A 57,671-nucleotide genomic window follows, 5' to 3' on the forward strand; every position below is an offset into this window, starting at 1 on the left:
GGGTCAGCCAACCGGCTGTGCAATCAGCGTGGCTCCCTGATCGGCAAACAATGCATCGGAAATCGTATGCAGCACCCCGCACTCGCCTGCGCCAATCCGGGTATTTCCAATCAGCACGTCGCCAATCAGCGGCATGGCCATGACCGGACCGGGAAACCGCAGCGCCAGATCGGGAGCAGGCCTGCCAACCAGGTAGTCCAGTCTGAAATGGGGGCCCTCAACCAGGCTCGCCGACTTGTCGAAGTCGATTGTCCGGCGGAAGCGAGGTTCATGCGGTTCGCCATTTGCAACCGCCAGTGCCTCCTCGAGGTGAAGTTGCCGCGGGCGGCCATAGTCGAACAGGCGATATGTCACATCGCTGTTCTGCTGTATCTCGACCAGGCTGATGCCCGGACCGATGGCGTGGACGGTCCCCGCTGGAAGGTAGAAAAAATCACCGCGCTGCGCCGGATACCATTCAAGCAGGTCCTCGATCGACCCGTCCACGGCAGCCGCGCGCATTTGATCCCTGCTCAACGACTGTTTAAATCCGATCGCGAGCCGTGCATCGGCTTCTGCATCAAGCACGAGCCAGCATTCTTCCTTGCCGCGCTGTCCATCCGGCGCGTCATGATCCGAAGGATGCACCTGGACCGACAATTTCTCGCTGGTGAAGAGGTATTTTGCCAGTAGCCTGTCAAAACCGGGCTGGGGTTCGAACCAGATTTCGCCAATCTGCTTCCCGTCGGGGCCGGCAAACGGCGATGGCAGCGTACTGCGCCCCCACACTTTTTCGACCAAACGGGTCGGCAAGACTGGCTGAATACTCACTGCGAAGCTGCCCCGCCCAACTTACCCACCAATTGCGCGCCGTCTGCGGTGGTAATCAGAACCTCGTCGCCGTCGACCACAACGATCAGATCCTTGATACCGATCGCCGAAACCCGCGGACCGTCAGTCTGGATCAGGGTGTTTTCACAATCGACAAGTTCGGTCCGGCCGGAAGCCGAATTACCTGCCTCATCCTTTTCACGCGCATCGTGCAGCGCCTGCCAATTGCCGATATCGGACCAGCCCATGGAAGCCGGCACCATGGCTGCCTTGTCGGTTTTTTCCATCACTGCATAATCGACGGAGATGCCTTCGATGGCGGCGAATTCCTCCGCTTGCGGGCGGAAATGCAGGCCCTCAGCGGTGCCAGCAGCGACCGCAGCGCGGAGATGCCCGACCATTTGCGGGTGGAATTTTTCCAGTTCTTCGAGGAAAACTCCCGCCTGGTAACAGAAGATACCGCCATTCCAGCTGAATCCGCCTTCATCGAGGAAGCGCCTCGCATCTGGCAGGTCCGGCTTTTCGACAAATCGTTCAACGGAATAGCCGCCGCCGATTTGTTCGCCCTGCAGGATATAACCATATCCGGTTTCAGGATGGGTCGCCTCGATACCGAACGCGACGAGCCAATTCTGGTCCGCGAGAGAAGCGGCCATTTCCGCAGCCGCAACGAAGGCAGCGGCATCTTTGATATGGTGGTCGCTGGGGCAAACCAGCATCACAGCATCGGCAGGAAGGCGCATTGCCGCCAGCGCGATCGCGGGGGCCGTGTTGCGCGCGGAAGGTTCGACAATGATCTCTATATTCGCCCGGTCACCGATCTGCTCTTCTATCAGTTCGATATGGGCTTCACCGGCGACGATCACTGGCGGAGCGAACATCTGCCCGTTTGTGCAGCGTTCCAGCGTTTGTTCGAACAGGCTGTGCGAACCCACCAGCGGCAGGAACGGTTTGGGCCGGTCCCGGCGGCTCAGCGGCCAAAGCCGCGTTCCGCTTCCTCCACACAGGATGACCGGGTGAATCATCGCTTACACAAATCCTTTCCAAACTTCATGGCAGCGCCATAGCGGCGACGCCTTGCGATCAGGTTACCAAGTGCAAATCTCCATCATCATCTAGAACCAGCGCTGGCGCCAGAAAAACGGGGCAGCCACCGGGTTGCCGTTACGGTCCATCGCCGGTTTGAAGCGCAGCCGATCTTCCACGAGGCGGCATGTTATCTGGTCCGCCTGACTGTCGGGGCTTGCGCGGTAGACAGTGCAATTCCGGGCCCTGCCATCCTTGCCTACGACCACCCGCACTATCACTTCGTTCCCTATCCGCGCCTTCCTGCCCCCTTCTGGAACCGGGTAATCGCGAGCGTTGTCGATGGCGCCAGATATGTGAACAGGTTTGGTAACCGCGACCCCGCCCATGCCGCCTCCGGCCAGGCCGCTGCCAGTGCCCGTACCTTCACCAGCTGCGCCGGTTCCTTCGCCCTCATCCTTCGCACCTGAGGTGTTGGCTGCACCGGTGGAAGAAGCCTTGGGCATGGGTTGATCACGCTCGATTGGCACTTTCGGTGCTGTGTCCGGTTTGGGTGTGGCTTTTTTGCCTGCGCTGCCGGCGGCCCCTTCGTCCGGTACGGGCTCGTTTTCTTCAGGCGGAGGATCGCGGGTAGTCACCGTGACAGTGAAGGCAGCAACCACGCTCTGTTCAACCGTCTGGGTCATGTCCGGGGCAAACGCACGTGCAAGTCCGTAGATCGCAAGCAAATGCAGGAGCACGATTACCAGCAGCGTGGCTGGTTTTGGCCGCCTGCTCGTGGTCGAAAATTTCCCGCCTTCAGTCATTTAACTCCATCCGTACAATCCACTAGCAGGCGCTTGACGGTTTTCACTCAGCTACGCCGCTAGGGCACCACCCACCACGTTAGGAGGGTGTGAACGTGTCTGACATGCAGTCAATACCGGAAAATCGAGCAAGATCCCAAATTGCCGACGCATTCCTGATCCCGCTTGCCGGCGCGATACTGTTCGGTTTGCTCGCGTATTTCAGCATCGAGCTTTCCCGCGGGGATGGCCGGATCGCTGCAGTGTGGGTGCCGAACGGGGTTGCAGTGGCCTATCTGATGCGCGTCCGCGTACGGTACGAGGCCGTCTTTCTCGCCGCGCTTTACTGCGGGAATGTCTCAGCCAATCTGGCAGTGGGTGATAGCGCGATCCAGGCCGCGTCCCTGTCGCTTTGCAACACTGTGGAAATCGTCCTCGCGGCTATTCTGGTGCGCAGGTTTTGCGGCCGCAAACCGGACATGGTGCGGGTTTCGCACCTTATGATTTTCGTCGCATCTGCCGGGATTGCGGCACCGATCGCGTCCGCCTGCCTGGCAGTAGTGGTGATCGACATGAGTTCAGGAGCGCTGCTGGAGACCTGGCTCAAGTGGGCGACAACCGACGCGCTGGGGATGATCCTTGTCGCCCCGACCCTCATGATTATCGTGGGTGCGGCCGAACATCCGCGCTGGCCTGAACCGTCTGAAGTCGCTGAATGGAGCCTGCTGACCATTGCCGGGACCATTACGACCTATCTTGTTTTCAGGCAGACAGAATTCCCCCTGCTGTTTCTGGTCGCGCCGGTCGTCGTCAGCCACGCTTTCCGTCTGGGCAGTCTGGGCACCGCGTTCTCGATCATCAAAGTGGCCGTAGTCGCCACCATCATGACCACGAGGGGCCACGGCCCGATAAACCTGATTGAACATTCCCAGACGGCGGAACTGCTGGTCCTCCAGACCTTCCTTGCATCCGCGTTTGTGATGGGCCTGCCCGTGGCAGCGGTACTGAATGGAGAACGGCGCGCCGTTCGCAAGCTCGCGAGGCGGCAATCGCATCTCAAGCTTCTGACCGACAATATCACCGATGCAATCGTGCGGTACGACATCAATGGAATCTGCACCTACTGCTCCCCCTCGGTTGAGAGCGTGCTCGGCGCAAACCCCAAGGAATTCCTCGGCAAGCGGGCCTCGGAAAGAATGCATCCGGAAGCGAAGAAAGCCATCTCGCAGGCCGAAGCCCGCCTGTTGAGCGGGGAAAGCACCAGCGAACGCTTCACATACCGGCGATATCTCGACGATGATCAGGGCCGGCCCGTGTTTATCGAAGCTGACGCGGCGATTGCGATCGGCTCTTCGACCAAGAAACCCGAGGGGATCATCGTTTCCGCCCGCGATGTGACGCACCGGGTCACGCTTGAGCATCAATTGAAGAGAGCACGAAAACACGCGGAAAACACAGCGGTCTCCAAATCACAATTTCTGGCAAACATGAGCCATGAGATCCGCACCCCCATGAACGGCGTTCTGGGCTTTGTGGATCTGCTGCTGCGCGCCGACTTGCCGAAAGAACAGCAGCGTCATGCCGAACTGATCAAGGAATCGGGCGACAGTATGATGGCATTGCTCAACGATATTCTGGACATATCCAAAATTGATGCCGGCGAAGTCATGATCAACCATCAACCGGTCGATGTTGGCCACGTGGTAAAGAACTGCCTGAAACTGCATTCCGCGAATGCCGAAAGCAAAGGCATCACCCTGACCAGCGATTTGCCCGGCGATTTCCCTCAAGCCGTAGATTGCGATCCGTTGAGGCTGCGGCAGATAATTCTGAACCTGCTGGGCAATTCGATCAAATTCACCGAGAGCGGGACAATCTGTGTCCAGGTGTCACGCGCGGGCGGCGAGTTCACCGTCGCTGTCGAAGACACCGGGATCGGCATCGCACCAAACAGGTTGCACGCAATATTCAACCCGTTCGAACAGGCAGATAATGCCACGTCACGCCGTTATGGCGGCACTGGCCTTGGCCTGTCGATCAGCCGCAAGCTCGCCACTTTGCTGGGCGGCACGCTGTCGGCCACGAGCGAATTCGGGACTGGATCGCGGTTCACCCTCACGCTGCCGCTGGTCCAGAGCAAGCTGGTGGCGAAACAGGCCGAGCGGTGCGACACCGCCGATCTTCGCTGTCAAACTATCGCGAGGTCCCGCATCTTGCTCGCCGAAGACCATGACATCAACCGCATCCTGGTGACGACCATGCTCGAACAATGCGGGCAGAGCGTCGAAACGGCTGTGGACGGGCAGGAAGCAGTCAGCTCCATCATGGCGGCGAAGGCAGACGGCGCGCCATTCGATCTGGTGCTTATGGATGTGCAAATGCCCGAGGTGGATGGATATCTGGCGACGCAAACCGTCCGCAATCTCGGTGTCACTCCCGAAGAACTTCCAATCATCGCGCTTACCGCCAACGCTTTTGAGGAGGATATCAGCGCGGCTATCTCAGCGGGTATGCAAGCCCATCTTGCCAAGCCGCTTCAGTACGAAAAGCTGGTTACGATGCTGCAGCAATGGCTGCCGGCAATATCGGATATGCCGGAAACCGGCGCGCGGCTGGCCTCGCCAGATGCTGGCGCAGCGAAGGCGGCAGCGGCAAGTGAGGCTACAGCCACCACGCCGGATTCAAATGTTTCGATCGCTGATCGCTGGAAACTCCGCCGACAGGAAGCGCTGGACGCCGTGTCGGAGGCTTTGCGCGCTGGCGCGTTCGACGGCCAGGCTTCGGAGGACCTTGCGCGCACCTGTCACAAGCTAGCCGGGACTGCCGGAATGTTCGGAGAGGATGAGCTTGGAAAGCGAGCTAGCGCGCTGGAGCATGCGCTGAAGTCCGCTGATCAGGCCGCTGAACGTTCAAGGCTGGCCGAGGACTTGCTCAGAGCCGCGTGAGGCCGTTCCGTCATCATCGCCGGAACAAGCCACAAAAACAAACGGCGGCCCCCGAAGGGACCGCCGCAAGTTTTAGTCGACTGGAAGTGAACTTAGTAGCCGAAGATCAGCGAAAGGCTTGCCGCACGCGGCGCACCGATCTGCGCAAATCCGAAGCCATCAAGCGAACCACCGAAGAAGCCGATGTAATATTCGTCGAAGATGTTGGTCATGTTGAGCTGGACAGCAACGTCACCGCCGGTTGGCGACTGAGCGATTGTCCAACGAGCGTCCATGTCGACCAGGGTGTAGCCCGGTGCACGGTCAGCGTTGATGTCATTGATCCAACGCTTGCCGGTGTGCTTGACCTGCGCGCCCAGTTCGAACGAACCGAAAGCGACCTGCCCGCGTGCACCAACCGAGAAGTTTGGTGCGCCCGATTCAGTCTTGCCACCGGTCGGCAGGAACGAAGTGATACCGTCCTGCACGTCATCCTTGATTTCCGATTCGTTGATCGAACCGAAGACATAAAGAAGCGTGTTGGAAGTCGGGCGGTAAGCGATCGAGCCGTCAATGCCCCACTTGTCTACGCGGCCGAGGTTACGGAATACGGTAGCGCCTTCGCCGTCATTCGCATCAGGATCGAATGCCGATGCAAGACGATCATTGTAGCGAGTGAACCAAGCAGCTGCCTGCGCAGTGATACGGCCCTGGTTGAAGCGAACACCAAGATCAAAGCTGTCGGTTGTTTCAGGAACCGGACGAGCAAAGTCGGTGTCAGCCAGATAGAGCGAGTCATACAGCGGGTCGGTGCCCGGGACCGACAGGCCCTTCGCGTAGTTTGCGAAAGCCGAGAAGCCGTTGTCGAAGTCGTAAGTGAAACCGACGTTCGGGAGCAGCTTGTCATACTTGTACTTGCGCGACTGCGGAGCAGCATAGTCCGGGTTTGCCGCAATGTACTGGGTCAGGTCCTGGCCCGGGTTCGGACAGTCCACGAAACCGTTGATCGAAGTGGTGAAGCAGTTCTGGTTCAGTTCACGTGTGAAGAACGGTGCACGAAGGCCGAGAACCGCATTCAAACCACCGAACTGACCACGATACTCAGCCGAAACCTGGTGCAGGATCGCAAGCGACAGACGGTCACGCTTGTTAACTTCCAGTCCGTTCACGTCCAGCAGCGGATTGTCGATGGCGAAAACGTTGCTGATTTCACCGTCAGGCAACATGTTCGTGATCTGGCCGGTCTGACGGTGACGTGCACGATCCCATGTGTACGCAATGCGGACACGCTGATCATCGTTGATGTCATAGATCAGGTTGGCAACAACGCCGTAGCGGTTGGTTTGCGTCTGGCTCGGATCGTTACCGGCAACTTCGTCGTCGAGGTCGCCGTCATTGTTGAGATCGCGGCCGAAGTAGTAACCACCGTTGAACGCACCAGTCAGCTGCGAAGTGGTTCCACGCGGGTTGAAGAAGCCTTCACGCAGATCGTCCGGTCCGCCGCCATTTGCTTTGACGTACTGGAAGCTCGGATCGACAGTCAGTGTCAGCGAGTCCGAAATGGTGAAACGCGATGCGCCGCGAATGTTACCGGTGTCGGATGGGTTGTAACGGCGGAAGAATGCCGAACCACAGCCACCACGATCGCTATAGTCGACCGATGCGCCCGGGCTACCCGAACCGCCGATGACGGTGCGCGGATCAACGATACACGGATACTCTTCGGTTTCCGCATAGATGCTGAAGCGATCTTTCTTCGTGAAATCGCCATCGTAGTAACCCAGCAGGTCAGAAAGCCGTTCCGAACCAGCGAAGTTGTTGCGGTTCTTGTTGAAGTGTCCCGAAACCGCGATGAAATCGCCGTTCGAACCGAGGTCCTGCCAAATACGGCCATTGAACTGAGTCTTATCGACTTGGCCATACGGGTTGTACGGAACGCCGTAGCGGGTCGTGCTGACGGAGACGAAAGCCTTGGTGCCAGCACCGGTGATGTCACCGGTATCGATCATGCCGAATGCGCGCGAGTATAGAGTGTCCGATGCGCCGGAGGCGAATACGTCGCCAACGCTGATTGTCGCGGTGAGGCCGAAGACATCGCCAGGCTCACGTGTACGGATGTTAATGGTGCCGCCAGCTGCCGATGCGGTTGGGCTGTCGACGTCGGTGGTGCCGAGGTTCACGTTGACTTGCGACAGCACTTCGGAATCGACCTGCTGGTTGGTGTACAGCGCATAGTTACCGGAATCGTTCAGCGGCAGACCATCAAGTGTCTGCGACACGCGATCCGCGCCGAAACCACGAATGGTGAAACCACCACCCGACGAACCCCAAGGGTCATTGTTCTGGAAGCTGACACCCGGGACCAGGTTAACGATGTCGTTAACGGTCTGACCGGGGCGCTGGCGACGGATCACTTCTTCACCGAGAACCTGCTTGGCTTTCGTTGTTTCAGGAATCTCGACGCCGCCAACACCGCTGTCGCGGCTGCCGGTTACGATGATTTCAGATTCTTCAAAATCGACCGAACCGGTCGACTGCGCTGATGCAGGCGCCGCGAACATTGCCGAAGCGGTGATGCTGACAGCGCTGGCAGTCAGGAGATATTTAAGTTTCATGAACGACAGTCCTTGCGTGACGAACGGGAGTTGGTTCGAAAAATTATTATGCTCCGTCTCAGGAGCGATGAGCGCCCGATAGGTGCGATAGGTGACGCGCAAAAGGAGTTTTTGTGACCATATGATGACCATTGGCCGGAAACTTATTCACAACCATGTCAGTTAGGCAAAATCAGTGCAATTACAGTGACCTATCAATGTTGCTGCAATGCAACACGATTTTACAAAGTTGCACAGCGGCATCGCAGGGCGCGATTCCGGTGATGGTCAGGCAAGGTTAATCTCGCGGAGTCGCTGCAACAGATAGTCATGGCTGGAGATCGGCTCGGGTGAATTTTCGTCCGCGCACGAAGGTAGCGTCTCGATCATATAGTCAGGCCTGAAGTGCAGGAAAAACGGCATGGAATAGCGCGCCCGATAGGCTGCCTCGCCGCTCGGGTTGACGACCCGGTGCGTGGTCGAACGCAGCCGTCCATTGGTAAGCCGGTCGAGCATGTCGCCAATGTTCACCACCAATGCGCCTTCCGGCGGATCGATGGCCAGCCATTCGCCGTCAGCCTTCAACAGCTCAAGGCCAGCTTCCTCAGCGCCGAGCAGCAGCGTGATCGTGTTGATATCGCCATGAGCGGCCGCGCGGATTGCGCCCTCTGCCTCCGCCCCCTCCAGCGGGGGATAGCGCAGCAGGCGCATTACGGAATTTCCGTCCTTTACCGTCGGAACAAAAAAGTCTTCCTCAAGCCCCAGATGAATTGCGATTGCGCGCAGGACCTTGTCGCCGGCTTCTTCGAATGCGGCGTACAATTGCTCGAACGTTTCACGAAATCCGTCTACTTCTGCAGGCCAGATATTGGGCGCCATATATTCAGCAAGCTCGTGCCCTTCGGGCAGGTCACGCCCGACGTGCCAGAACTCTTTCAGGTCATGGACCTTGGCATCTTTCGCCTTTTCCGTGCCGAAAGGGGTGTAACCACGGGCACCGCCCCCGCCTTCCAGAATGTAGGCGCGCTTCACCTCTTCAGGCAGCGCAAAGAAAGCTTTCGACTTTTCCTCGGCGCGCTCGATCAATTCCCTGAGGATGCCATGGTCGCGGATCACCGCGAAACCATATTCGGCAAAACTGCGGCCAAGTTCATCCGCCACTTCGTTCAACGGGCGGGCAATCGATACGGATGCAATGTCAGTCATGAGAGCTTCTTTAATAGGGAAGGAACAGCCCCGCCAGCGCTGCACTCATCAAATTGGCGAGCGAACCTGCGGCCAGAGCGCGCAGGCCCAGCTTGGCAATGACAGGCCGCTGGTTCGGGGCGAGGCCGCCTGTAACGGCCATCTGGATAGCAATCGAGGAAAAATTGGCAAATCCGCACAAGGCAAACGTTACAATTGCCCGGCTGCGTTCCGTCAGCGCGTCAGTACCGATCTGGCCAAGTTCGATGAAGGCGACAAATTCGTTGAGGACAATCTTGGTGCCGAACAGCCCCCCTGCGGTCTGTGCCTGGCTCCAGTCACTGATGCCGAGCAGGAACATGATCGGTGCGAACACCCAGCCCAATATCTGCTGGAAGGACAGGTCGGGATAGCCAAGCAGCCCTCCGACCGATCCGAGCAAACCGTTAGCCAGTGCAACCAGCGCGACAAATGCCAGCACCATCGCGCCCACCGCAACCGCCAGCTTCACGCCGGTTTGCGCGCCCTGCGCGGCCGCCTCGATCACGTTGGCCGGCTGCTGCCCTTCTTCGAAGGTTTCAGCAATCTCCACCTCATGAGCCTTACCGCCCTCGGTCAAGGCAGCCGGGCCTTCAGAGCTGATCCTGCTTTTGGGCAAGGCAATATCGCCGACGATGTCCGAATGATCCGCATCATCGGGCATGATGATTTTCGCCATCAGAATGCCGCCCGGCGCGGACATGAATGCCGCTGCCAGCAGGAATGGCAGGTATTCACTGCCGAGCAGCCCAGCATAGGCGGCGAGAATTGTACCGGCCACACCCGCCATGCCGACGCTCATCAGAGTGAACAGCCGCGACGGGGAAAGCGAGGCGAGATAGGGCCTGACAACCAGCGGACTTTCCGACTGGCCCACAAAAATATTGGCCGCAGCGCCCAGCGCCTCGACCTTGCTGACGCCTGTGACCCAGCCAATCGCACCGCCGACCCAGCGTACGACGCGCTGCATGATGCCAAGGTAGTATAGGATTGAAACCAGCGATGCGAAGAACACGATCACCGGCAATGCGCCCAGCGCAAAGGTGTTTTTGAGCGGATTGTCGGCCCCGAACAGGAAAGCCGTGCCGGCATCGGCATAGGATAGCAGCGCAGCCACTCCGTCTGACATCCCCTGGATCGCGGCCCTGCCCCATGGCGTGCGCAAAACCAGAAATGCGAGCACCGCCTGCAGCGCGAAAGCAGAGGCAACGATCCGCAAATTGATCCGCGTCTTGCCGACGGAAAGGATAAACGCGATGAGCAAAATCGCAGCAATGCCGAGCAGGCTGGCCAAAATCGGGTGCATGATATCTTTCGGTTCCGAGTCTAGAAGCTGCCGCCTTCGCCTTTTGCGGGCGATCAGTCAAACGCTCTACCCACAGAGACTGTGCGGTGGGCGGCTTCCCTTTTTGCACGCGAGCCAATAGTCAGCTGGAATGACAACCGACAATCAGCCTGCCACCATTACCCGATCCCTGCTGTTCATGCTGCTTCTGTATGGCGGCATGACCGTGGTTGCGGGGGTTCTGGCTTACAAGCAAATCCAGCTGTGGCCGACCAATCTGGCAGTCGAGGCAGGCATCCTCGCATTTCTGATTCTGGTCGTAATTTCCAGCACCATCACGCAGCTGTTCGGGCAAAAATTGGCCAACAAGGTGGTCTGGTGGGGTTTCGTACCGCTCGGGGTTTCCTCAATCCTGATGCAGATCGTTCTGCAATTGCCAGCGTCTGTAGAAATGCTGGAATTCCGGCCTGATGACCTGGTCGCTTTCGAACGTGTCCATCAGCAACTGTGGAGGGTCTGGCTGGCGGGCCCGGCCGCATATCTCGTTTCGCTGCTGCTGAATGTGTGGATTTTCTCGAAGCTTCGGGGAAGCGGCGATCAAGGCACGCTTGGGCTGATGGCCCGCGGGGCAATCGCTTCTGCGCTCAGTCAGGCAATCGATTCGGTGATCTTCATCACCCTTGCATTCTACGGCGTGTTTGAAATCAAGGAGCTGCTGATTGGCCAGATGCTGGCCAAGATCGTGCTTTCCTTTGTGCTGGTGCCATTCCTTATTACGGGCTTCATCCAATTGGCCCGGTGGCTGGACCGTAAACCGCTTTAGCCAATCCGCAAAACCGCCACTCCCGCGGCGGGAAGCAAGCGGTCACCCAGCACCATTTGCCCCTGCACCGCCTCTGGCAATGCTTGCGGTTCAGCGCGGTAATTGAACAGGAAGCTTAGCTTTCCTGCCTTGCGAAGCCGCATACCTTCCGGAAGCGGCACAGCGGCAAGGCCGGCATCGTGCGCAGCGCGGGCAGCGATTACGGCCATCACCTCGCCTTCGGGCCAGGTCGCGCAGTAACGCATATTCGCGGACTTCCAGCACGCAACCATCCCGTCATCGCTGACAAGTTCCCGTTCGGCATCGCTTTCCAAATGGTCCAGCCAGCGCGTGATTGCCCAGCCATCGCCCTGATGCGTGACCCCGGCACGCAGCGATTCGCTGCGGCTGACCTGCGCAGGGAAAATCGCCTGAAGCGGCCCCGGCGCGAGGTTGTCAGGGATGGAGAATTCAGCGGTCTTGCTTCCGCTGCGCGGCCCGATGATGATCTGGCCTGAAAAAGATGCAAGCTGCTCTGCCAGACCGTCCGCCACGATTGGCAGGCATGGCAGAACGACCATCGCATACCCGTTCAGGTCAGTGCCGGGGGCGACGATATCGACATTCAGGCCCAGCTTTCGCAGCTCCGAATAGGCAGTGAAATTGGCCCATAGCGCCGACAGGTCTTCCCCCTGCGATTGGGTGGCTGTGACCCATTCGGCTTCGTAGCTGAAGATAATCGCCGCTTCCTTGGCTGGCTCACCATTTGCCGGTCCGCCCGCTTCCAGAATAGCCGCGATATCGGCCGATGCCTTTGCGGCTTCGCCCAGTCCCGGCGCAGCCTTTCCATCCGGGCGCAGCAACCCTGCGTGCATCTGTTCCTGCGCGAAGGGAGCCTGCCGCCAGCGGAAATAGCTGACCAGTTCAGCCCCGTGCGCCATTGCCTCCAGCGTCCACAATCTGACCATTCCCGGCAGCGGTGCGGGATTGTTGCGCGCCCAGTTGACCGGCCCCGGTTGCTGTTCGATCACGCCCCACCGGCCATCGGCGGCGCAGCCGCGATACAGGTCATGGTGGAAGGCAGCGATGTCAGGATGGCCTTGCCTCACATAATCCCGTTTGTCGGCATCGCTGAAACGGAACATTTCCAGGAAACCGAGCGGGTAGCTGTCCCACATCACGCAATCGAGCTGGCGGCCCAGATCGTGGTGATCGTAGTCGGTATAGAAACCCATCGCGTTGTGCATGACATCACGGCCCGGCGAAAGCTGGCGAAGGATGTCGACCTGCGCGCTGTCAAATGCGACGACCTGATCGGAAGAAAACCGCCGGAATGCCAGCCAATGTGCAGGGTTTGCTTCGGTAACTGTCAGATTGGGCAGATCGACCTCGTCGAAACTGCGATATTCCATGCTCCAGAACACATTACCCCATGCACTGTTCAGAGCATCAATCGTTTTGTAACGATCGGACAGCCAATCGCGGAACGCCAGCCGCGCCGCATCGGAATAGCTGATTACGGTATCGTGGCAGCCGTATTCGTTGTCGGTCTGCCACATGACAACCGCCGGATGATTGCCGTATCGCTCCGCATAGGCGCGAGTGATCCGCCCCGCCTGTTCGCGGTAGCCGGGATGGCTGAAACAATAATGCCTGCGCGATCCGAAATCGCGCTTGCGGCCCTGCTCGTCCACCGCCACCATATCGGGCATCTGGTCAACCAGCCATTTGGGCGGCGTCGCAGTTGGCGTACCCAGGATCACGCCTAATCCGGCGTCATGCAAAACTTCGATAGCTTTATCGAGCCAGCCCCAGTCGAAGCGCCCCGGCTCAGGCTCTACCCTGCTCCATGCAAACTCGCCGATCCTTACGCGGGTAATTCCGGTGTCTGCCATATGACGGGCGTCAGCGGCCCAGTTCGCCTGCGGCCAGTGTTCCGGATAGTAACAAACCCCAAGCCGCATATGCGCACCCTCCCGATCCTGCTTCCCACAGCAGAACCGCCCAGCCTGCGCAATGCCCTGCTATAGTTGAGGCTAAAGTTGAGAAACTGGCGGCAAAAGATTCTCTGGGAAAGCGAAGCCTTGCGCAACCGGGCCAAACAGGCAATCGAGTATGGAATAGAGGGAGGCACTTTTGGACAACGAAACTTTTTCCATTCTGCTCGACACGGTTGCGCGGTTTGTCGATGAACGGCTGATTCCCAACGAAGACCGGGTTGAGGAAGAAGATGCGGTGCCTGAGGAAATCCTCGACGAGATGCGCGAAATGGGTCTGTTCGGCCTGACAATACCAGAAGAGTATGGCGGACTGGGTCTTTCCGCGAGCGAGGAAGCGCGGGTCATTTTCGAAATGGGCCGCACATCCTTCGCCTATCGATCGGCGATCGGCACCACTGTCGGGATCGGCAGTCAGGGCATCGTGATGGACGGGACCGAAGAACAGAAGCGCGAATGGCTGCCCAGGCTTGCCGCCGGAATGATGGCCAGCTTTGCACTCACCGAACCGGATGCCGGCTCCGATGCTGCATCGCTCAAGACCAGCGCTGATCTGGAAGGCGACGGTTACCGGATCAACGGAACGAAGCGCTACATCACCAACGCACCGCGCGCGGGAATGCTGACCGTAATGGCCCGAACCGACAGGAACGAGCCGGGGGCCAGGGGCATCTCGGCCTTCATCGTTCCTGCAGATGCGAAGGGGGTCAGTTTCGGCAAGCCCGACAAAAAGATGGGCCAGAAAGGCACTGTAACCAGCGACGTCATTTTCGATGATGTCGAAGTACCGGCGGCAAACATAATCGGCGGTGAGCCGGGCCGCGGGTTCAAGACTGCCATGAAAGTGCTCGATCGCGGCCGTGTTCATCTCTCCGCCCTCGCCAGCGGCATGTGCCACAGACTGGTTCAGGAAAGCGTGCAATACGCGGTGCAGCGCAAACAGTTTGGCCAGCAGATCGCAGCCTTCCAGCTGGTTCAGGGATTGATTGCCGATAGTCAGACCGATGCGTACGCCTGCTGGTGCCTGACACAGGATGTCGCCAGGCGATTTGATGAAGGGCAACGCATCAGCCGTGATGTGGCGTCGGCGAAATACTTCACCAGCGAAGCACTTGGCAGGTGCGCCGACCGCGCTGTGCAGGTGCATGGCGGCGCAGGATACATGGCTGAATACAAGGTTGAGCGCTTCTACCGCGATGTGCGCCTGATGCGAATTTACGAGGGAACCAGCCAGATCCAGCAGACAATCATCGCCAAGGCATTGCTGCGCGAAGCCGGCATGAAGATTTGACACGGCAGGGCGGAAGGTGAGCGAACAGGGCGCAGAGGTGATTGGCCAATGGCAGTCGGCCATTGGCCGCGAACTGGTCCAGTCACAGGTGCTGGATGAGCAATCCTTGTACCGATATGCGCTTGCGCTCGGACTTGCGGCAGATTGCAAGGATCCTCCGCTTGGTCATTGGGCCTATTTCACGCCTGCCGTGCCCGATTCCGAAATCGGGACGGACGGGCACCCCAAGCGCGGAGATTTCCTGCCAGCGATTACCTTGCCGCGCCGGATGTTCGCCGGATCTTCGATGGAATTCAGGGGCGCTCTGGAGCTTGGAGCCAAGGCCGCGCTTACCAGCACGATTGCGGATGTGAGCCATAAGGCGGGGCAATCAGGGGACCTTGTTTTTGTAAAGGTTGAGCGGCGGCTGGAACAGCGCGGCAGTGTCAAACTTCGGGAACAGCAAACCTACGTTTATCGCGGCGATGGCCCGGCTGTGTCGATGCCCATACCGGCTGATCCGCATCCCCATGGCGAGGTCTGGTACCCGGATGAGGTGAACCTGTTCCGTTTTTCAGCAGCGACCTTCAACAGTCACCGAATTCACTACGATCTCCCCTATACGGTGGAAACGGAAGGTTACCCGGCGCTGGTCGTCCACGGCCCCTTCACCGCTGCAAAGCTGGTAGGTCTGGCCAGCCGCGACGGCAAACTCTCCAGCTTTTCGTTCCGCGCGATGGCACCGCTGTTTCTTGGCCAGCCAATCTTCTTGCAAAAAGGGCTCGAGACCGGAGAGTACAGTGCGGTGCGCGCCGACGGAACAATCGCAATGACCGCAAAGGTGAGATTTCAATGACTGACTGGATCACCCTCGCCCGCGATGCGGCAGAAGCCGCGCGAAAATATTCGGCCAAGGTCGGGGCATCGACTGCATCGGTGATTGCAGCGGGGGGGAAGGTCGACCCGGCACTGGCCGACAAACACCAGCGGGTTGTTCATGGTTTCGCGTGGATCGCGACCACGTCAGAAACGCTTGCATCGACCGCAGGATGGGCAGATCGAGCGCACTCATCCGGTCATTTCGGCGAGCTTGAGGAACTGGTTCTTCGGATTGGCTTCGGCGAATATTGCGCGCAATTGGCCAGCGGAGTTCCGATGAGCCAGAACGAGATCGTTCGCCCGGGCGAACTTGGCTTGCTCGAAGAAGCCCGCGCTTTTCAGAACCACGAAAGTGTCGCCAAATTCCTCGACAACGGCAACACACGGCAAACGCGTGCGTCCTGCGCTGCGCTGCTGGCAAACGGTCAGCGGCCGTTCGAGGGTTTTGGCGATGAAACGCTGGACATGATCCGTGACCAGTTCCGGGCATTCACCGCCGACCGTATCGCGCCAAATGCGCATCAATGGCACCTTGATGACGCTTTGATCCCGATCGAGGTGGTCGACGAGATGGCCCGGCTCGGCGTGTTCGGCGTTTGCATCGGCGAACAATATGGTGGTCTCGGTCTCGGCAAGACAGCAATGTGCCTCGTCTCCGAAGAGCTGTCGCGCGGGTGGATTTGTGCAGGGTCGCTCGGCACCAGATCGGAAATCGCGGGCGAACTGATCGGGGAGAACGGGACCGAAGCACAAAAGGCCGAATTCCTGCCCAGACTGGCTGACGGCTCCGTTCTGCCAACCGCAGTCTTCACCGAACCCGATACAGGGTCCGACCTCGCCTCTGTCCGCACACGCGCCAGCCAGAACAGCAATGGCAATTGGCAGATCGACGGCGCGAAGACCTGGATCACCCACGCAGCGCGCGCCGATCTGATGACTGTGCTGTGCCGGACGGACCCTGACATTCCCGGCTATGGCGGCCTGTCGATGCTGCTGGCGCAAAAGACGCGCGGAACCGATGCCGATCCGTTTCCCGATAATTGCATCGCCGGTGACGAGATCGAGGTGCTGGGATACCGGGGCATGAAGGAATACACGCTCGGCTTTGACGGTTTCGAGGTTTCACAGGACGCTTTGCTCGGCGGTGCGGAGGGTCAAGGCTTCAAACAGTTGATGCGCACATTCGAGGGTGCTCGCATCCAGACAGCCGCCCGTGCGATTGGGGTTGGCTGGAACGCCTTCGATCTGGCCATCCGGTACGCGCTTGATCGCAAGCAATTCGCCAAACCGCTGATCGACTTTCCGCGAGTGGCTGACAAGCTGGCACTGATGGTTGCAGAACTGGTTATGGCGCGCGAGCTTACCTATGATGCGGCCCGGCACAAGGATCAGGGCAAACGTTGCGATATCGAGGCTGGCATGGCGAAACTGATTGCTGCGCGCACCGCGTGGAGCAATGCCGACCTCAACGTGCAGATCCATGGCGGCAACGGTTATGCTTTGGAATACGAGGCAAGCCGGATCCTGTGTGACGCACGCATCCTCAACATCTTCGAAGGCGCGGCTGAAATTCAGGCCCATGTCATCGGGCGCGGTCTGGCCGCTGCCCACACCAAGGCCGACGACTGAACGCCAAAACAATCATCCGGTCCCGCCAGGGCCAAGACAATTCAGGAGTATCCGATGCCCGATCTTAGCGACATTGTAATCTGCGAACCTGTGCGCACAGCGGTTGGCGGATTTGGCGGAATGTACCGGTCCAAACAGGCGCATGAACTGGGTGTCGCAGCGGTCGCCGGTTTGCTGGAACGCACAAAGCTGCCCGGCGATGCAGTCGACGATGTGATTTTCGCGCAGTGCTATCCCACGATGGAAGCGCCCGCACTCGGGCGTGTTGTCGCACTCGATTCCGGCCTGCCGATCACCACCCCGGGCATGCAGATTGACCGCCGCTGCGGTTCCGGACTGCAGGCGATCATTTTCGGGGTGATGACCGTGGCCACGGGCGGCGGCGACCTGGTGATAGTGGGCGGCGCTGAATCGATGAGCAATGCGCAGTTTTACACTCACGACATTCGCTGGGGTCAGCAGGGCAATTTCGAAATGAAAGACGGCCTCCAGCGCGGCAGGCTGACCGCCGGGGGCAAAAACTTCCCTGTTCCTGGCGGGATGCTGGAAACTGCGGAAAACCTGCGGGTCAAACACTCCATCCCGCGTGAGTTGCAGGACGAATTTGCCTTCAATTCGCATCAGAAAGCGCTTGCTGCACAAGAAAACGGAATCTTCGATGATGAGATTGTTCCGGTCACCGTTCACGACCGCAAGAAGGGCGAACTGACGCTCGACCGCGATGAACATCCGCGCGCCGACATCAGCATGGACAAGCTTGGCGCACTGAAGCCGATACTCGCCCGGTCGATGGACGGTGCGACGGTGACGGCAGGGAATGCGAGCGGTCAGAACGATGGCGGTTCGGCTGCCATCGTTTGCACCCGCGCGATGGCTGACAAGCACGGATTGAAACCATTCGCCTCGTTGAAAAGCTGGGCAGTCGCCGGCGTCGGGCCGGAAGTGATGGGCATCGGCCCGGTCCCTGCAACTGAAAAGGCGCTGGACCGCGCCGGCCTCGGCTGGTCCGATATCGACCTGATCGAGCTGAACGAAGCATTTTCGGCGCAGGTTCTGGCGGTGCTGAAAGAATGGGGCGTTGCGCCCGATGATGACCGTCTGAACCCCCACGGATCAGGCATTTCACTGGGGCATCCGGTTGGCGCAACCGGTGGACGAATTCTCGCGACCCTGCTGCGAGAAATGGAACGCCGCACTGCCCGGTACGGTGTCGAAACAATGTGCATCGGCGGCGGACAGGGTCTGTCGGCAATTTTTGAACGCCACAGCTGACATGCTGAGCGTGCTACACTGGACCTGGAACTGAATCGATGCGGCGGCTGATTATCGGCGGCGCGGTATTGCTTGCGGCTGCGCTTGGCGTGGCAGCATACTTCCTGTTTATCAAAGTGCCGATCACCGACTATCCGGTGCCGGTTCGCGAAGGTGCAGCACCGCCAAATGTGCATGAGGAATCGGTTCTCGTCACCTCTGTCGGCATTCCGCTCAGGACTATCCAGCGCGGCCTCGAACAGGACATCCCCAGGCAGCTTTGGTCGATAGACCGCAAACTGGATGAATGCGTCCCGCGAAAACAGATCAGCATCCTTGGTCAGGATATAACCAAGACACCAAAAATCGGGTGCACCTTGCGAGGGTCGGTAAAGCGGGGACAGGTATCGGTGACGGGCCGCGGTGACCGGATAGTGGCCCGGTTCCCGGTCGATGCCATCGTCCGTGCCGAGGATGTGGGCGGTATCATCAAGCGGGAGACCGCGACTGGCCGGGCGTTCATCGAAGTGAGCGCGCGCTTCCTGGTAAGTGAAAACTGGCAGGCGGGTTCGGATGTCGAGATGTCCTATCGCTGGTCGAAAGAGCCTGGCATCGATTTCCTCGGCCAGCGGATCCGTTTCACCAGCGAAGCGGACAAGGAACTGAAACCGATCATCGAACGGATCGAGCGCAACCTCGAGCATCAGATTGAAGCGCTGGATATAAAATCACAGGTCGCGCGTCTCTGGAAGCAGGGATTTATGGTCGAATCGCTCAATCAGGAAAATCCGCCAGTCTGGCTGCGACTGGAACCGCAGCAAGTCGGGGTTGGCGCATTCCGCGTGCAGGGCGGCCGCATGTCGACACGGGTAATGCTGCAGGCTGACACGCAAATTCTGGTGGGGGAAAAGCCGGACACGCCCACCCCAACCCCGCTCGGCAAGAATGCAGCGATCAAACTCGGATCCGGCTTTCGGGCCAACATCCCTGTCTTCGCCGATTATGCCGAATTGGAACCTGTGATCCTGCGCGCGCTGCAAAATCTCGCGAAAGACGGGCTCAAAAGAGACGGACTGGGGAGCATCGAAGCAAAGTTTCGCAAGGTCACTCTGTATCCCACCAGCGGTGGGCGCATCGCTGTCGGCATCGAGGCGGAGGTCCAGCCGATTGGCGAAAGGACGGGCGAACTGTGGAAACGCGGCAAGGGCGAAATCTGGCTTACCGCCAAGCCTATCACCCGGAAAGGAAGCGAAGTGCTCTCCTTCGACAAGCTGGAAGTCTACGGCAATATGGATAGCCTTTCAGGCGACCTGCTGCTGCGGGTTATGAGCACTGAAGAAGTGACATCGGAAATCGAGCGCGCTCTGGTCGAGGATTTTCAGTCGGATTACGAAGATGTTCTGGCCAAGGCGAAAAAGGGCTTGGAATCAGTCGCCATTGGCAAATCCCGGTTGAGCCTTGCCGTTAACGCGGTCGAACACGGCCAGATCATACCGACAAGCAAAGGCCTGTTTATGCCGCTTGCGGCAACGGGTGAAGCCCGCTTCGCCATGAACGAACTCTAGAGCCGCAGCCGGGCTTACAAGCGCACAGCCCCCCCAAAGGGGTTGCAATCGAATTTCGGGATAGGTGGTGAGCCCTGCTGGGTTCGAACCAGCGACCTACTGATTAAAAGTCAGTTGCTCTACCGACTGAGCTAAGGGCCCACACTTTGTGGCGTCGATACCGGAGGCGTCACCTAGTGGTGGGGCGCGGCTTGGTCAAGCGGGCATTGAGTTGTCTGAGCGATAAAGATGAAATCGGGTCTCGCCACAGGGGGGCGATGGCCGATGCCGGGCCCAATACGAACGCTCGCTGCCGGAAATGCGGGTGCGGTATGGCCAGAGTCGATGACGCCCAGATACCGCCGCTCCACATGATGATATCGAGATCCAGCACCCGTGCCTGCCAGCGGCCTCCGCGGCGCACACCGAATGCGCGTTCGATCTTTTTCAGCTGCCTCAGCAATGATGAGGGTGCCTCGCTGCTCTCGATCATCGCAGCGGCATTTGCATAGCGGCGCCGTGACGGACCAAGCGGAGCGCTGCCAATAACTGGCGATGCCATCTCCAGACTGCCCAATTTATCTAGCTCTCCGAACGCCGCACGGACAACCTGCGCGGGCTTTCCATAGACGGGATGCGGGATGTTCGACCCAAGGCCGATAAGATACCGATGGGTCAAAGGTATTGTCCCGCCACGCCTGAAATCAGATGTCTTCGCAAAGTCTGCCGTAGAGCTGCGGCCGGCGATCCCTGAAAAAACCCATTCCAGCGCGGTGACGCGCCGCAAGGGCGAGGTCCAGAGTGGCCACTAACACGCCTTCCTCAGCCGCTCCGAATTCAGCGATCAGGTCACCCCATTCATTTGTGATGAAGCTGTGACCGTAGAAGCTCTGGCCGCCTTCTTTCCCGATTCTGTTTGCGGCGATAACCGGCATGCAATTCGACACCGAATGTCCTTGCATTGCGCGGCGCCACATTCGGCTGGTGTCGAATTCAGCGTCGTAGGGTTCCGATCCGATGGCAGTGGGATAGAAAAGCAGTTCCGCGCCTAGCAATGCCATCGCCCGCGCGCATTCCGGATACCACTGGTCCCAGCATATCCCGACGCCGATTTTTGTGCCGCAAACGTCCCAGACCCTGAAACCGTCATTCCCGGGCCGGAAATAGAATTTTTCTTCATATCCCGGGCCGTCGGGGATGTGGCTTTTGCGATAAGTGCCCATGATTTCACCATCGCTGCCGACCATTGCGATCGTGTTGTAATAATGGTGTCCGTCGCGTTCGAAAAAGCTCACCGGTATCGCCACGCCCAGCTTCTTGGCGAGGCGGGTCATCGCAATCACGGAAGGATGTTCCAGCGTAGGCCGCGCGAGCGAAAACAAAGCCTCGTCTTCTTCACGGCAGAAATACGGGCCGGAAAAAAGCTCCGGCGGCAGGATAATCTGCGCGCCCTGCTCTGCTGCGTTTTCAATCAGCTGGCTAACGGCGTCGATATTTTCGCTCTCGTCATCGGAACCGAGCGATAGTTGAAGGGCGGCAACGGTGATTTCAGTCATGCTGCCGCCCTTAAACTCAGTCTGCTTTCTTGAACAGCAGTGTCATGCGGTCAGATTCGCCGACAGCTGTGTATTTGGCCCGGTCCTGATCTCCATAACGCAGGACGGGAGGGAGGGTCCAAACGCCGCCTTCCCAATCTGCCGGGTCAGCCGCGTTCGCGTTCACCTCAGACGTATCGACAAGTTCGAAGCCAAACGCCTTGAACAGCGCGATCACGTCGTCCTGCCGCAGATATCCACGCGTACCCATCGCCATCTCGTACGGCTGATCAGCTTTTGCGCGGTGCTGGACCACACCAACCAACCCGTCATCCGCGAGCATGGCACGGATATTGCGCAGTTCGGAATCGGCGCGGTTACCGTTGAGCAAACCGTGCATGGAGCGGAATATCAGCACGCGGTCGACATTGCCGGCGATGCCTTCCGGCAATTCGTCGCTTTCGAAAGCCATGATTTTTTCAGCATCCACGCCCGTCCATCCTGCGGCGATGCCAGGGAAACGCTGCGGCCAGCTCCTGCTTTGCGCCTCGGCTTCTGCATCGCGGAAACTGCGTTGGTCGGTGTCGCCGTCTACAGCGATATACTGACCGGTTCCTGCAACATAGGGTGCAAGCACGCGGGTATACCAGCCGCCGCCGGGCCCATATTCAACTACTGTGTGCTGCGGCTCTACCTGGAAGAATCCGAGTGTCTCCATGGGATTGCGGTACTGATCCCGGCCAAAGTCTTCGGCCCGCGTTTCGCTTGCCAGGACTTCCATCAGCGGCATGTTCATGGCGTGATCTTTCGCCCCATGATCAGCCGGGTGATCCCCCGATGCGTGGTGATCGGCATTCGCTGGTGCCGCAATGGCAAAGGCAGCGGCTGCAGTGGCAAGCATGATTGAACGCATAATTTCTCTCTCCGGGGATGATAAGTGTATCGCGGTGCCGCACTCTAAACTCGTTTGAGGCGATGACAATGGAACACCCGGTTCCTATCTGTGTTCCAACAATGCCCCCTCACCACTGGACAATGGAAAGACAGCGACATGGCAAACAGCGAGCAGGCAATCATCGCAGGTGGATGCTTCTGGTGCACAGAGGCGGTCTTCCGCGACGTGATCGGCGTCACCGAGGTGGAGAGCGGCTATATCGGCGGTACGGTGGAGAATCCGACCTACAAGCAGGTGTGCAGCGGCACCACCGGCCACGCCGAGGCGATCCGCGTCACGTATGATCCCGATGTGATCTCTTACGCCGAAATCCTCGACGTATTTCTGGGAACGCATGATCCAACCCAGCTCAACCGTCAGGGCAACGATGTTGGCACCCAGTACCGCAGCGCGATCTTCCCGTTGGACGATGCCCAGCGGGCCGAAGCCGAAACCGCGATTGGACGCGCCAACGACGATCACGGCGGCAAGGTCGTGACGACGATCGAGGGGCCGGCAAAATGGTATCCGGCAGAGGATTACCATCAGGAATACTGGGAAGGTGAAGGGAAGCAGAACCCCTATTGCCTCGCCGTGATCCCGCCCAAGATCATGAAGCTGCGCAAGAGCTTTCAGGACAAGGTCAAGGCCTGAGCGTTATTTCCGCCAGCGCGCGACAAAGAAACCGTCCAGGCCGCCTTCATCGCGCAGCATTCCCGGATCAGTGCGCAGCCAGCCATCTTCGGTGGGCTGCAAATCGGCGGGTAATTCGTCAGCGGTAACTGGCTGCGCGGTCAGGCCGACACTGTCTGCCTGCGCCGCGCCCTCTGCGCTTTCCAGAGAGCACACCGCATAGACGAGAGTGCTACCATCGGGAAGCCAGCCGGCCGCCCGCTCCAATAGCGCATTCTGCAATTCAGCCATTTCCTCGATCTGCCTGTCCCCTATCCGGTGGACCACATCCGGGTGGCGGCGGCATGTGCCGGTTGCAGTGCAAGGTGCGTCGAGCAGGATGGCATCGAATTGTTTGGCAGGCTGCCACGTCAGCGCGTTCGCCTTTATCACTTCAGCTTCCAGGCCGGTACGCTTCAGGTTCTGCCTGACTTTTTCCAGGCGGCGTTCGCTGATGTCGAGTGAAGTAACCTGCCAGCCAGCCGCAGCCAGTTGCAGCGTCTTTCCGCCCGGCGCGGAACACAAATCGAGCACCCGCTTGCCTTCACCCCGCCCCAGCAAACGTGCAGGCAGCGAAGCGGCGAAATCCTGTACCCACCAATCACCGTCGCCAAATCCGGGCAATTGCTCAATCGGCGTGCCTCTGGGCAGACGGATATGGCCGGGCGCGAGGGTGATCCCGCCCATCGCGGCGGCACGTTCCGCGGTTTCGTCCCAATTTTTCAGCGCCAAGTCGAGCGGCGGCGGGACGATCAGGCCCGATGCAATCGCTGAAGCACGCTCACCCCACCGCTCTGCCACATCGTCCGGCAGGGTGGGTGCATCGGGCAGCATAATTTCTTGCTTCGTCAGTGTCGAAAACACCCCGTGTGCAAGCCTGCGCGGACCGCCCGCAAGCAGGGGAAGTCCCGTCGCGATCACCGCATGAGGGGGCGTATCCAGCCGCAACCACTGCGCCAGCATCAGGCGCAGGACAGAGCGCGGCTTCGCATCATGCGGCAGGTTTTTCTTGGTTGCACTGTCGATCAGGCCGTCGAGATCGACCAACCAGCGGAGCGTTTCGCCTGCAATCGCGCGCGACAATGCCTTGTCTGCTGGGCCGCGAATACTGCGCGTCGCGTTGCGCTCTGCATTTTCGAGCGTCTCACCGCGATGCAGCACCGCATCGATCATCTGAAGAGCGGCGCGGCGCGCGGGAAGTCCGGGAATATCAGCCATACGGCTGCCTTAGTCGCGCTTGAAACCAACCGCCACCCCATGCGTTATACTGGTATGACGAAAGAGAAATCCAAAGCCGCCAAGACTTTCGAAAAGCCCAAGCACTGGACCAACGAACCAGTGCCTGAGCCGAAGGCAGTAGACCCGAAGAAAGACGAACCGCGCGAACTTAGCCCTACCCGCTACGGCGATTGGGAAAAAGACGGCATCGCCTGGGATTTCTGATCGCTAGAGCGATTTGAAAGTGACGTTCAGCCCGTCTTTTGGCTGCGGTATGGGCCACGGTTTCCACTCGGGGTCGTAACCTTCCTCGATCTCTATCGAATAGCGCGTCAGCAAATGCGCCATCAGGATCTTCACCTGCATATAGGCGAAGTGCAGGCCGAGGCACATGTGGGCTCCGCCGCCAAACGGTACCCACGCATATTTATGGCGCGCCTTAACCTGTTCAGGGGTGAAGCGCATCGGATCGAACTTTTCCGGTTCGTCCCAATATTCCTCCATCTGGTGGACCATCGCGATATTGATGCCCACCTGCGTGCCGGCAGGGATATTGTACCCGCCATATTCGAAATCTTTCAGCGCCCTGCGCGGCATTGACGGGACCGGCGGGATCATCCGCAACGCTTCCTTGAACGCCATTTCGGTCAGCTCAAGCTTGCCGAGATCCTCATATGCCAGATCGCGCGGCTTACCATTCGCATCCAGACCGCCGGTTACTGCAAGAATTTCCTGGCGCAACTTGTCCTGCCATTCAGGGTGCCGGGCAAGCAGATATATGAGCGACGTGGCGCTGGAAGTGATGGTGTCATGTGCCGCCATCATCAGGAAATTCATGTGGTCGACAACTTCGTCGACGGGCAACAATTCGCCGTCTTCACGCGTGGCTGTAGCGAACTGACTGAACATATCCTGCCCGCCGCCTTCTTTCCGGCGGCGCAGCGTTTCCTTGGTGAAATAATCGACCAGGAATTCGCGCCCCTTCACGCCCTTGCGCATCAAGGTAAAGGGCAAAGGCTTGCGGATCGGCGCAACCGACGCCTGCACCATGTAGACGAACGCCTCGTTAATCTTGTCTGCTTCCGGACCCCATTCGATACCGATGAAACTGTCAGCGGCCAGATCCAGTGTCAGCTTCTTGATCGCCGGATAGAACTTCATCGGCTGGTCTGCCCAGCTGTCCACTTCTTGCGCGATCCCGCGATTGAGTGAACCTGAGTAATGCCGCATCGGGCCCGGCTTGAACGCAATCGACAATGCCCGCCGGTCAGCCCGGTGGTGATCGAAATCAATCAGCATGAGCCCGCGGGGAAACAGCTTGTCGAGGACTGGGCCCCATCCCTGTTCGGACGAAAATACCTTGTTGCGGTCGAACAGCATCAGCTCGTTTGCTTCCGCGCCGACCAGTGCAACCTGCCAGCCGCCAAACGCCTTGTTCTTGTAAACTCGCCCAAACCGCTCGATCATTTCGCGAGCGAACTTTGGCGGGTCGGCCAGCATCTTGAAAGTGTTGCCAACCATCGGCCAGCCCGCATCGCCCGGGATATGATCCAGTGCGCCATCTGGCAGGCGATCGGTCCAGTGCCGCGGCGCAAAAGATGCATCGTGCGGTGCGGAAACGGTCTCGGTTTTTTCTGCCAGTGTAGCCATGGGGGTCTCCTTACTGACAAAAGTGTAAGTAAAACCCTACTTCAAGTCCAGCCCGACAATTCACGGCGGATGATATGTTCCAGCATGTCCATCCCGGCATCGCTTGTGTTGAGGCAGGCAAGCGCGGCGAAATGCTCACTGCCGGCCTCCTCGAATTGTTCCTTGCCCTGGATCGCCAGCTCTTCCAGCGTCTCGAGGCAATCTGCGGAAAATCCCGGCGCCGCGATCGCGACGCGCTTTACGCCTTCGCCAGCGAGCCGTTCCAGCGTGTCGTCTGTCGCCGGCTCCAGCCACTTGGCCGGTCCGAAGCGGGACTGAAAACTGGTTTCGAAACGCAGGCCTTGCCGCTGCGGGCCCATCGCTTCTTCCAGCAGCCGTGCGGTCTTGCGGCAATGGCAGTGATAGGGATCACCTAGCTCAAGCGTGCGCTGCGGCATCCCGTGAAAGCTGAGCAGGAGCACTTCAGGATCGAAATCCAGCGTGTCGATCTGTCTGCCGATATCGCTCGCCAACGCGGTGATATAGGCCGGATCGTCATGGTAAGGGGGCAAGGTGCGCAGCGATGTTTGCCAGCGCATTGCCTTCAGCTTGTCCGCCGCCTTGTCGACCACCGTCGCGGTCGTCGCCCCGGAATATTGCGGGTAAAGCGGCGCAAGCAGAATGCGATCGCAGCCAGCATCCATCAAATGTTGCAATTGGTCGGCGATGGTCGGCTTGCCATAGCGCATGGCCCAGGCAACTTTCACCCCGCTGCCCAGCCGGAGCTGCAACCCTTCGGCCTGCGCCTTCGTTATGTTCGCCAGAGGAGAGCCGTCTTCGGTCCAGACCTGGCTGTAGGCATGGGCCGATTTCTTGGGCCGTGTATTCAGGATGATACCCCGCAGGATCGGCTGCCACGCGATTGGCGGAATTTCGACAACGCGCCGGTCGGACAGGAATTCTGCGAGATATTTCTTCACCGCTTTGGGCGTGGGCGCTTCTGGTGTTCCCAAATTGACCACCAGCACCCCTACATTTCCGCTGTGCACTGCTGGGTGATCGGCGGGTAGATGTTGCGGTTGCCAGGTCATTGAAAATCAGAATCCTTCGGAAAACAGAGGCAGGTTGCGGAACCGCAGCCCGGTGGCAGAAAAAAGAGCATTCGCCACAGCAGGAGCGCATACGGCGGCCCCAAGTTCCCCGGGATCGAACGGTTCCGCCGAACTGGGGACGAATTCGACTTCGATTTCAGGACATTCGGCAAGCCTTGGCAGGTTCAGATCGCGCAGTCCCTGAGTGGTCGGCAATCCCCGCGCGTATTCTGTACTTGCGCCCAGCGCCATGGAAAGGCCGAAGATCAATCCGCCTTCTATCTGCTGACGCGCGATGTCGAGATTGACGATCCGGCCAATATCAACCGCTGCGCTCAGCTTCGAAACCCTGACCCCGCCTGTATCGAGCCGGGCGGTCGCAATGCACGCAATCCGGCCGCCGGTTTCTTTCGAACCCATCCGGTGGCAGGCCAGCCCCTGCCCGCTCTGGTCGCGCCCTCCGTCCCATTCGGCCAGCCGCGCCGCCGCCTGAAGGCAGGTAACAAGCCGCACGTCGTCGCCCAGCATTTCAATTCGGTAGGACAGCGGCTCCCGCCCGAACATCGCTGCTGCTTCGTCGATGAAGCTCTCGGTAAAGAAAGCGGTATATCCGTGGGCATTGCCCCGCATCCGCCCAGTGGAAATGCCAATATCGGTGGGTACGTGCTCGACCACCACACTGGGTATGCCATAGGGCGGCATCGCCCCTTCCACGGTCAGCGGATCAGCTTTGCCCGACACCGCCTCACGCGCAGCCCACCGGGTCTTGTTTTCAAACAACCGCTGGCCGAATTCGAGGGCGGAAGGCGGCGCTGCGATACGGCTGTGCAGCGCGCTCAATTGCCCACTGGAGCCGTCTTTGAAATCTGCCCACAGTAGGCCGACTGCCGGTGTTCTGGGGATGCCGGCCAGATGTTCCTGCCAGCGCGACCATACCAATTGCACCGGGCGGGGCCGTTCGAGCGACACCTCGCGGGCGATCAGCGCGATTTCCACCGCATGATCATGCTCCAGCCGGCGGTCGAAACTGCCCCCGGCAGGCATAGGGTAAAGGATCACATCCTCCAGCGACAGGCCGATTGCCTGCGCGGCGGCCCTGCGCGCCCTTTCCGGAGCCTGGCTGGCCATCCAGATTTCCAGGCGGCCATCGGCATAGCGGGCCGTGGCGCTGGCGGTTTCCAGCGCCGCATGCAGCGCTGGCGCCACGTGATAGCGCCGGGCGAAGTCCGGATCATCGATCGAAACCCCGTCACCGCGCACTGCGATCCGGAAGCCCGCGCCGCTCCGCGCGGCATCGTTCAGCGCTTCCTGCCCGCGATAACTTTCGGCGATACCCTCCACCGAAAAGCGTGGCTGCATAGCTTCGACCACCTTGTCCGCAGTCCACCAGTCGGTTGCAACGGCGGCCAGCCACCGCTTCCCTTTCACGACATTCACGACCCGCGGATTGGCCTCCGCCGGTCCAATGTCGAATTCGGTAAGTTCCGCGCGGTCGAGCGGCCCGTGCTTGATTGCGGCATAGACCATGTCTGGCAGGCGCACATCCGCTGCGAACAGATGTGTTCCGTCGACCTTCGACGGCAGATCAAGCCGGGGATACTCCGGCTCCGCCAATTCGGAACCGGGCAATGGCTGCTCAGCAATAACACCGGGGCGCAGCACGGGAATATCGGGGGCGTCTCGCTGTGCCGCTCCATCGGCCAGTTCGCCAAAGGAAAGCCGCCGATCACCGGCGATGACAAAGCCGGCTGCTGTATCGCATTCCTCGACACCAATCCCCCAGCGCTCTGCCGCCTCCTCTATGAAAACAGTCCGCGCCGAAGCTGCTGCATTGCGGCAGGCCATTTCGAAAGCGGCTAGAGAAGTCCCGTCTGCGGTCGCCGAAAACCGGGTGATCTGGGCGTAGCGTTCAGCCAGCATGTCGCCCGGCTCATCCGCAAGATCGGCGAACGTCGGCGTCCACAATGCAGCCCATTTGGCGGCAAGCGGGATGTTGGCATAGGCGCCGCTTACCGGGGCGGGTTCAACCGCGATCTGGCGCCAGTCGGCACCTAGCTCGATGGCGATGATCTGCGGCAAAATGGTGGTAACACCCTGCCCCATCTCAGTCTGCGGAACAGCAACGGTAACGACCCCGTCCCGGGCTACTTTCAGCCAGGCACCAAAAACCTGTTCGCCCCGCCCCGGGCTGAGCGGGGTCGGGAAGGTGCGCGGACGAAGACCCCATGCAACCAGCAAGCCGCCGCCGACTGCGGCGCCGACAAGCACCCCCCGGCGGCTGATCGCCATGGTCAGACAGCCTCCCTGTCGATCCAGCTCGCGAGCTTTGCCGCGATCGCCGAGAAAGCTTCTGCCTCTTCGCCGTCACCTGATGTATTCGGCGCACCGGCATCGCTCGCCTTGCGAATTTCAAGGGCCAGCGGAATGCGGCCTAGGAAAGGAATGCCCGTTCCCTCCGCAGCGATTTCCACCCCGCCGCGCCCGAACGGGTCGCTTACTTCACCACAATGCGGGCACGCATATCCGGACATGTTTTCTACCAGCCCGATTATCGGCACCTTGCCCGAATCGAACAGATTGGCCGCACGCTGTGCATCGATCAGCGCCAGATCCTGCGGCGTCGAAACGATGACAGCGCCTTCCGGTTTGAATTTCTGCAGCATGGTCAGCTGTACGTCCCCGGTTCCCGGCGGAAGATCGATCAGCAACAATTCGGTATCGCCCCAGTGCGCATCGACCAGCTGCGCCATCGCATTTCCGGCCATCGGCCCGCGCCAGGCAAGCGCCTTTCCAGGTTCAACCAGGTGCCCCATCGACAATAGCGGCACGCCGTGGCGACTCTGAACCGGCACGAGCTTGTCATCGCGGGCTTCCGGCTTGCCGCCTTTGGTATCGAGGATTGTGGGCTGCGAGGGGCCATAAACGTCAGCGTCGACCACGCCGACCTTGCGCCCCATGCGCGCAAGAGCAACCGCAAGATTGGCCGTCAGCGTCGACTTGCCGACCCCGCCCTTGCCCGAACCGATCGCAATGATGCGCGGTTTCGGCGGGGGCGGAGCCCGGTCCGCGACCATCGCAACGCGCACTTCGGAAACGCCGTCGGCTGCGCCCAGGACATCCTTGGCTGCAGCTTCCAGCCCCGCACGTCCGGCCGCATCGAGACCTGAAGCCTCCAGCACCAGAGTGACCTTGCCATCTGCAAGTTTGAGTGTCTGCACCCGGGCTGCAATCGAGCCGGGCAGTCTTGCCTTCAATGCCTGTTCGTCCATCGGGTGCTGCCCTAGCATCAAATTCGCGCGCGCAACCCCTGTTTTTCCTACAATCGACACCTATAAAGGAAAGCATGGACACAATTGGCACGTTTGCAAAAAACATTGGGCTGGCGATGGCTGGCAAGAATCCTTGGGGCGGGACAACCGGAGGCGGTTCAGACGACAGTTCCGGCGGCGGCAACAGTTCCGGTTCGGAAAAACCGAAAGGTCCGCGGAACCCGTGGTTGCCGGGCGGCGGTGGTGAACCGCGCCGCAGTGCCAATGTAGAAGACATTTTTAAACGTCGCGGCGGCGGCCAAGGTGGCGGCGGCGGCCCGGGAAGCGGAGGCTTCAAATTACCCGAGCGGCCCGGCGGCAAGAGCTGGGTACCGATCATCATCGGGCTAGTAGTCATCGCATGGGTCGGAACAACCTCGCTCCATTTCATTCAGCCTAAAGAGCAGGCCGTCGTAACCACTCTGGGCAAGTTTTCGCGCACATTCAGTCCGGGAACGAACTGGACTTTGCCTTGGCCGTTCGAACAGGTGCAGGTCGAGAACATCAGTGAGGTCCGCGCAGTCCGCATCCCCGGCGGAGAGGCGGAAAAGCTGATCCTGACTGGTGATCAGAACCTGGTCGACCTGTCTTACCTCATTCGCTGGAACATCAAGGACCTGACGCAGTTCAAGTTCCGCCTGGCGGAACCGATCGTGACGGTAGAAGAAGTTGCTGAAGCAGCGATGCGCGCATCGGTCGCAGAAAAAACGCTGGACGAGACTTTCTCCGGTCAGGGCCGCGCCGAAATTGAAGAGCGGGTAAAGAACCGGATGCAGGCCATCCTCGATACCTACAAGGCGGGTATCGCCGTGCAGGGTGTTGAAATCGACAAGACCGACCCGCCAAGCAAGGTGGTGGAGGCGTTCAAGGACGTTTCCGCAGCCGAGCAGGACGCCGACGCCGCGCGCAACCGCGCCCGCGCCGCTGCCCAGCAGATCCTTGCCCGCGCGGAAGGTGAGACAACCGCTTTCGACAAGGTTTACGAGGAATACCGCCTCGCACCCGAAGTGACGCGTCAGCGGCTCTATTACGAGACAATGGAGCGTGTGCTCAGTGAAACGGACACAACCGTCGTCGAAACGCAGGGCGTGACCACTTACCTGCCGCTTCCGGAAATCAAACGCCGGGCGCAGCAGCGATCGGCCGCGCCGACCGTATCGGCGGAAGGACAGTAAAATGCAGACTATCTGGGAAAATCACCGCCTATCCATCATCGCAGTCGCGGTACTGATTGCAGCTGTCCTCTCCACCCTGTTCGTGGTGCCAGAGGACAAGCAGGTCGTTATCGTGCGGGCCGGTGAACCGATTACCGTAGTCAACCGCTTCCGCCCCGATCAGGACTTTGGCGAGACCGGTGCCGGCGTCTGGTACCGTATTCCGCTGGTCGATAATGTGGTCGAAGTCGACAAGCGCATTCTCGATCTCGACATGACCGATCAGCAGGTTCTGTCCAGCGATCAGCAGCGCCTGCTCGTCAACGCCTACGCCCGTTTCCGGATCATCGATCCGGTGCGCATGGTCGAACGAGCTGGGTCGACCGACGGGGTTCGTACGCAGCTTGAGCCGATCCTGAACTCGGTCCTGCGTCAGGAACTTGGCCGGAGGACGTTTGCCTCCATGCTGACCGCCGAGCGCGGCACCGCGATGTCCAACATTCGTGACAATCTGGACCAACAGGCGCGCAATTACGGCGCGCAGGTGATCGATGTGCGGATCAAACGGACCGACCTGCCCGAAGGCACTCCGCTGGAATCTGCCTTCACCCGCATGGAAACCGACCGTGAACGCGAAGCGGCAACGATCCGCGCACAGGGCCAGCGCGACGCGCGTATTATCCGGGCAGAGGCAGATGCCACTGCGGCACGCCAATATGCCGAAAGCTTCGGCAAGGATCCGCGCTTTTACGATTTCTACCGCGCCATGCAGAGCTATGATGCGACCTTCGCCAAGGGCACCGACGGTGAAAGCAGCATTATCCTGTCGCCGGACAATGAATACCTGCGTCAATTCCGGGGCAGGCGTTAAGCGCCCCGTATTGACCGTTTGTCGATGACTACAGCTGTCGTTCAAACGACGTTCAGCGCATTTCACGACAAACCAGCAGGAACAAAGGCGTCAATGGATGCCTGTAATGATGAAGAGGATGATAAGGACGTGAAGCCTGTGCGATATGCCTATGGAGTTACATCCGCGCTGCTGGTTAGCGGCGCAGCCATTTCCCTGCTTGGTGGTTTCCCCGCTGGTGCCCAGGTGGCCCAGAACGAGGGCCTGCAGCTTGAGCGCGCCGTTCCTAGTGCCGGCGCGCCTGCGAGCTTTGCCGACCTGACCGAGCAGCTTCAGCCTGCTGTGGTCAACATTTCCACCCGTCAGCGGATTGAAGTGAATAACAATCCGTTCGCCGGAACACCGCTGGCCGATCTGTTTGGCCGCCGCAACGGCCAGCAACGCCAGCCGCAAACCCGCGAGGCGCAATCGCTTGGCTCGGGCTTCTTCGTTTCAGCTGATGGCTATGTCGTCACCAACAACCATGTGGTGAGCCCAAACGGGCGCGGAACGGTGGAAGAAATCACCGTCACGCTGCCAGATGGCAAGGAATATCAGGCCGAATTGGTCGGCAATGATGCCGCATCCGACCTCGCAGTGCTGAAGGTACAGCGCAGCGAACCGTTCCCGTTCGTCAAGTTCGGCGATTCTGCACGGGCCCGCACCGGCGACTGGGTGATCGCGATCGGCAACCCGTTCGGCCTTGGCGGAACTGTTACCAGCGGCATCGTCTCCTCAGTCCTCCGCAACACCGGCGGCGGCGCATATGACCGTTACATCCAGACCGATGCCAGCATCAATCGGGGTAACTCGGGCGGCCCGCTGTTCGATATGAAAGGCAATGTGATCGGCATTAACAATGCCATCTATTCGCCATCGGGCGGCAGCGTGGGCATCGGCTTTGCCATCCCTGCAGAAATTGCCGCGCCAATTGTCGAGCAGCTCAAGCAAGGCCAGACCATCGAACGCGGGTATCTGGGTGTCAGTATCCAGCCGGTCGATGACGATCTGGCAGATTCGCTCGGGATTGAACGCAATCGCGGCGAGATCGTGCAACTGGTTCAGCCTGATCAACCAGCCGATTCGGCAGGCATCAAGGCCGGCGACATCGTTGTCGAAGTGAACAACCAGCCTGTCACAAACGAACAGACCTTGTCATTCCTTGTTGCGAACATCGCGCCCGGCACAACAATTCCGATTGAACTGTATCGGGATGGCCGCCGCCGCACGGTTCAGGCGACCATCGGCAAACGGCCGAGTGAGGAAGAACTTCGCAGCCAGCAGATGTTCGATCCGGATAGCGAGAGCGAAATGCCCGATGCCGGCGATTCCGGCGTGATTGAGGAACGCCTTGGTCTTCAGGTTATCCCGCTGACCGAACAGATCGCGCGCCAGCTTGGCGTCGGTGCCGACACCGAAGGTCTCGTAATCGCTGCCGTCGATCCGAACTCGGACGCAGCCCGCAAGGGCCTGCAGCGCGGCGACATCGTGCTGACCGCAAATTATAACGCAGTCAGCACCGCCAATGATCTAGAGGGTATCGTCAATCAGGCCCGGACAGAGAACCGCGATGCGGTATTGCTGCGCATTCAGCGGCGCGGCCGCCCGGCACAGTATGTCGCGGTCCGGATGAAATGATTGATCCGCGATTAGCGTAAAAAGCAAAAGGCCCCGTCCGATCTGTCGGACGGGGCCTTTTCTTTTCATGTGTCCGCTGAAGGGAAATCTTGCAGGCCTATTGCTGCGGCGCCGGCTGCCTTGATGGCTGCGGTGCCGGGCTTGGCCGCGTTGCTGGCGGCGGCGTGGCCGGGGTTGTTCGCCGCCCACCGCCAGTCGCCCGGTCAAGGAAGTCCTCGCTGACCGCTGGCGGTACGTTCTGGACCGGCCTTTGCTGGCGCTCTGACAAATCCTGCGGCGGAGGAGGCGGTGCCTGTTCACCTTCGATCGAAAACGCCGGTTCACGCGGTTCCTGCGGACGCCCGGGCTCGATCAGATTGCCTTGTTCATCGATGTAGTAATAGTCATCCGGATCGCCGAAGTAATATTCGTCGTCAGGCTCCAGCTGCCATTCGGGAAGCTTCAGCTCCGTGTTGAATTCTTCGACAGGACGGTCTTTTACAGCATAGCGCATGAATGCGGCAAAAGCCTGTGCCGGTGCGCGGCCGCCCTGCAATCCGCCCACCCGCTTCGCATCATCGCGGCCCATCCAGACACCAGTGGTAACCCCGCTGGAAAATCCGATGAACCAGCCATCCTTGTTGGAGGATGTCGTGCCGGTTTTACCTGCGACGGGCCGACCGATTTGCGCGGCCTTGCCGGTACCGGTGTTCACCGCCGTTTGCAGCAGATCGGTAATTCCTGCGGCAACGTAATCCGGCACAAGCCGCGTCTCGCGCGCCTTTTCATGTTCGTACAAAGTCTCGCCGTCAGCAGTGGTCACTTTTACCACGCCGTAAGGTTCAACTGACATCCCACCTGCAGACACCGCGGCGAAGGCCCGCGTCATGTCGATCACCCGCGTCTCCGAACTGCCCAGAACCATCGCCGGGAAAGTGGAAATCGGAGTAGTGATCCCGAAACGGCGGGCCATGCTGGCCACCGTGCCGAAGCCGACTTCATTGCCCAGCTGCGCAGCCACAGTGTTCTTCGAATAGGCGAAAGCCGTACGCACGTTGATTTCACCGGCATAGCTCCCACCGGAATTGCGCGGGCTCCAGTCATCAATCGTGACCGGCGCATCGACCACGCGGTCTTCGGGGGTGTACCCGGCCTCCAGCGCGGCAAGATAGACAAACAGTTTCCAGGCCGAACCCGGCTGGCGCACGGCATCGGTTGCCCGGTTGTAGTTTGTTTCGACGTAATCGGTGCCGCCGATCATCGCCAGAATTGCACCATCGCGATCCAGCGAAACCAGCGCGCCTTGCGCACCGCCCGGAGTGTTCGATTTGATGGAGGCGGCGGCTGTGCGCTGCATTCCGACATCCAGCGTGGTCCAGACCTCGATCGGTTCAAATGTTTCGGGCAGCAGGATATCAAGCTGCGGCAGCACCCAGTCGGTGAAATAGCGCACCGAATTCTGCCCGCGATCCTGCTTCAGTTTGACAGCCGACGGGTCGACGCTGGCGCTTTGCGGGATGCGTCCCTGTTCCTTCATCAACCGCAACACAACCTGTGCGCGGTCGACCGCCGCATCGACATCGGCGGTGGGGGAATAACGCGACGGGGCTTTTACCAGACCGGCAATAATCGCCGCCTCTGCCGTGCTGAGATTGGTCGCCGGATGGCTGAAAAATTTGCGGCTTGCGCTGTCGATCCCGTAGGCGCCGCCGCCGAAATAGACCTTGTTGAGATACAGCTCGAGGATCTGCTCCTTTGAAAACTTGCTTTCAAGCGCAAGCGCCAGAACCGCCTCACGCATCTTGCGGTCAAGTGTCCGGTTCGAGTTCAAAAACACGTTGCGCGCAAGCTGCTGAGTGATGGTCGATGTCGCGGATATGCGCCCGTCACCGGCTGCCGCGTCGTAAAGCGCACGGGCAAGGCCAAGCGGGTCGACACCGAAATGGCTGTTGTAGCGGCGATCCTCGACGGAGATCATCGCATCTTTCATCACCTGCGGAATTTCTTCGCTCGAAAGCCACTTTCCGAAACTGGGGCCGAGCTCCACGATTTCCGTGCCATCGCGAGCGCGCACAATGATAGTCTGCGCGTTCTGCGTCGCTTTCAGTTCGTTGTAGGACGGAAGCGACCGGGCCGCGAAAAAGACGGCCAGCCCAAGGAATGCAACACCAAGCAGCGCGAGCGCGGCGCCCCATAGGAAAGTACGGCGGAGCCAAAGCTTCCACCCGGTCAGGGGCTGTTTGCCTGGCTTCCGCGCCGTTGTCTTGCGGTTAGCGCTGGCGGCGCGCCGACTGCCCCGTTTGGCCATTCTTCCTAAAACACCTCTGCAAGGGCCCGTCTATTCATAGCGAGCGCCATCAATCATACCGTAAATGCCTGCATTGGCCAGTTGTAACGCGGCGTGAACGGGGGAAGATTCGGCCTGTTTAACAGGGGAAGCTTATTCGCCGTCCTTGTCCCCGCCTTCGAAATCGAGCGATGCGCTGTTGATGCAGTAACGCAGGCCGCCCGCTTCTGGCGGCCCATCAGGGAAAACATGACCCAGATGGCCGTCGCATTTGGCACAGGTAACCTCTGTACGGATCATGCCGTGCGACACGTCGCGGTGTTCAGCCACCGCCTCGCCCTCGGCAGGTTTGGTGAATGCCGGCCACCCGCAGCCGCTGTTATACTTTGCATCGCTTTCAAACAGCTTCGTCCCGCAACCTGCGCAGTAATATTCGCCTTCAGAGAAATGCTTGTCATATTCGCCGGTAAAGGCCCGTTCGGTACCTTTCTCGCGCAGGACATGGAATTGTTCAGGCGTCAGCTTTTCGCGCCATTCGCTGTCAGTGGTCGATTTGGGATCGGTCATAGATGCTCCTTTTCATTCCATATGGCCATTTCGCGCCATATGAGAAGCCCTCAGCCGGCAGTCAGCCTATCCATCGACCTGCGAGTAATGCGCCGGAGGGGTAATCACTTCCATCCGCTCGCTCAGCAAGGGCCGGAAGCTTGGCCGGCTCTTGAATACGGAATACCAGCCTTTCGACTGTTCATGGCCCGACCAATCGATCCCGCCAAGATAATCGGCGACGCTGATCTGCGCCGCAGCTGTCAGATCGGCCAGACTCATCCGGGAACCAGCGAGCCAGGGCCGCGTGTCGATCAGATAGTCGATGTAGTCTAAATGGCCATGCGCCATCTTCATCGCTTCGCGCAGGCGGCGCGAATCCGGCGGCTGGCGCAGCACGATGCGTTTCTTCATCCGTTCCTGCAGCAGCGGCCCGGTCACATCGGTGAAGAAGTTTTCATCGAACAGCGCCACCAGACGGCGAATTTCAGCCCGCTCTTTGACCGTCCCGTTGATCATCGGCGACTGGTCGACGGTCTCTTCGAAATATTCGCAGATCGCCCGGCTGTCGCACAGGGTGGTCTTCTTTTCCGGATCATGCAGGACCGGGGTACGCCCGGCCGGGTTCAGCGCCCAGAACTCGTCGCTGGCATCCCACGGATTTTCGCGCCAAAGTTCATATCCCACGCCCTTTTCACTCAGTAGCAAGCGGACCTTGCGGCTGAATGGGCACAGGGGAAATTGATAGAGACGCCACATTGCATCCTAATGCCGCAAGCGCGCGTCAGCGTCCATACGCCGAATGATCAGCGAACGAATTAAATTCCCGAAGTTTCAAGCAACAACAGGCACGACGGCATGACTTGCTGCGTTTCGCCACTGTCCCACAGATCCTGCGCTTCGCGCTGGATCAACGCTGCGACCTGACCACGCTCTAGGCCAACTTCGTCCATCATTTGCGCGCTTACCCTGACAAAGAACTCTCGCCCTCTTTCGCCCAGTGCGGGCCAGTTCGAAGCCTCGGCATTTCCGCGCGATTGCCCATCGGCGACAATGGCGAAGGCAGCAGCGCAGCGTAGCGCCGTCTTCTGCTCAAGCGACACGGGCGGCAGCGAACCATCATCCCCGTTCGTTTGCGCAGATAACGATCCCGCCGTGACGAGAGAAACAAGGGCGAATGCGTGAACAAATTTCGTGGTCATGCATTGGCCTTAAACTGCGGAGGATGAATATTCACCAACGCAATTAGGGCCCAGATGCGATTACCGCTCGCAACGCGGCACCTTGCGCCCCATGTGAGGCTGCAGAAATGTCTATTAGCGCGCAAAGAGGATCCACCAGATGAGCAACTATCCAGCCCTTCACATTCTTGTTGGCGGAGAACAGATCTCCGGCGATGGCCGCGACAGCGAAGACGTGATCAATCCCGCAACCGGGGAAATCCTGGGCCGGCTTGTGCATGCGAACGCCGCCGATCTCGACCGGGCATTGGAAGGCGCGGAAAAGGGTTTTCGCGAATGGCGCAAGACACCCGCGGACAAGCGTGCCGCGATCCTGACCAAGGCTGCCGGCCTGATCAAGGAGCGCGCCGGCGAGATTGCCCATCACCTGACACTGGAACAGGGCAAACCGCTGGGCGAAGCGAAAGGCGAGACGATTTACGCGGCCATGCTGCTCGAATTCTACGCCGGTGAATGCAAGCGCCTCTACGGCAGGACGCTGGTGCGCCCGGAAGGAAGCCGGGTCGAGGTGCAATACCATCCTGTGGGTCCGGTTGCCGGTTTCGCGCCGTGGAATTTTCCCACTCTCAACGTGATGCGCAAGATCGGCGGCGCGCTGGCAGCGGGCTGTTCCGTGATCGTAAAGCCGAGCGAAGAGACCCCGGCATCCGGGATCGCAATTGTACAGGCACTGCTTGATGCAGGCGTACCGGGTGATGCGGTCCAATGCGTATTCGGCGTGCCCGATCAAGTGAGCCGTCATCTGCTGGGCTCGCAGATCATCCGCAAATTGACCTTCACCGGCTCCACCGCAGTAGGCAAGCATCTGGCAAAGCTTGCGGCCGAAGATCTGAAGATCAACACGATGGAGCTTGGCGGGCACGGACCGGTGCTCGTGTTCAACGATTCGGATGTGGACCAGGCGCTGGATACGATGGCCGCCACCAAATACCGAAATGCCGGTCAAGTGTGTGTCAGCCCTACCCGCTTCCTGATCGAAGAAGGCGTGTTCGAAAAATTCCGTGACGGGTTCGTAGAACGGGCCAAGGCCCTAAAGGTTGGCAACGGAATGGAAGATGGGACCCAAATGGGTCCGATGGCCAATTCACGCGGCGTCGACGGCATTCAGGAAAAGATCGGCGACGCGGTGGAGAAAGGGGCAAAACTGATGACCGGCGGTGAACGCATTGGCAATCAGGGATTCTTCCACCAGCCAACCGTGCTGAGCGAAGTTCCAACCGACGCGCAAATCATGAACGAAGAGCCTTTTGGCCCGGTCGCGATACTGAACCCGATGAGCGGCGAAGACGCGATGATCGAAGAAGCAAACCGCCTTCCCTATGGACTGGCAGCCTACGCATGGACGAGTGATCCGGCGCGGCGGCGCCGTCTTGCTGCGGAGGTCGAAGCCGGCATGCTTGCGATCAATACTGGGGGCGTATCCGCGGTCGATGCTCCGTTCGGCGGGGTGAAATGGTCGGGGTATGGCAGCGAAGATGGACGGGAAGGTGTAATGGCCTGCATGGTACCCAAGGCCATTCACGAAGGTTGACGCATCTGCGTCCAGTCTCGAAAAGCAACCAAACATCAATCGGAGATTCTCCCCGTCATGAAGACACGTGCCGCCGTAGCATTCGAAGCGAAGAAGCCCCTCGAGATCGTCGAACTCGATCTGGAAGGGCCGAAAGAAGGCGAGGTTCTGGTTGAAATCATGGCAACGGGGATTTGCCACACCGATGCTTACACGCTCGACGGATTGGATAGCGAGGGCCTGTTTCCAAGTGTGCTGGGTCACGAAGGGGCTGGCATCGTAAGGGAAATTGGCGCTGGGGTGACCTCGGTCGCACCGGACGATCACGTGATCCCTCTATACACCCCTGAATGCCGCCAGTGTAAGATGTGCCTGTCAGGCAAGACGAACCTGTGCAGCGCAATCCGCGAAACGCAGGGTAAAGGCCTGATGCCCGACGGGACCTCTCGCTTCAGCTACAAGGGCGAGACCATCTATCACTATATGGGCTGCTCGACCTTCTCGAACTTTACGGTCTTGCCGGAAATCGCGGTTGCCAAGATACGCACCGACGCTCCGTTCGACACCAGCTGCTACATCGGCTGCGGGGTCACCACCGGTGTTGGCGCGGTTGTGAACACCGCTCAGGTTAAGCCGGGCGACAATGTCGTCGTCTTCGGACTTGGCGGGATCGGCCTGAACGTGATTCAGGGCGCAAAGATGGCCGGGGCCGACCGGATCGTTGGTGTCGACATCAACAACGACAAGGAAGAATGGGGCCGCAAATTCGGGATGACCGATTTCGTCAACCCGGCCGAAGTCGGCAACACGGTCGAGCATCTCGTTAACATGTTGGATGGCGGCGCGGATTACAGTTTCGACTGCACCGGCAACACCGATGTGATGCGCGAAGCGCTGGAATGCTGTCACAAGGGCTGGGGTACGAGTATCATCATCGGAGTGGCAGAGGCGGGCAAGGAAATTTCGACCCGCCCCTTCCAGCTTGTCACCGGACGCAACTGGCGCGGCACCGCGTTTGGCGGGGCGAAGGGCCGGACGGATGTTCCCAAGATCGTCGACTGGTACATGAACGGCAAGATCGAAATCGATCCGATGATCACGCACCGGTTGACGCTCGACGAAATCAACAAGGGTTTCGACCTCATGCATGCGGGCGAAAGCATCCGCAGCGTGGTCGTATTCTGATCGCAGAAAACCAACCATAACCAAGGAGAGAAGAATGTTCAGTCATGTGATGCTCGGGGCCGACGATATCGACGCCTCGAAGAAATTTTACGACGCTTGCTTCAAGGCGCTCGGCGGGCGCGAAGGCATGGTCGATCCTAAGGGCCGCGTAATGTACGTGCATAATGACGGCATTTTCATGCTGACCAAGCCGATCGACGGCCAGCCAGCCAGCTGCGGCAACGGTTCGACGATCGGATTCGCCGTGGAAAGCACCGAACAGGCCGATGCCTGGCATGAGGCAGGCCTCGCTAATGGCGGCACCGCGATCGAAGATCCGCCGGGCGTCCGCGAAGGCGCAGGCATGAAACTGTACCTTGCATACCTGCGCGATCCGGCCGGGAACAAGATCTGCACCATGATGCGTGTCTAAGACCGCGCGCTGATGGAAACAGTCGCTGAAAACCGTGCGTTCGGCGGAGTGCAAGGGGTCTATTCCCATGCCTCCGCCGAAACCGGCACCGAGATGACTTTCTCGGTATTTGTCCCGCCGCATCAGCCAGGCGCGAAATTGCCCGTTCTCTGGTATCTGTCGGGCCTGACCTGCACGCATTCCAACGTCACGGAAAAGGGCGAATTCCGCGCTGCCTGTGCCGAGCGCGGGATCATTTTTGTCGCCCCCGACACGTCACCTCGCGGCGAGGATGTCCCCGACGATGACGCGTATGATTTCGGCAAGGGCGCCGGGTTCTATGTCGATGCGGTGCAGGCGCCGTGGGCAAAAACCTTTCGCATGCGCAGCTATATCGAGAACGAACTTCCTTCGCTGATCGGGAAGCATTTCCCTGCCGACATGGAACGGCAAGGGATTACCGGCCATTCGATGGGCGGGCACGGGGCGCTGACAATCGCGCTTCGCAATCCGGGGCGTTTCACATCGGTTAGTGCCTTTGCCCCGATCGTCAGTCCGATGAATTGCCCATGGGGTGAGAAGGCGTTGAGCGGATATCTGGGCAGCAACCGCGACACTTGGCGCGAATATGATGCCTGCGCATTGATCGAAGACGGTGCACGGCTGCCCGATCTGCTGGTGGATCAGGGAACCGCCGACAATTTCCTGAAGGACGAACTGAAAACCGGTTTGCTGGCTCTCGCCTGCAAGAAAGCCGATATCCCCGCGCAAATCCGGATGCAGGATGGCTACGACCATTCCTATTATTTCATTTCCACATTCATGGCAGACCACATCGGCTGGCACGCAGATCGCCTGAAGGACGGCGACGAGGGCTGAAGGGATGGCTCGCCGCGACCGTGATCTCGTCAGCGAGCATTCTTCGGCAAGCATCCGGAACCGTCTGCGGTACCCGCGCGGCGAAAGCGCCTTGGGCGATTTCATGCTCGGCGGTGTGGACGGCGTCGTCACCACTTTCGCGGTCGTGGCGGGCAGCGCTGGCGGGCAGCTGACTACGGTAATTGTGATCATCCTGGGTATTGCCAATCTGATCGCCGATGGCTTCAGTATGGCGGTAAGCAATTATCTGGGCACGCGCGCAAGCCAGGAAGAAGTGCGCCAGAGCCGATCCGACGAGGAGTGGCAAATCACCGAATTCCCCGAGGGAGAAATGGCGGAAATCCGGCAAATCTTCGAGCAAAAGGGGTTCGAGGGCGCGACCCTGGACGAAATCGTGTCAGTCATAAGCGCGGATCGGAAGGTCTGGGTCGATACGATGATGGCCGAAGAATTGAGGCTCAGCGAAGTTTCCAAGCGACCGGCACGTGCGGCACTAACGACCTTTGTTGCTTTCTCTTTCTGCGGTGCGATCCCGTTGATCCCGTTCCTCGGCAGCTTCGGAACGTTCGACGAAATGTTCCGGATCAGCACGCTCCTCGGCGCGGCAACCTTTTTCATTCTCGGCATCGGTAAAGGCTGGGCGGTCGGCATCTCCCCGCTGCGCTCCGGCCTGCAAACACTTGCCGTGGGCGGCGCGGCGGCGGCTCTCGCCTATGCCGCCGGTCATTTCCTACACTCGATGTTTGCGGGCTAGAGGCTTTTGCAACGGCTGAGAAAACACCTCAGCCGGAACGGCGGACTTCGAACAGCGCATATTCGGCGCGCCAGTTTGCCCCGCTGTCCCCGACTTCGCGCCCTTTCGTGAAAAACCACCGGTTCGAAATGGCAATATCCAGATCATCGGCCAGGGCCTCGAAGTCTTTCACCGTAACATGATGGATATTCTGAGTTTCGTACCAAGTCACGGGCAGGTGACGCGTCACAGGCATGCGCCCTTTACTCAGCAGCGCCCAGCGCATCCGCCAATAGGCGAAATTCGGAAAACTGACGAAGGCACGCCGCCCCACGCGCAGCAATTCGCGCAACATCCGGTCGGGCCGCTCCGCCGTTTGCAGCGTCTGACTGAGAATTGCATAATCGAACGCCCCATCGGGATAGAAACCCAGATCGCGGTCCGCGTCGCCCTGAACCACGCTTAGGCCGCGCGCGACGCAGCGTTCCACGCAAACCGGATCAATTTCTATGCCGCGCGCATCAACCCCGCGCTGATCGCGCATGGCCGCCATCAACACCCCGTCACCGCATCCGACGTCTAGCGCCCGGCTGCCCGGTTCGACATGGTCCAGAATTGCCGCGAGATCGGGCCGCAGCGATGATCTGTCCGCTTCAGTCATCAAGAAACCCTCTTACAACACGGTCGAGCGCGGGCACATCCAGCAGGAAACTGTCATGGCCAAACGGTGCAGACAGTTCGACAAAGCTGACCGGCGCGCCTGCGGCATTCAGCGCGTGTACCACATGGCGGCTTTCCGCTGTGGGGTAGAGCCAATCGCTGTCGAAACTGACTAGGCAGAACCGTGCGGTCGTTCCCGCAAACGCGTCTGCAAGCAGTCCGCCATGCTCCTCCGCGATGTCGAAATAATCCATCGCGCGTGTGATATAGAGATAGGAATTGGCATCGAAGCGGCGGGTGAATCCGCTACCCTGGTAACGCAGATAGGATTCAATCTGGAAATCGGCGTCGAAGCCGAACGTTTTCTCAGACCTGTCTTGTAGGCGCCTGCCGAATTTTTCGGTCAGCCCCTCTTCCGAAAGATAGGTGATGTGCGCCGCCATCCGTGCGACCGCAAGGCCAGCGTCAGGCGTTTTTCCCGATGCGTAATAATCGCCTTCCGCCCAGTTTGGATCGGCCATGATCGATTGCCGCCCGACTTCGTGAAACGCGATATTCTGTGCCGAATGGCGCGCGGTCGTTGCGATGGCGAGAACCCTGCCCGCTCGTTCCGGAAAATTCGCGGCCATGCTCAAGGCCTGCATCCCGCCCATCGATCCGCCCACCACCGCGTGCAGCCGTTCGATCTCCATCTGGTCAAGCAAGGCGGCCAAACCGCGCACCATGTCCCTGATCGTGATGACCGGGAATGACATCGCGTATGGCTTGCCATCGGGGCCATTGGACGCTGGACCGGTCGATCCCATGCAGCTGCCGATGACATTGGCACAGATCACGTAAAAACGGTTCGTATCGATCGGCTTGCCCGGACCGACCATGCGTTCCCACCAACCGGGCTTGCCTGTCACCGGATGCTTGCTCGCCACGAATTGATCGCCGGTCAGCGCATGACACAGGAGGATTGCATTGCCTTTGTCCGCCGCCAGTTCCCCATAGGTTTCGTAGGCGATCGACACGCCGCAGAGCACCTCCCCACTGTCGAGCGGAAGCGGATCGGCAAGCGTAGTCGCGTTGAAAACAGGCTGCGGCGTCATCGCGCAGCGGATTGCGGCACCCTAGCTGGGCTGTCAACGCAGCAATTTTTGTAGTCTGTCCTATTGCGCGCAAAGCGTTTAAACGCCGCGCCGTTATGAGCAACAACCCGAACAAAGCCCCGGCGCCTAAACCGTGGATCAACGCGATCCACGCATATGTGCCGGGCAAGGCAAAATCGGATGACGGGCGCGAGCTGGTCAAACTGTCGGCAAACGAAAACCCGCTGGGGTGTTCGCCCGCAGCCATGGCAGCGCTCGCCGTGGCCAAATCGCCGGCCGCCTATCCCGATCCGGACTCGGCATCCCTTCGCGAGGCGATCGGCGGCTTGCACGCCATCGATCCGGCGAGAATCGTCTGCGGCACCGGGTCCGACGAATTGCTCAATCTGGCGGCGCAGGCATATGCCGGACCGGGCGACGAAGTGCTGTTTTCCAACTTCAGTTTCGCAGTTTACGAGATTGCGGCACGTCGCTGCGGCGCAGTACCGATAATCGCACCGGACAAGGATTACGGCACCGATGTCGATGCGCTGATCGAGAACCTGTCCGGAAAAACGCGCGTTGTGTTCGTGGCCAACCCGAACAACCCCACCGGCACCTACTTGCCTGAGGACGAGATTGCGCGGCTGCACGCTGCGCTGCCTTCCGATGTGCTGCTGGTGGTCGATCAGGCATATGCCGAATACCTTGGCGAAGATGAGGATGACGGCGGGCTGGCGCTGTGTGCAGCCCACGCCAATGTGCTGGTGACGCGGACTTTTTCGAAGATCTATGGCCTAGCCGGCGAACGGATTGGCTGGGCAACCGGGCATCCCGACCTGATCGCCTCGCTCAACCGAATTCGCGGGCCTTTCAACGTAACCAATCACGGACAGGCAGCAGCGCTGGCCGCTGTCGGCGATCAAGCCTTTGTTCATGCATCGCGGGATCACAATACGAAGGAGCTGGAGCGCTTCGTCAGCGTGGTGGAAAGCCTGGGTAATCACGGGCTGCGTCCGGTGCCGAGCAAGGCAAATTTCCTGCTGATCCTGTTCGAGGGATCGCTGAGCGCAGAGCAAGCATATAACGGTCTGGCCGAACGCGGTTATGCGACCCGGTGGCTGCCCGGTGCGGGCCTGCCGCACGGTTTGCGAATTACCATCGGCACTAGCGAACAGATGGATGAGGTATCGCAAATTTTGCGCGATCTGGCCGAGGGATCGAAGTGAGCATCCAGCGCGTCGCTGTGATCGGGCTGGGCCTGCTGGGCGGGTCGATCGGTCTTGCTCTGGCAAAACATTGCCCTGACATCGCAACCACCGGCTATGACGCGGATCCTGCCACCCGCGAGGCTGCCAGGGCCCGGCAGCTGGTCGGGACGGTGCACGAGAGCGCAGCTGGCAGCGTTGCTCAGGCTGATCTGGTCATTCTGTGCGTCCCCGTAGGGGCAATGGCTTTCGCCGCGGAAGCGATCCGTGATGTTCTGCCTTCAGGCGCAATTATCAGCGATGTCGGCTCGTCCAAGCAGTCCGTCGTCGAAAGCCTGCAAGCAGCCCTGCCCGGCCATACTGTAATCCCCGCGCACCCGGTCGCTGGCACAGAGCAAAGCGGACCAGAGGCCGGATTTGCGGAACTGTTCGAACACCGCTGGTGCATCCTGACCCCGCCCGAGGGCACACCCGACGACAAGATCGCGGACCTTTCAGCGATGTGGGAACGGCTGGGATCGAAGATTGAAATCATGGATGCGGCACATCACGACCTCGTGCTTGCAGTCACCAGCCACATCCCCCACCTGATCGCTTATACGATCGTTGGCACCGCCTCCGATCTGGAAGATGTGACGCGCAGCGAAGTGATCAAATATTCTGCTGGTGGTTTCCGCGATTTTACCCGGATCGCCGCATCGGACCCGACGATGTGGCGCGACGTGTTCTTGCACAATAAGGACGCCGTGCTGGAAATGCTGGGCCGCTTTACCGAAGATCTAACCGCATTACAGCGGGCGATCCGGCGCGGGGACGGTGATGCGCTGCACGAACTTTTCACGCGCACCCGAGCGATCCGCAGGTCGATTATCGAGCAAGGTCAGGATGATGCACGCCCCGATTTCGGGCGCGCGGATCACTGATCGTTCAGGGCGTTTATTGCGTCCAGCACCCGGGCTTCCACCTCTGCGCGCGGCAGGCCGGGGGGAATCGGTTCTGCAAAGCGGTAAGTGATTACGCCGGGCCGCTTCAATCTGTGGTGGTATAACGGCCCGCTGTTCACTGCCACCGGCACAACCGGCAGGCCGATCATCTTGTAAAGCCCGGCAAATCCGGCGCGCAATTCGCCGCGCTCGCCGTGGGGGATGCGGGTTCCCTCAGGAAAGATAACCAGCGGGCGGCCCAGTTTGGACAGATCGCGCGCTGCCTTAACCATCGCCCGGAGGGCTTTAGCCCCTTCGGTCCGGGCAACCGGTACGCAGCCATATTGCTTGGCCACCCAGCCCCATCCGGGGATCAGGAACAATTCGCGTTTGGCAAACGGCGCGGGCCAGTTGAAGTTGGCCGGCGCGTCTATCGCTTCGAAGAAGCTTTCATGTTTGATCGCATAGAAAACCGGGCCGTCGATTTTCTCGCCTTCGATCCTGACCTCGATCCCGACGAATACCCGCAAGCACCAGCGATGATAATTACACCAGCCGCGCACGCATTTGCGCAGCGCGGTTTCGTTCACGAACATGGTCGCCATCGACGCAATCACGTAAACCGGACTGCCCAGATAGAAGATCAGGTAAAAGAAGAAATTTCGGATTAGCAGCATGGTCTGGTCCATTATCCCCACAACCCCGACACCTTGCTGGCAAGGTATTTATGGTATTCGAGGAAAAGAATTCGCAGCGAAGGCTCCGATACTACGGCATCTTCCACGATCACGACATCTTCCGGAATTGCCCTGCTGAGTTCAAGCGCCGCCCGGCGCATGTGCCAATCGGTGGTCACAAGCCGGATCGAGCGAATGTTTCTTTCAGCAATCCATTCCGCAGTTTCAGTTGCATTTCCGCGCGTGTCGACCGCATCGAAACCGAGGAACACGCAGCATTGCATCAGTTGCTTGGGCACTTCGAACTGTACCGCGAACTCACTGGGCCGCACTTCACGGTCGACGCCTGTCACCAGCAGCAGGCCGGCATCGCCGCCTTCCACCACTTCCAGTCCGCGCTCGATCCGCCCTGCTGCGCCGGTCGGAACGATAACCGCCTGCGTAGCGCCGCGATCCATCGGCCCCGGCAGTGCGACCGTGAACCACAGAAAACCCATGAACCAGATAACCGCGATTGCGGCGATTGAGCGCCGGATCATAGCATCCGCCTGAGCGCACCAAGCACGGTGAGCCGAGCAGTCAGCATGGCAATGACAACGCCGATAATCGGAATTGCCGCAATTGCGACCCAGTCGAACCAGCGCAGGCCGCCGCCTGCCATCATGCCCGATCCAAGGTCAGCGAACTGCTGCCCCAGAAACAATATCGCAAGTAACCCGAGTGCCAGACCGAAAGCACCGCCAAGGGTTGCGTCGAAGCCGACAGACCGTTCGAAAATGCGCGCGATCTGGACATCGGTTCCCCCAAGCAGGTGCACGATCTCGATTGTGTCTCGATTGGAACCAAGCGCGCTGCGTGCCGCCAGCCAGACCGCCGCAGCGCTGGTCAACCCAAGCAACACCACCAACGCGGCTGCCAGCCATTGCAGCGATGACAGCGCGGAGAAAACCGGGCCTAGCCATGACGATTGCGCATCGACACGGGCAGATGGCGCAGCATCGACCAGCAAACCTCTGAGCGTGCCTAGCGATTGCTGCGTCACATCACCGCGCAGCCGCACATCGATCAAGGCCGGAACCGGCACTGCTTCGCTGCCTGCACCCGCGCCGAGCCACGGCTCCAGCAATGCGTCCAGTTCTTCATCGGGCACACGCCGGGTCGAACCGACGAGCGGATGCTCTGCCAGAACGGCTTCTGCAGCGTCTGCCTGCCGGTTTCGTTCGCTGGGCGAAGCTTCTAGTATCTGGACTGTCGCACCGCCCGCCAGTTCGGCGCGCGCATTGGAAACGACATTGCTAAGCGCCAATCCGCCAGCCGCGGCAATCACCGTCAGAGCGATCATAATGGCGATCACCCAGGGCATCGGCCCTGCGAGCCGCGCCTGCGGCACCAGCTGCGCCGCGCGATCACCGCGAAACTTTATCAGGCCGCGCGCAGTCGTCCGGCCAAGGGTTGGCGGCTTCTTCATTCAAAGCCACCTTTCTGTTCTCCAGCGGCGGTGCTGTGCGAATTCTGCCTGGGCGGATAGCGCAAGGCACCGGTCGGGTCCGATAGGCGTCCCTTGTCCAGCCGCATGATCAGCGATGACGGCACTTTCTTCAGCAAATGCACATCGTGAGTCGCGACAACCACGGTGGTGCCCAGCCTGTTCAATGCCTCGAACAGGCGCAGCAGCTTCAGCGCCATGTCCGGGTCAACGTTGCCGGTCGGCTCGTCAGCGACCAGCAATTCCGGACGTCCGATAACCGCGCGGGCAATCGCGACGCGTTGCTGCTCCCCGCCAGACAGGGTCGCTGGCTGCGCATCCATCCGGTGCGACAATCCAACCCACTCGAGCATATCCGAAACTGGCTTGCGCAAGTCGTTTTCACGGACCCCCGAAACCCGAAGCGGGAGCGCCACGTTGTCAAATGCCGACAGGTGCTGGACCAGGCGGAAATCCTGAAACACGACCCCCAACCGGCGCCGGTATGATGGCAAGCGCTTGCGCGGCAGCGTAATCACGTCGGTGCCGAACATCCGGATTGCACCGCGCGAAGGCCGCTGTGCGAGGTAAAGGAGCTTTAGCAGCGATGTCTTCCCCGCCCCGCTCGCGCCGGTCAGAAAGTAGAAGCTGCCCGGATGCAAAGTGAAGGAAAGATCACTGAGGACTTCCTTTTCAGTGCCGTAACGCAGCCCGACATTATCGAAAGTTATGCCCTCGCCTTCGCTCGAACTCATGTCTCAGCTCTTTTCTGCGCAGGGTTAATCGGGAAAATTTGCATCGTGACGGGCCTATAGCCGCCCTTCGATGTGGAAAAAAGGCACAGCTGGACCTGCCCACAGTCGGTCGCCACTTGTTGCCAATCCTACACAGTCGTAAGACGATTGAATAATGATTATTGCCTGCCCAGCCTGCTCGACGCGTTATGTCGTCCCCGACAGCGCAATCGGTGTGGACGGTCGCACCGTGCGCTGCGCGAAATGTCGGCACAGCTGGCATCAGGATGGCCCGGAGATCGAGACACCCCCTTCGGGCAAGAATGTGGCCGCCACTGCCGGGGATAACGACAAACCTGCACCGAAGCCCGGATTTGACGGGACCCATGTCGCCCCGCCAGCAGAACGGTCGGCTTCAGCGCGCACGGCAATGGCGCCCGAAAAGACCTCGCCTGAACAATCGTCGCCCGCTTCCTCGGCTCCTGTCACTCCGGCACCGGCACCCGCCCCGTCAGACACCGAACGCGCCAATGCGCGGTTGAGCGAGCCGTCCGAAGCGGAAGCGCCCACCCAGCCGAGCGCCAGCGCTGATACGGCCCCGGCAGCAACAGATTCGCACCGAGATGCTGCGCCTGTGGTTCACGAACCCGTTACCGAAGATCCGGTCAACGATGAGATCGAAGACGAAACGCCTCCGCCGCCAACCGTTGTCGAAACCGACACCGATCGCGAACCGGAAACGTTCTATTACGATGAAGGGTCGCAGTTCGATTACGAGCCGCCCTTCCGTTCGCGCCGGAACCCCCTGAAGGTTTGGACCGCGGCCGGCCTAATGTTTGCAGTGCTTGCCTTCGGGACCGTCGCCGCTGTCAGCTATTACGGGCTGCCTGACTGGGTACCCGTGAGCCGTCCGACCTTTGCGATGGAGCAAACCGACCTGGTGCTCGACTTTCCCGCAGACCAGCAGGATCGCCGCGCGTTGCCAAATGGCTCCGAATTTTTCGGCGCGAGCGGGACAGTCACAAATACCGGGCGAGAAACACGGCGCGTGCCGTCGATTCTTATTGTCATGCGCGATGCAAGAGACAGGATTGTCTACAGTTGGGAAGTCGTTCCCCCGCAAAGCACCCTCGCCCCCGGCGAAAGCATGACGATCAATGAAGCGGTGACGGATATCCCGAAGGCCGCAAAATTCGCGGAAATCGGCTGGAAACCTAGCTGATCGGGCAAAATGCGGATTGCCGCTCCAGCTTCAGACCATGACTAATTTCGTTAGTGTGCAAACCGTGCTTGCGCGTCCTGAGGGGCTTTGCTAGTGGGCCGCTCCTACCCTGCGGGGGCGTCAGTTTCGCCCCTTTGACTGTGTGCGGTCGTGGCGGAACTGGTAGACGCGCAACGTTGAGGTCGTTGTGGCCGAAAGGCCGTGGAAGTTCGAGTCTTCTCGACCGCACCAAACAGTCCTGAGTGACCTTCCAAAATATACGGAGAATCGAGGCGGCACCAGTCGCTGTCGATCCCATCGTCCAGGCCGAAAACAGACGTCGCACTATTCATCAACGTCAGAGTGCGCTGTTCTCACACGTCAACGTATTCCAACGGCCATTACGACGCCGGCCAAATGGCCAATGGCCGCTGTTTAGTTGTTCCTTCGCCTGCGCCGGAGAAGGAAGAAAAACAGCACTCCAAGGCCGCCTGCCAAGCCAAGCGCAAGCAACAGCGTTGGCACGCTGATTGCCTGGTCTGCTCCCTCGTTTGTGCCGTTTGGCTGCCCTGCCACAGGGATCTGCGCTGAAGCCAGGCTCGCCTCTCCAAATCGGAGCATGCCCGCGCCAAAGATTTCGTCCGGTCCGTCTTCACCCAGATCGATAGCATCTCTGGACATGGCGATACGCACTGCAGCGGGGTGCCTTGACCCCGCACAGACCGGCATGCGCGCCATAGCGCCAGCCACCAGCGGCGCTGCGAACGATGTGCCGCTGACCAGACGCCTGCCCCCGGGCACAGCCGCGTTGATATCGACGCCCCAGGCCGAAACGTCGATTTCACGCCCGCGCGAACCGTGCTGATACGCCGCGCCCGCCGCATCGACAGCGGCAACGGCAATGGTCGATTCCAGATTTGCCGGGAACATCACTGCACCCTGCTTGCCGCCGTTACCGGCAGCAGCCGCGATGCAGACCCCTTGTGCCTGCAACCGCCCGATCATTCTCCGAATGGCTTCATCGTCGCTCGCCTGAGTACCGAACGAGAGGTTCATGACATCAGGATTTGCATCCGCAGCAGAGGCAAAAGCGGCAAAAAGCGCTGCGGTGGTCGAAATCGCCGGAGACTGCATGTCTGCGTGTCCGGCGGAAATGAAAGCCGGAACACTTACCAGCTTTGCGCCCTTCGCAGCGCCAGGAAACGCACCGCTGCCAACCAGCAACTCTGCAATTGCCGTCCCATGCGGTGAAGGTGCCCCGGTCGCCAATGCACCTTTCTGGATGATGTTTGCGTTCGCCAAATCCGGATGGGCGACATCAACCGGACTGTCGATCATCGCGATCGTCACGCCATTTGCGGGCGGCAAATCGCGGCCCAAATACCTGCCCGGACTGTTCAGCCCATGCATCGCCAACCCTTGTTCACGCGAATTTCCCAGCAATTGATAAATGTAGTTGGGCTGCGCCCAGGCTGCTTCCTTGTTCTTGGCCATACGCTCCAAAGCTCGGGCAACGGTATCCCCGGCCACCAATCGCACATGCGCAAGCGAGAGGCCGAGAAGATCGATGCGGGTGGCTGAAATCACATCAAATCCGTTTGCCTCAGCCAGCCTCTCCGCGGCCCGTTCCGACCCCGGCGCAAACAGAAGCAATTCGTGATGCTGATAGATCGGCAGATCTGCGTTCCGCATTGTCAGCGGATTTTCTTTAGGTGCCGGTGAAGGGTCAGCGATCGCCGGCCTTTTCGGAGGCAAAACAGGATTTTGCATCGTGATCATACCGGGGGACGATCCATCAGCGTCGCGTGCTTCCTGCACCGCCTCCCCAGCGCTGGCATCGGCGTCAATCAGCGGAGCAGTCGTCTTGGTTTTGTCGACAGAGTCGGGTGCTTTCTGCGCAGATGGTTTCTCCACCAATGGCTCTACAAAGCGCCTGACAGGACGCTCGACTTCGGCGGGGGCCTTGATCTTGGCCTGGTTGGGCGGCTGTCCTGCCGCATGGAAGCCTGATGCAAGGAAAAGGCCCGCAGCACATGCGGCCAGAAATGCTATCCTAACGCGCATGGCGGCTACTCCGCTTTCGAAACGCTGGCGGTCAGGTCGGACCGCTCCAGTTTCTCAACCAGCATATCGATGTCCGCTCTTTGGTCCGTAGGACGTAACAAAAGTACGCCTTGCGCTGTGCCGCGCGCTATAATCAAACCTTCATTCGCGAACAGTTGTGCAACCTCGCTCCAGGGCGCATCTTCCACCAGTTCAATCAGAATTGGCGCGTTGTCGGGAATGGCAGAACCGCCCGAGGCGAGTTCATAATTGTCATTCTCCAGCTGCGCTATCTGGACGTCTCGCTTGTCGATAGCGCTAGACTGGCCACCGATAATAACGGCTTGTCCGACCGCCGCTGCAGCCAGAGCAAGCATGAGCGCGGGCTTCCAGTTCGCCGGGTTGAGGAATGCAAGCGCGCTGGCCAACCTTGCATTGCCTGTACTGCCGGCAGGCATTCGCTCGGGCTTTATCAGTGACTGAATGTGCGGAACGCTGCGGTCATCGCGGCTGTCGACCCCGGACTGTACTCCGGCCGCCACCCTCGCCTGAATATCAGTTTCTTCGTCCACCAGCTTTCGAAGATCTGGCGACGTATGCAAGGCTGCTTCAAAAGCTGCCTTGTCATCATCAGACAGCGTTCCGTTGACATAGGCGGGCACCAAATCGCGCATCTTTTCCACCTCTCGCTTGTCAGTCATGGTGAGTGCCCTCCGTCGCCGTCGCGAGCTTGTCCGGCGACGCATGGAGCGCTGTCTCGCAAAGCCAACCGAGGGCCGACCGGCTGGGCATGAAAAAATACCCCCCGCCCTTCGGCTCGACAAAGCTTTGCATCCCCTCAAGCCTGACCGGCCCGACCGGCGTGGGAATGGAAAAATGCCTTGTCCGCGGCTCACCGGTTTTCGTGTCAGGCGAATTTGCACCGATCACCGGGTCGGGTTCATTGTCGAGGCCGTGAAATGCAGGGGCGTTGGCCCAGAACTGCTGCACAAATTCGAACTGCCGCTCGATATCGGTTCCGATACAGGCAAATAGCAAGCCTTTTTCCCCGGTGTCCTTACGAACATAGGGCCGGCCCCTCCGCAGCAGCCGGTGGCGATTGGAAATGGCTTGCTCGTTCGGATCACCCGGGTGCTTGCTGTCGCGTGGGTTCGTCCGCCGGATATGGGAAGCAAACGGACAGGCCAGGCCTTGCGGATCGTCGGTCCCGAAGGTGAAATCATTTTCCCGTTCGGCAGGGTCGGCGGATGCCTGCGGGTCATTATTGACCGGATTGCCGATCAACGGACGCCCGTCGCGCCAGCGCCCCATCATCTTGGCCTTTACCCATTCCGCATCAGGGCGCTGCCCGATCACCTTGTACAAATCCGCGAACCCGCCGGTGTTGAGCTTCTTCGCCGCTTCCTCGGCAAAGGCGTCGAACCCCTCGACATCCTGCTTAAGTTCGCGCAGCACGATAAATGTGCCGTTCCGCCCAAGATCGCGCTCCGCATTTGCGAGGCTGTCTCCGCCGAAGTCCGGGAAGCGGGACAGATTGCCGCCAATCGTGACCGGCAAGGCGCAGGAAACATCGGCTTCCGGGGGCAGTTTCGGCGACATCGGAAAATAGCCGGAATTGTTCTTGTACCCGATGATGAATTCGCCCGGTTCAACGATATCGCGTTCGGGCACATCCTTGGTGGATTTGCCAGTGGCGCGCATTATGGGCTGCGAGATGCCGTCACGGAAACCAAAGTGCTCGAAATCGACCCGCTCTGTATCGTCCCACGCGGGTGCACAGTCGATCTGGGTCTGAACCGAGCCGCCATGATTGCCGAGCAATGCACGATGAATTGTCGTCATCCTATCAAGCGATGCCTGATCTGACGCATATAGCATCAGGACCGCCTCGGCCGGGTTGTCGCTGTCGACATTGTCGTCCCAGTACCACTGGCGATCACCCGGTTCTGGATCCCCCAGAATCTGGCCGCGGCCGCCCATTCCCATTCGAAACGCGAACGGCATCCCCTCTTCAACCGCGTCAGGAGCCGCGCCATCGGCGGTGAACTTCTTCATGCCAGCCGCTGAGATACCGAGAAACGCCGCGTGCCCCATTGCCAATCCGGCGGGATCGCTCATCCCCTTCCTGATGCCGAGAAGCGGGCGGTCTCCAAAGGTTATGGTGAGCGCATGAGCCAGGCTGTATTCTGCCGCATGACCATCGGGTCGCGGCACACGGCCAATAACGCCTTCCTCGATCAGCGCGTTGATCTGCGCTTGCTCGCTTTGACCCAGCAATCCATCGATCTGCATCGGCTTCCCGCGGATCCAGCAAAGCCATTCGCCCAGCTTCGGCCCTGCGGGCGGCAGCGTGATCGCCAGACATGTGGAATAGGGCAGCCGCTTCATTCCCCTGAGGACCAGCGCCTGTACTTCATCCTGTTCGACAAGATTGGCATGCCGCGGGCGCGAACCGAAGCAGCGCAGCCATTCGTCCGCTTCGGTAGAAGTGCGCGCCAGGCCTGCCCCGATATGGATCAGTCCGTTCTGCCGGATCTGCTCGGAAGACAATTCGGGGAAACGCGAATACCAGAAAGGCGAAACGCGCATCACCGTCCGCGTGTAGTTCTTGAACTGGTCAGAATCCTGCGCGCCCTTCATGAAAAGATAGCGGGTTTCGGGAAAGCCTTCCCAATTGCTCCACGCGGCGGACTGGCCCCATGATACCCGCGAGATGAAGTCTTCGAGATAGCTTTCCCAGCTGCCATCGAAATTGGAATAGAACACGGCCCGCCGTGTGCCCGGTATCTTGTACCAGCGGGCGTAATGTATCGTCCCCATCCCGTTGATCATGCCCGGCCTGAACCGATGGACGATCGACATTTTCGCTGCCCACAGGCCAAAGGCATGCAGGAACGTGCGGAACAGGCCCGGCTTCAACATTGCCGATGCGAAGACGTGGTTCTGCGCATAGCCGGGCAGATCTTCTGCAGCGAGAATATCGCGCATTTTGTCCAGCGAAGCCCGCTTTTCGAACCGATTTTCCTTCTTCTCCTGACGCCGGACCATCGCGAGGAAAATCCCGCCAACAACACCGAAAATGAGAACAGTCGTGGTCAGGCCCGAGAACACGGCGAAGAGCAGATTACTGAAATTCCAACCGCCCAGAACTTCAACCGCCAGAACCGTCATTGCCAAAAGCGTCACGAAAAACGGAATCAGGATCAGCAGGCCATCGCGCGACTTGAGGAAGTTCATGGCCGCCTTGAAATGGCTGCCTGGATCTTTGAATGTAGACAGCGCCAGCCGCATGGACCGCGTCGATAGATGATAAGCGTCGAAGCGTTCCCGTTCCGCCTCTTTCATCAGGTCCAGTTGCACCGGCGTGGCACGTGCCTTCATGACCGGATCCTGCCGCAAGATGCGCCGCATATGGCCGAGTGCCAGCATCGGGTTGCTGCCCCTGGCGGATTCGGTTGCGACAAAATCGCGCATGACACGGCCCATGAACTCAGCGAATTTCCGTTCGCTTTCGACCTTCGAAACAGGAAACTCGGCGAGGCCGTTGTAATTCAGGCCTGTCGGGCCCCACGGCTTCCCGTGAAGCTCCACAACGTGGGCAAGCAGATACGATTCGAGCGATACAGCCTCATGGCGCGCGGTATGTATCAACAGCCTATCCAGGCGCGGCCCGATCGCATGGCACAGTGCCTTGATCGAACTTTCCTTCGATCCGTCGCAATTCATCTCGAAGATGATATCCAGCCCTCGTTCGGACTCGATTGGCGCGATGGAGGCGAAATGGACAATATTGCTTCCATCCAGATCATCACGGATTTCGGGAATGGCGGGGTGCCCCCATGCTGCAATCTCCGCCTCGATATCCTCGCAAGAACTGCCATCGGTGACCGGCGCGATGATCAAATACATCGATTGCTGCGATGAGGGCGTGTCGTATTCGAGAGTCAGGTGACGCGGGAACAGGCCAAGATATTCCAGCTTGCCAGAGTTCCCGGGCGCGGGCTTCAATCCATCGCGCGCGAACAGTTCTGCAAAAACACCCGAAATCTGGCCGATAGCCATTTCCTTGCCGATGCAGGTGTGCGGCCCCAGCCCGAACAACAAGTCCGGCTCCTGCCAGCGGCCATCTGCTTCCTTACGATCGATCCGGAAATCATCGGGATTATCCCAGACCCGCTTGTCACGCATTGCCGAACCAGTGGCGACAATCAGCGTTGATTTCGGCGGTATCTGGTGCGGGCGGCCATTAACCTGCAGGGTCGCCCCGTCAGGACATATGCGAAACTGTCCCGGATAAAGCGTCGGATTAAGCCTGCCCGCCTCCAGTAAAATCCTGCGCAGTGAATCACGGTCGCCTTCTTTCGCGGCCTTTTCAGCGGCTGCCTTCGCTGGGGGGCGGTCCAGTATTTCGGTCAGCATGTTGCTGGCGGCGATCGAGTTCGTCGGGATAAAACCAGAGGCCATACCCAAAAGTATCGCAGCAATATCCTTGTCGCTTATTTCCGCCCCGTCGCGCTGCAGAATGAGCAAGCGATGGACTAGAGTGTCAGCCTGTTGAACAGTGCATACTGGAGACAGGACATCCCTGCGTGTTCGCGCGATTGCATCGTCGATATAGGCCGCCAGCTTTCCGCGTGCCTGAAATGCGAGTTCACGCACTTCCGGGTCGCCGAACGGATCACCAAACAGCAGCGCCGAGATGGCAAGCGTCCAGTCGGCCAGCGCGTCAGCATCCTGACAATCGAGACCGAAATACCGGATACATATTTCGGCAGGGACCCTTTTGATCAGGTCATGAATTACGTCGATTCTGCCGGAATGATTGTCGAGCAAGGCGGCGGTGAATTC

48 protein-coding genes and 2 tRNA genes (1 of these 50 only partly in view) are annotated in these 57,671 nt (G+C 59.6%); 21 read left to right on the top strand and 29 right to left on the bottom strand.

What is annotated here, in order from left to right; translation table 11 throughout:
- Nucleotides 1–3: 3 nt before the first annotated feature.
- The 3 genes from PO778_RS09165 to PO778_RS09175 form a co-directional block, all read right to left on the bottom strand.
- Nucleotides 4–810 carry a class I mannose-6-phosphate isomerase gene (locus PO778_RS09165; RefSeq protein ID WP_333908188.1) on the bottom strand — a complete coding sequence of 269 codons (807 nt, stop codon included), beginning with the start codon at nt 808–810 and terminating at the stop codon, nt 4–6.
- On the bottom strand, nt 807–1,835 hold the full coding sequence (locus PO778_RS09170; protein ID WP_271439402.1) for a mannose-1-phosphate guanylyltransferase: 1,029 nt from the start codon (nt 1,833–1,835) through the stop codon (nt 807–809). Before PO778_RS09170 ends, PO778_RS09165 begins: the two co-directional genes overlap by 4 nt.
- A 90-nt stretch (nt 1,836–1,925) precedes the next feature.
- Nucleotides 1,926–2,642 (bottom strand): TonB family protein, encoded by a 717-nt coding sequence (locus tag PO778_RS09175; RefSeq protein WP_271439403.1) that lies wholly within the window; start codon nt 2,640–2,642, stop codon nt 1,926–1,928.
- A gap of 104 nt (nt 2,643–2,746) precedes the next feature.
- Between PO778_RS09175 and PO778_RS09180 the strand changes: the two genes are divergently transcribed.
- Nucleotides 2,747–5,566 (top strand): MASE1 domain-containing protein, encoded by a 2,820-nt coding sequence (locus PO778_RS09180; RefSeq protein WP_271440019.1) that lies wholly within the window; start codon nt 2,747–2,749, stop codon nt 5,564–5,566.
- A 92-nt stretch (nt 5,567–5,658) separates the two neighbouring features.
- Here PO778_RS09180 and PO778_RS09185 read toward each other — a convergent pair whose 3' ends face one another.
- From PO778_RS09185 to PO778_RS09195, 3 genes are all read right to left on the bottom strand, one after another.
- Nucleotides 5,659–8,160, bottom strand: coding sequence for a TonB-dependent receptor (locus tag PO778_RS09185; RefSeq protein ID WP_160731580.1), 2,502 nt, complete (start codon nt 8,158–8,160; stop codon nt 5,659–5,661).
- A 267-nt stretch (nt 8,161–8,427) separates the two neighbouring features.
- A complete protein-coding gene (locus tag PO778_RS09190; RefSeq protein WP_271439404.1) occupies nt 8,428–9,345 on the bottom strand; it encodes an isopenicillin N synthase family dioxygenase in 918 nt (305 codons plus the stop codon).
- 10 nt (nt 9,346–9,355) lie between these two features.
- On the bottom strand, nt 9,356–10,669 hold the full coding sequence (locus tag PO778_RS09195; protein ID WP_271439405.1) for a NupC/NupG family nucleoside CNT transporter: 1,314 nt from the start codon (nt 10,667–10,669) through the stop codon (nt 9,356–9,358).
- A gap of 130 nt (nt 10,670–10,799) precedes the next feature.
- Between PO778_RS09195 and PO778_RS09200 the strand changes: the two genes are divergently transcribed.
- Nucleotides 10,800–11,471, top strand: coding sequence for a queuosine precursor transporter (locus tag PO778_RS09200; protein WP_160731577.1), 672 nt, complete (start codon nt 10,800–10,802; stop codon nt 11,469–11,471).
- Here PO778_RS09200 and PO778_RS09205 read toward each other — a convergent pair.
- Complete coding sequence (locus PO778_RS09205) at nt 11,468–13,414, bottom strand: beta-galactosidase (protein WP_271439406.1); 1,947 nt, start codon at nt 13,412–13,414, stop codon at nt 11,468–11,470. The two genes, PO778_RS09200 and PO778_RS09205, sit on opposite strands and share 4 nt — an antisense overlap.
- Before the next feature lie 172 nt (nt 13,415–13,586).
- Between PO778_RS09205 and PO778_RS09210 the strand changes: the two genes are divergently transcribed.
- From PO778_RS09210 to PO778_RS09230, 5 genes are read left to right on the top strand one after another with little or no spacing between them, the layout of a single operon-like run.
- Nucleotides 13,587–14,738 carry an acyl-CoA dehydrogenase family protein gene (locus tag PO778_RS09210; protein ID WP_271439407.1) on the top strand — a complete coding sequence of 384 codons (1,152 nt, stop codon included), beginning with the start codon at nt 13,587–13,589 and terminating at the stop codon, nt 14,736–14,738.
- Nucleotides 14,739–14,754: 16 nt separating this feature from the next.
- Nucleotides 14,755–15,573 (top strand): HTD2 family dehydratase, encoded by an 819-nt coding sequence (locus PO778_RS09215; RefSeq protein ID WP_271439408.1) that lies wholly within the window; start codon nt 14,755–14,757, stop codon nt 15,571–15,573.
- Nucleotides 15,570–17,225 carry an acyl-CoA dehydrogenase family protein gene (locus tag PO778_RS09220; protein WP_271439409.1) on the top strand — a complete coding sequence of 552 codons (1,656 nt, stop codon included), beginning with the start codon at nt 15,570–15,572 and terminating at the stop codon, nt 17,223–17,225. The genes PO778_RS09215 and PO778_RS09220 overlap by 4 nt, the downstream gene beginning before the upstream one ends.
- 54 nt (nt 17,226–17,279) lie before the next feature.
- The gene (locus PO778_RS09225) at nt 17,280–18,497 is read left to right on the top strand and encodes an acetyl-CoA C-acetyltransferase (RefSeq protein WP_271439410.1); all 1,218 of its coding nucleotides are present in this window, start codon (nt 17,280–17,282) and stop codon (nt 18,495–18,497) included.
- Nucleotides 18,498–18,535: 38 nt separating this feature from the next.
- Entirely contained in the window at nt 18,536–20,041 is a 1,506-nt protein-coding gene (locus tag PO778_RS09230) for a DUF4403 family protein (protein WP_271439411.1), read from the top strand.
- A gap of 65 nt (nt 20,042–20,106) precedes the next feature.
- On the opposite strand, the gene PO778_RS09235 is transcribed toward PO778_RS09230, so the two are convergent.
- The 4 genes from PO778_RS09235 to PO778_RS09250 all read right to left on the bottom strand — a co-directional run bounded on the left by PO778_RS09235 (nt 20,107) and on the right by PO778_RS09250 (nt 22,468).
- A tRNA-Lys gene (locus PO778_RS09235) sits at nt 20,107–20,182 on the bottom strand.
- 28 nt (nt 20,183–20,210) lie between these two features.
- Nucleotides 20,211–20,699 carry a 2-amino-4-hydroxy-6-hydroxymethyldihydropteridine diphosphokinase gene (gene folK / locus PO778_RS09240; RefSeq protein ID WP_271439412.1) on the bottom strand — a complete coding sequence of 163 codons (489 nt, stop codon included), beginning with the start codon at nt 20,697–20,699 and terminating at the stop codon, nt 20,211–20,213.
- A gap of 25 nt (nt 20,700–20,724) precedes the next feature.
- Nucleotides 20,725–21,576: an N-carbamoylputrescine amidase gene (gene aguB / locus PO778_RS09245; RefSeq protein WP_271439413.1), complete on the bottom strand. Its 852-nt coding sequence runs from the start codon at nt 21,574–21,576 to the stop codon at nt 20,725–20,727.
- A gap of 16 nt (nt 21,577–21,592) precedes the next feature.
- A complete protein-coding gene (locus tag PO778_RS09250; protein ID WP_271439414.1) occupies nt 21,593–22,468 on the bottom strand; it encodes a class I SAM-dependent methyltransferase in 876 nt (291 codons plus the stop codon).
- A gap of 138 nt (nt 22,469–22,606) precedes the next feature.
- Between PO778_RS09250 and msrA the strand changes: the two genes are divergently transcribed.
- Complete coding sequence (msrA, locus tag PO778_RS09255; RefSeq protein ID WP_271439415.1) at nt 22,607–23,143, top strand: peptide-methionine (S)-S-oxide reductase MsrA; 537 nt, start codon at nt 22,607–22,609, stop codon at nt 23,141–23,143.
- A gap of 3 nt (nt 23,144–23,146) precedes the next feature.
- Here msrA and PO778_RS09260 read toward each other — a convergent pair whose 3' ends face one another.
- Nucleotides 23,147–24,379, bottom strand: coding sequence for an RsmB/NOP family class I SAM-dependent RNA methyltransferase (locus tag PO778_RS09260; protein ID WP_271439416.1), 1,233 nt, complete (start codon nt 24,377–24,379; stop codon nt 23,147–23,149).
- 39 nt (nt 24,380–24,418) lie between these two features.
- Between PO778_RS09260 and PO778_RS09265 the strand changes: the two genes are divergently transcribed.
- Nucleotides 24,419–24,604 (top strand): DUF1674 domain-containing protein, encoded by a 186-nt coding sequence (locus tag PO778_RS09265; RefSeq protein WP_271439417.1) that lies wholly within the window; start codon nt 24,419–24,421, stop codon nt 24,602–24,604.
- Nucleotides 24,605–24,607: 3 nt separating this feature from the next.
- Here PO778_RS09265 and PO778_RS09270 read toward each other — a convergent pair whose 3' ends face one another.
- The 4 genes from PO778_RS09270 to PO778_RS09285 are packed head-to-tail and all read right to left on the bottom strand — an operon-like array spanning nt 24,608 to nt 30,368.
- The gene (locus PO778_RS09270) at nt 24,608–26,029 is read right to left on the bottom strand and encodes a cytochrome P450 (RefSeq protein WP_271439418.1); all 1,422 of its coding nucleotides are present in this window, start codon (nt 26,027–26,029) and stop codon (nt 24,608–24,610) included.
- A gap of 41 nt (nt 26,030–26,070) precedes the next feature.
- Nucleotides 26,071–27,099 carry a ferrochelatase gene (gene hemH, locus PO778_RS09275; RefSeq protein WP_271439419.1) on the bottom strand — a complete coding sequence of 343 codons (1,029 nt, stop codon included), beginning with the start codon at nt 27,097–27,099 and terminating at the stop codon, nt 26,071–26,073.
- Nucleotides 27,100–27,105: 6 nt separating this feature from the next.
- Nucleotides 27,106–29,388: a xanthine dehydrogenase family protein molybdopterin-binding subunit gene (locus PO778_RS09280; RefSeq protein WP_271439420.1), complete on the bottom strand. Its 2,283-nt coding sequence runs from the start codon at nt 29,386–29,388 to the stop codon at nt 27,106–27,108.
- Nucleotides 29,389–29,390: 2 nt separating this feature from the next.
- Nucleotides 29,391–30,368: an Mrp/NBP35 family ATP-binding protein gene (locus PO778_RS09285; RefSeq protein WP_271439421.1), complete on the bottom strand. Its 978-nt coding sequence runs from the start codon at nt 30,366–30,368 to the stop codon at nt 29,391–29,393.
- Between the two features lie 116 nt (nt 30,369–30,484).
- Between PO778_RS09285 and hflK the strand changes: the two genes are divergently transcribed.
- The 3 genes from hflK to PO778_RS09300 all read left to right on the top strand — a co-directional run bounded on the left by hflK (nt 30,485) and on the right by PO778_RS09300 (nt 34,088).
- The gene (gene hflK, locus PO778_RS09290) at nt 30,485–31,582 is read left to right on the top strand and encodes a protease modulator HflK (RefSeq protein ID WP_271439422.1); all 1,098 of its coding nucleotides are present in this window, start codon (nt 30,485–30,487) and stop codon (nt 31,580–31,582) included.
- 1 nt (nt 31,583) lies between these two features.
- Entirely contained in the window at nt 31,584–32,432 is an 849-nt protein-coding gene (hflC, locus tag PO778_RS09295) for a protease modulator HflC (RefSeq protein WP_271439423.1), read from the top strand.
- A 93-nt stretch (nt 32,433–32,525) separates the two neighbouring features.
- Nucleotides 32,526–34,088 carry a Do family serine endopeptidase gene (locus PO778_RS09300; protein ID WP_160731560.1) on the top strand — a complete coding sequence of 521 codons (1,563 nt, stop codon included), beginning with the start codon at nt 32,526–32,528 and terminating at the stop codon, nt 34,086–34,088.
- A gap of 97 nt (nt 34,089–34,185) precedes the next feature.
- On the opposite strand, the gene PO778_RS09305 is transcribed toward PO778_RS09300, so the two are convergent.
- The 4 genes from PO778_RS09305 to PO778_RS09320 all read right to left on the bottom strand — a co-directional run bounded on the left by PO778_RS09305 (nt 34,186) and on the right by PO778_RS09320 (nt 38,102).
- Nucleotides 34,186–36,375: a transglycosylase domain-containing protein gene (locus PO778_RS09305; RefSeq protein WP_271439424.1), complete on the bottom strand. Its 2,190-nt coding sequence runs from the start codon at nt 36,373–36,375 to the stop codon at nt 34,186–34,188.
- 132 nt (nt 36,376–36,507) lie between these two features.
- Nucleotides 36,508–36,921, bottom strand: a complete 414-nt coding sequence (gene msrB / locus PO778_RS09310) for a peptide-methionine (R)-S-oxide reductase MsrB (protein WP_271439425.1) — start codon at nt 36,919–36,921, stop codon at nt 36,508–36,510.
- 66 nt (nt 36,922–36,987) lie between these two features.
- Nucleotides 36,988–37,659: a glutathione S-transferase family protein gene (locus PO778_RS09315; protein WP_160731557.1), complete on the bottom strand. Its 672-nt coding sequence runs from the start codon at nt 37,657–37,659 to the stop codon at nt 36,988–36,990.
- Nucleotides 37,660–37,718: 59 nt separating this feature from the next.
- Nucleotides 37,719–38,102 (bottom strand): hypothetical protein, encoded by a 384-nt coding sequence (locus PO778_RS09320; protein WP_271439426.1) that lies wholly within the window; start codon nt 38,100–38,102, stop codon nt 37,719–37,721.
- A gap of 139 nt (nt 38,103–38,241) precedes the next feature.
- Between PO778_RS09320 and PO778_RS09325 the strand changes: the two genes are divergently transcribed.
- The 5 genes from PO778_RS09325 to PO778_RS09345 are packed head-to-tail and all read left to right on the top strand — an operon-like array spanning nt 38,242 to nt 42,860.
- Nucleotides 38,242–39,672, top strand: a complete 1,431-nt coding sequence (locus PO778_RS09325) for an NAD-dependent succinate-semialdehyde dehydrogenase (RefSeq protein ID WP_271439427.1) — start codon at nt 38,242–38,244, stop codon at nt 39,670–39,672.
- A 57-nt stretch (nt 39,673–39,729) separates the two neighbouring features.
- Nucleotides 39,730–40,836, top strand: a complete 1,107-nt coding sequence (locus tag PO778_RS09330) for an S-(hydroxymethyl)glutathione dehydrogenase/class III alcohol dehydrogenase (RefSeq protein WP_271439428.1) — start codon at nt 39,730–39,732, stop codon at nt 40,834–40,836.
- 34 nt (nt 40,837–40,870) lie between these two features.
- Nucleotides 40,871–41,248 (top strand): VOC family protein, encoded by a 378-nt coding sequence (locus PO778_RS09335; RefSeq protein WP_160731554.1) that lies wholly within the window; start codon nt 40,871–40,873, stop codon nt 41,246–41,248.
- A 12-nt stretch (nt 41,249–41,260) separates the two neighbouring features.
- Nucleotides 41,261–42,106, top strand: coding sequence for an S-formylglutathione hydrolase (gene fghA / locus PO778_RS09340; protein ID WP_271439429.1), 846 nt, complete (start codon nt 41,261–41,263; stop codon nt 42,104–42,106).
- Between the two features lie 4 nt (nt 42,107–42,110).
- Nucleotides 42,111–42,860 carry a VIT1/CCC1 transporter family protein gene (locus tag PO778_RS09345; RefSeq protein ID WP_271439430.1) on the top strand — a complete coding sequence of 250 codons (750 nt, stop codon included), beginning with the start codon at nt 42,111–42,113 and terminating at the stop codon, nt 42,858–42,860.
- Nucleotides 42,861–42,888: 28 nt separating this feature from the next.
- Here PO778_RS09345 and metW read toward each other — a convergent pair whose 3' ends face one another.
- Entirely contained in the window at nt 42,889–43,500 is a 612-nt protein-coding gene (gene metW / locus PO778_RS09350; protein WP_271439431.1) for a methionine biosynthesis protein MetW, read from the bottom strand.
- The gene (metX, locus tag PO778_RS09355) at nt 43,493–44,593 is read right to left on the bottom strand and encodes a homoserine O-acetyltransferase MetX (RefSeq protein WP_271439432.1); all 1,101 of its coding nucleotides are present in this window, start codon (nt 44,591–44,593) and stop codon (nt 43,493–43,495) included. The genes metW and metX overlap by 8 nt, the downstream gene beginning before the upstream one ends.
- Before the next feature lie 95 nt (nt 44,594–44,688).
- Here metX and hisC point away from each other — a divergent pair, with 95 nt between their 5' ends.
- Entirely contained in the window at nt 44,689–45,801 is a 1,113-nt protein-coding gene (gene hisC / locus PO778_RS09360; protein ID WP_271439433.1) for a histidinol-phosphate transaminase, read from the top strand.
- Nucleotides 45,798–46,703, top strand: coding sequence for a prephenate/arogenate dehydrogenase family protein (locus PO778_RS09365; protein ID WP_271439434.1), 906 nt, complete (start codon nt 45,798–45,800; stop codon nt 46,701–46,703). Before hisC ends, PO778_RS09365 begins: the two co-directional genes overlap by 4 nt.
- Here the strand turns inward: PO778_RS09365 and PO778_RS09370 are convergent.
- Genes PO778_RS09370 through ftsE form a run of 4 tightly spaced genes read right to left on the bottom strand, consistent with a single transcriptional unit; the run spans nt 46,697 to nt 49,600 of the window.
- Nucleotides 46,697–47,380, bottom strand: coding sequence for a lysophospholipid acyltransferase family protein (locus PO778_RS09370; protein ID WP_160731547.1), 684 nt, complete (start codon nt 47,378–47,380; stop codon nt 46,697–46,699). The genes PO778_RS09365 and PO778_RS09370 overlap by 7 nt on opposite strands.
- Before the next feature lie 11 nt (nt 47,381–47,391).
- On the bottom strand, nt 47,392–47,919 hold the full coding sequence (locus tag PO778_RS09375; protein ID WP_160731546.1) for a YdcF family protein: 528 nt from the start codon (nt 47,917–47,919) through the stop codon (nt 47,392–47,394).
- Nucleotides 47,916–48,848, bottom strand: coding sequence for a cell division protein FtsX (locus PO778_RS09380; protein ID WP_271439435.1), 933 nt, complete (start codon nt 48,846–48,848; stop codon nt 47,916–47,918). Before PO778_RS09380 ends, PO778_RS09375 begins: the two co-directional genes overlap by 4 nt.
- A complete protein-coding gene (ftsE, locus tag PO778_RS09385) occupies nt 48,845–49,600 on the bottom strand; it encodes a cell division ATP-binding protein FtsE (protein WP_160731545.1) in 756 nt (251 codons plus the stop codon). The genes PO778_RS09380 and ftsE overlap by 4 nt, the downstream gene beginning before the upstream one ends.
- A 154-nt stretch (nt 49,601–49,754) precedes the next feature.
- Between ftsE and PO778_RS09390 the strand changes: the two genes are divergently transcribed.
- Nucleotides 49,755–50,801, top strand: coding sequence for a zinc-ribbon domain-containing protein (locus tag PO778_RS09390; protein ID WP_160731544.1), 1,047 nt, complete (start codon nt 49,755–49,757; stop codon nt 50,799–50,801).
- A 144-nt stretch (nt 50,802–50,945) separates the two neighbouring features.
- Nucleotides 50,946–51,032, top strand: a tRNA-Leu gene (locus tag PO778_RS09395).
- 183 nt (nt 51,033–51,215) lie between these two features.
- Here PO778_RS09395 and PO778_RS09400 read toward each other — a convergent pair.
- The 3 genes in view from PO778_RS09400 to PO778_RS09410 are tightly spaced (at most 5 nt apart) and all read right to left on the bottom strand, a layout consistent with a single transcriptional unit that may run on beyond the window.
- Complete coding sequence (locus PO778_RS09400; protein ID WP_271439436.1) at nt 51,216–52,844, bottom strand: S8 family serine peptidase; 1,629 nt, start codon at nt 52,842–52,844, stop codon at nt 51,216–51,218.
- Between the two features lie 5 nt (nt 52,845–52,849).
- Complete coding sequence (locus tag PO778_RS09405) at nt 52,850–53,524, bottom strand: zf-HC2 domain-containing protein (RefSeq protein ID WP_160731542.1); 675 nt, start codon at nt 53,522–53,524, stop codon at nt 52,850–52,852.
- Nucleotides 53,517–57,671 carry the 3' portion of a cytochrome P450 gene (locus PO778_RS09410; protein ID WP_271439437.1) on the bottom strand. Its footprint extends 405 nt past the window's final position, so 4,155 of the gene's 4,560 nt are visible here — the last part of the coding sequence; the start codon falls outside the window, past its right edge; its stop codon occupies nt 53,517–53,519. The genes PO778_RS09405 and PO778_RS09410 overlap by 8 nt, the downstream gene beginning before the upstream one ends.

The sequence above is a fragment of the Pontixanthobacter luteolus genome (genome assembly GCF_947494915.1).
GTDB lineage: Bacteria > Pseudomonadota > Alphaproteobacteria > Sphingomonadales > Sphingomonadaceae > Pontixanthobacter > Pontixanthobacter luteolus.

Coding starts and splice junctions, on each gene's coding strand:
- hflK (WP_271439422.1), top strand. CDS start 30,485: ATGGCTGGCAAGAATCCTTGGGGCGGGACAACCGGAGGCGGTTCAGAC.
- PO778_RS09185 (WP_160731580.1), bottom strand. CDS start 8,160: ATGAAACTTAAATATCTCCTGACTGCCAGCGCTGTCAGCATCACCGCT.
- PO778_RS09405 (WP_160731542.1), bottom strand. CDS start 53,524: ATGACTGACAAGCGAGAGGTGGAAAAGATGCGCGATTTGGTGCCCGCC.
- PO778_RS09175 (WP_271439403.1), bottom strand. CDS start 2,642: ATGACTGAAGGCGGGAAATTTTCGACCACGAGCAGGCGGCCAAAACCA.
- metW (WP_271439431.1), bottom strand. CDS start 43,500: ATGACTGAAGCGGACAGATCATCGCTGCGGCCCGATCTCGCGGCAATT.
- PO778_RS09375 (WP_160731546.1), bottom strand. CDS start 47,919: ATGATCCGGCGCTCAATCGCCGCAATCGCGGTTATCTGGTTCATGGGT.
- PO778_RS09315 (WP_160731557.1), bottom strand. CDS start 37,659: ATGTGGCGTCTCTATCAATTTCCCCTGTGCCCATTCAGCCGCAAGGTC.
- PO778_RS09300 (WP_160731560.1), top strand. CDS start 32,526: ATGGATGCCTGTAATGATGAAGAGGATGATAAGGACGTGAAGCCTGTG.
- PO778_RS09195 (WP_271439405.1), bottom strand. CDS start 10,669: ATGCACCCGATTTTGGCCAGCCTGCTCGGCATTGCTGCGATTTTGCTC.
- PO778_RS09380 (WP_271439435.1), bottom strand. CDS start 48,848: ATGAAGAAGCCGCCAACCCTTGGCCGGACGACTGCGCGCGGCCTGATA.
- ftsE (WP_160731545.1), bottom strand. CDS start 49,600: ATGAGTTCGAGCGAAGGCGAGGGCATAACTTTCGATAATGTCGGGCTG.
- PO778_RS09265 (WP_271439417.1), top strand. CDS start 24,419: ATGCGTTATACTGGTATGACGAAAGAGAAATCCAAAGCCGCCAAGACT.
- PO778_RS09260 (WP_271439416.1), bottom strand. CDS start 24,379: ATGGCTGATATTCCCGGACTTCCCGCGCGCCGCGCCGCTCTTCAGATG.
- aguB (WP_271439413.1), bottom strand. CDS start 21,576: ATGACTGAAATCACCGTTGCCGCCCTTCAACTATCGCTCGGTTCCGAT.
- PO778_RS09205 (WP_271439406.1), bottom strand. CDS start 13,414: ATGCGGCTTGGGGTTTGTTACTATCCGGAACACTGGCCGCAGGCGAAC.
- PO778_RS09270 (WP_271439418.1), bottom strand. CDS start 26,029: ATGGCTACACTGGCAGAAAAAACCGAGACCGTTTCCGCACCGCACGAT.
- PO778_RS09370 (WP_160731547.1), bottom strand. CDS start 47,380: ATGCTGCTAATCCGAAATTTCTTCTTTTACCTGATCTTCTATCTGGGC.
- msrB (WP_271439425.1), bottom strand. CDS start 36,921: ATGACCGATCCCAAATCGACCACTGACAGCGAATGGCGCGAAAAGCTG.
- PO778_RS09230 (WP_271439411.1), top strand. CDS start 18,536: ATGCGGCGGCTGATTATCGGCGGCGCGGTATTGCTTGCGGCTGCGCTT.
- PO778_RS09345 (WP_271439430.1), top strand. CDS start 42,111: ATGGCTCGCCGCGACCGTGATCTCGTCAGCGAGCATTCTTCGGCAAGC.
- hemH (WP_271439419.1), bottom strand. CDS start 27,099: ATGACCTGGCAACCGCAACATCTACCCGCCGATCACCCAGCAGTGCAC.
- hisC (WP_271439433.1), top strand. CDS start 44,689: ATGAGCAACAACCCGAACAAAGCCCCGGCGCCTAAACCGTGGATCAAC.
- PO778_RS09320 (WP_271439426.1), bottom strand. CDS start 38,102: ATGACCACGAAATTTGTTCACGCATTCGCCCTTGTTTCTCTCGTCACG.
- metX (WP_271439432.1), bottom strand. CDS start 44,593: ATGACGCCGCAGCCTGTTTTCAACGCGACTACGCTTGCCGATCCGCTT.
- PO778_RS09250 (WP_271439414.1), bottom strand. CDS start 22,468: ATGCGTTCAATCATGCTTGCCACTGCAGCCGCTGCCTTTGCCATTGCG.
- hflC (WP_271439423.1), top strand. CDS start 31,584: ATGCAGACTATCTGGGAAAATCACCGCCTATCCATCATCGCAGTCGCG.
- PO778_RS09170 (WP_271439402.1), bottom strand. CDS start 1,835: ATGATTCACCCGGTCATCCTGTGTGGAGGAAGCGGAACGCGGCTTTGG.
- PO778_RS09390 (WP_160731544.1), top strand. CDS start 49,755: ATGATTATTGCCTGCCCAGCCTGCTCGACGCGTTATGTCGTCCCCGAC.
- PO778_RS09200 (WP_160731577.1), top strand. CDS start 10,800: ATGACAACCGACAATCAGCCTGCCACCATTACCCGATCCCTGCTGTTC.
- PO778_RS09325 (WP_271439427.1), top strand. CDS start 38,242: ATGAGCAACTATCCAGCCCTTCACATTCTTGTTGGCGGAGAACAGATC.
- fghA (WP_271439429.1), top strand. CDS start 41,261: ATGGAAACAGTCGCTGAAAACCGTGCGTTCGGCGGAGTGCAAGGGGTC.
- msrA (WP_271439415.1), top strand. CDS start 22,607: ATGGCAAACAGCGAGCAGGCAATCATCGCAGGTGGATGCTTCTGGTGC.
- PO778_RS09400 (WP_271439436.1), bottom strand. CDS start 52,844: ATGCGCGTTAGGATAGCATTTCTGGCCGCATGTGCTGCGGGCCTTTTC.
- PO778_RS09225 (WP_271439410.1), top strand. CDS start 17,280: ATGCCCGATCTTAGCGACATTGTAATCTGCGAACCTGTGCGCACAGCG.
- PO778_RS09330 (WP_271439428.1), top strand. CDS start 39,730: ATGAAGACACGTGCCGCCGTAGCATTCGAAGCGAAGAAGCCCCTCGAG.
- PO778_RS09190 (WP_271439404.1), bottom strand. CDS start 9,345: ATGACTGACATTGCATCCGTATCGATTGCCCGCCCGTTGAACGAAGTG.
- PO778_RS09305 (WP_271439424.1), bottom strand. CDS start 36,375: ATGGCCAAACGGGGCAGTCGGCGCGCCGCCAGCGCTAACCGCAAGACA.
- PO778_RS09280 (WP_271439420.1), bottom strand. CDS start 29,388: ATGGCGATCAGCCGCCGGGGGGTGCTTGTCGGCGCCGCAGTCGGCGGC.
- PO778_RS09335 (WP_160731554.1), top strand. CDS start 40,871: ATGTTCAGTCATGTGATGCTCGGGGCCGACGATATCGACGCCTCGAAG.
- PO778_RS09285 (WP_271439421.1), bottom strand. CDS start 30,368: ATGGACGAACAGGCATTGAAGGCAAGACTGCCCGGCTCGATTGCAGCC.
- PO778_RS09180 (WP_271440019.1), top strand. CDS start 2,747: ATGCAGTCAATACCGGAAAATCGAGCAAGATCCCAAATTGCCGACGCA.
- PO778_RS09220 (WP_271439409.1), top strand. CDS start 15,570: ATGACTGACTGGATCACCCTCGCCCGCGATGCGGCAGAAGCCGCGCGA.